The organism is Sediminibacillus dalangtanensis, assembly GCF_017792025.1.
GTDB classification, from domain to species: domain Bacteria; phylum Bacillota; class Bacilli; order Bacillales; family Amphibacillaceae; genus Sediminibacillus; species Sediminibacillus dalangtanensis.
The window spans coordinates 747,886-805,556 of record NZ_CP046956.1; the positions used below are offsets into that span (position 1 = coordinate 747,886).

Below are 57,671 nucleotides of genomic sequence, written 5' to 3' on the forward strand. Positions count from 1 at the left end.
GTCATGGAAGATTGTATCCTAGAATTAGTCAGTGTTTAAAAGAGGTGTCAGAGATGAAAGAACTGCAAAGAAAGCTGCAGCAAATTGATGGAAAAAGCTATAAAGGGTATAAAGGGATTCAAGGACGTTATTCCTTTCATCGTTATGAGCTTGTCATCGATTACGTACAAGGAGATCCGTTTGCTTCTCCTTCGAAGATCCGTTTGATTGTGCCGGATGCTTATCGAAGGATCAACCCCGACTGGAAAGAGAATCGCCAGCGGAAAATATATAGCGAAGATCGAATTGCAAGAGCGGTCGCCAAGGCAATCAAGGATAATACAGTGTACAGTAAAGGATCCGGGAAAAGCGGCTTGATTGCCATCGACAGTCCTGGTCAGGAAATTCTGGAACGCAGTGCTGTTCAGCTTGACCCTGGTTTTACCACGATCTGCTTATCGATCGGCCTGCCGGCAAATGGCAGGAGGATTAACGGCAGAGAAGCCGAAAAACTGTTTTTTGAAGTGATTCCCGCCATTATGGAAAAATCGATTTTTTCCATTTCGGATAAAGAAATTGAAGCGAGTGTTCAGTTAGCCGATCAACATCAGGCAATCAGGCAAAAAATGAAGGAAAATGGCTGGATTTCTTTTGTCGCAGATGGGGCAATCCTTCCACGTCAGAGTGGGATCAGCAACCGGCCGATGAAGCAGGCAGTCCCATTTAAAAGTACCGACGAAAACAGGGTATCGATCGAGGTGCCTCATCGGAAAGAGCCGCTTACAGGAATGGCGCTCTCAAAAGGGATTGTCCTGATTGTCGGTGGTGGATACCATGGGAAAAGCACCCTGCTTCATGCAATCGAACGCGGGGTTTACCATCATATCAAAGGCGACGGGCGAGAATATGTGTTGACCGATCCGACTGCGGTGAAAGTGCGTGCCGAAGACGGGCGGCAGGTAAGCACGGTCAATATATCGCCTTTTATCAATGATCTCCCGCACCTGGAGGATACAAGCGGGTTCTCCACGGAAAATGCCAGCGGAAGTACATCGCAGGCTGCCAATGTAGTGGAAGCATTGGAGGCGGGGGCTGGTTCTGTTCTGATCGATGAGGATACAAGTGCGACCAATTTTATGATCCGGGATCAACGGATGCAGGAGCTGGTCGTGAAAGAAAAGGAACCAATCACACCGTTTATTGATAAAATACGGCAAATGCGCGATCAGCTCAATGTGTCGACAATCCTTGTAATGGGCGGATCGGGTGATTATTTCGATGCTGCCGATCAAGTGATCATGATGGATCGCTATCAGCCTTATAATGTTACGGATAGAGCCCGTGAAATTGCCGATAAGTATCCTTTTAATCGTCAGCGTCAGGAAAGGGAACCATTTGGAAGTCTGCCGAACCGCCGTTTTTTGCCCGGCAGCTTACAAACCAGCCAAGGGAAAAAGCATAAAGTCCAGGCAAAAGGACTGACGACGATTATCATGGGGCGGACCGATATTAATTTACACTATGTCGAACAGTTAGTTGATGCTTCGCAAACGAGAATGATAGCCGAAATCATCCGCCATCTGGATCAGAAAAAGTGGCTGGCAAACGACCGTTCACTGGCAGAAATGCTGGACGCAATCGAGGCACAAATAGACCGAAAAGGACTCGCATCCTTCGCACCGTTTCCGGACCAGCATCCCGGCGACCTGGCCAGACCACGCCGGTTCGAAATAGCAGCCACCCTGAACCGCATACGCACCGCCAAAGTCAAAGACATCAGCAACAGCTAAACTGGGATCAGCTAAGCTGGGGTCAAGCTGGGGTCAGTCCCCGAACCCACAGAGGGACAGTCCCCGCAATGGATAGAATGCCGAAGTGGCGGGCTTTGGTTATCGAGATTGAGTGTGTTTGGGATTTTTGGGGTCAGTCCCCCGACTCGTCGGGGGACTGGCCCCTTCAGTAAAAGGAAAGGAGGGGATGTGGATGGCCTACGAGGAGTTGAAGCAGGAGATTATAGACTATAGCAAGTCCATTGGCATCGATAAGGTTAGATTTGCTTCTGTGGACGTATTTACCGAGCTAAAGTCACGGTTGGAGCGACAGCAGGATCTTGGCTATCAGTCAGGCTTTGAAAAGGGTTCAATCGAGGAACGTACAAATCCTGTCAAGCTGATGCCTGAGGCGCAGTCGATTATTTCGATTGCCCTTGCCTATCCCTCCAGACTGAAGGACGCCCCGAAGAGCAAGAAAGGGGAGCGGCGCGGTCTGTTCTGCCGTGCGTCCTGGGGAAAAGATTATCATGATATTTTACGGGATAAATTGGAGAAACTGGCAGCGTTCATTTCGGAGAAGGTTTACGGCTTTAGCTATCGATCGATGGTTGATACCGGAGAGCTCTCAGATCGTGCTGTTGCAGAACGGGCCGGCATCGGGTTCAGCGGAAAAAACACTACCCTGATCACTCCTGAGTTCGGTTCGTATGTTTATTTAGGAGAGATGATCACCAATGTTCCATTCACACCGGATGAACCAGTCGAAGACAGCTGTGGGGAATGCACCAAGTGTATCGATGCTTGTCCGACAGGAGCATTGGTCCAAGGCGGCCAATTGAACGCCCAGAAGTGTATCGCCTTTTTGACGCAGACAAAGGACTTCTTGCCGGATGAATACAGGGGGAAACTAGGAAACCGGATTTATGGCTGTGATACGTGTCAGCTTGTCTGTCCAAAGAATCGCAAGAAAGATTTTCACTTGCATCCGGAAATGGAGCCAGACCCCGAGGTTGTCAAACCGAAGCTTGTGCCGCTGCTCTCCATGTCCAACCGGGAATTTAAAGAAAAATTCGGCGATATTGCCGGTTCTTGGCGAGGAAAAAAACCGATTCAACGCAATGCGATCATCGCTCTCGGCCATTATAAGGAAGAAAGTGCCGTAGACGAGCTAATCCGGTTGATGAAAGAAGATCCACGACCAGTCATCCGCGGGACTGCGGCCTGGTCATTGGGGAAAATTGGTACGGAAGAGGCTTTCGCAGCTATCGAAGCAGCCAAACAAAGAGAAACAGATGAACAAGTGCTAGTGGAAATGGATAAAGGACTCGAGTTCAACGAAACTGCCAGACAGCATGCTTGATGTGCAAAAACATACTGCTCCTTGTCTGGTATGTGCTCCGTTTACAAAATATCATATATACCGTTCCCGCTTGTCCAACTGGATGGAGCGGGCTTTTTTTGTTCAGAGAACGTGATTTCCCTCATATAAGTTAATTAGGAGGGATACGCGCATGGATGACAAACAACTATTGACGGCGTATTGGCAGCATCTTCTGGAGCAGAGAAACGATGGGGAGCCGGAAAATTGGATTGCACGGAAAAAACGTCTGCATGAAGAGCGCGGAAATAAGGTGCCGAGAATCAGAGGGGAAGGAAAACTACTGCGGAAAAGTCAAGAGCAACAGGATCAATGCAGAATTGAGTATGATTTACTGGCAGTATTCTTTATCAAACAAGGGAATTCTTTTTATCATGAAGAAGAGCAGCGCCGCCATACTGCTATCATCCAGGCGGGTCGAGTAGCAAGTGATGAGCTGGTTCTTCCTACCAAGACGGCAAAATCGCTTCCGGTCATCGAAGTATTCGGCAAAGAGGAAGCGCGTTCGCAACGCTTCGACTATGACAGACGGGCTGCAGTCCAATATGCAGAGCGCTGGTGGAACGATTACAACCCCGAGTTTCAAAAATTTGCCGTGGATTGTACCAGCTATGTATCCCAATGTCTCTATGCCGGCGGAGCACCGATGTGGGGAATGCCCGACAAAGGGCGTGGCTGGTGGTATCAGGCGGACAGCTGGAGTTACAGCTGGGCTGTTGCCCATTCTTTGCGCTGGTACTTGAGCGGGTCGACACAAGGATTAAAAGGAAAAGAAGTGGAAAGGGCGAGTGATTTACTTCCTGGTGATGTGATTTGTTATGATTTTCAAGGGGATGGGCGGTGGGATCATAATACGATCGTCGTGTCAAAGGACACAAACGGCGAGCCGCTTGTCAACGCCCATACCGACAACAGCCGGCATCGCTATTGGGAATACCGGGACTCGATGGCCTGGACGGAAGACTGTCAGTATAAATTTTTCCGGATCGGTGAATGACGTTTGAAGGATTGCATCAATGCCCACAGTGTACACGTAACTCCTGATGATTGTGATATAATAAGCGGGTTACTAACTATTTGGGGTGAAAAAAGTGGCAATACACGTAGTTTTATTTCAGCCAGAAATACCCGCCAATACGGGGAATATTTCACGTACCTGCCTGGCTACTGGTACGACACTTCATCTGATCAGACCGCTTGGTTTTTCCACCGACGACAGGATGGTACGCAGAGCAGGTTTGGATTATTGGAAGGATGTCACCATCCATTATTATGATTCCTTGGATGAACTGTACCAAACGTACCCGGACGGGAATTTTTACTATATTGAAAACTTCGGCACCAAGCATTATACCGACTTTGATTTCAATCAGCCGGATGAAGATTTGTTTTTCGTGTTCGGCAGGGAAACGAATGGTATTCCGAAAGAGCTGCTTGAGGGAAAAGAGGATAAGTGTTTACGAATTCACATGAATGATATGGTCCGCTCCCTGAATTTATCCAATACCGCGGCAATCATCGTATATGAAGCGTTGAGGCAACAGGGATTTCCAGGTTTGCATTAAAGCAATATAAACGTAAAAAACCAGCCGGATAGACGGCTGGTTTTTGTATTAATCATCCGTTTACATTTCCGTGTGCAACGCGTATAAGAAATTCCCGCTAAGAATAACGGTTCCGTTTCCGCAGAGAAATGGCTCCCCCTAATAAGCAGCTCAAATCGTAATTATTTTGGAGTTCTTCGCTTAATTATCTTAGAATCATCCTGCGTTTCGTAAGTATTTTAAAAAAAATCTCAACGAGTGAAACAGTGCGCATCAGATGCTCCGCTATTAAATGATGGAGGGGATTTTTTGGATGAAGGATTGTTTTTACTAATCATTGTATTTACAACGGTTGTCATTATCGGTAAAAGAAAAAAGAAGAAGTAATGGTAAATCGCCTTAGCCCTATTTAAGTATTTCATTGTCCCTTACCAGGCGATTCTATTTTCATATTATGGATATTTCGCCTAAACCAGACAATAAAAAAACAGAACGATTGGTTATCAAAACCAAAGCGTTCTGTTTTGTATTACTTTTCCGCTATAACCGATCCCACTCACTCTTCGAAGGGACTTACATTTATTCTTGGTCTCTTTCTATTGGCTGAATATCTTAGCAAACATAAGTTAAGCAGGAAACACCTTATCGTTTTGGTGTTTGTTTTGAATCTTTTCCGGCTGTGAAAATGGAAGTAAGGAATACAATGGTTACACCCAAAATCAATGCAATATTCATACTCATGGAAGGCGTCCTCCTTTATGTTCTGTGCCCCATCAGGCAGTAATTGTTTATGTAGCGTATCTTACCTCTATTATAACGAATTATGAGAAGCTTGTGAACTCCGAACCGGCAGGTCCCCTCCATGCTTCTGAAAACGGAGGATTTCCTTATCCTCAGGTTACCTGTTGCTATCATTCATGTTCACAAGGGTGTTTACATAGATTAAAGTAACCATCTTTTCTTATGGGCACCAAAAAAGGAACAGGAGCAGTGGAAACCTGTACTGAACATACTGCTGGGTAGTTTTTGCTAAATTCTTCAGGGAGGGCGTAGAGATGGATATATTGAAAAAAATCCAGGATCATAGAGAAGATCAGAAAAAGTTGAAATGGGAAGGGACCTTCGCGGACTATCTGGATCTGTTAAAGGAACGGCCTTATTTAGCTCAATCTGCCCATTCAAGGGTCTATAACATGATTAAGCATAAGGGAGTCACGGAGCGTGAAGACGGAGTAAAGACATACAGTTTTTTTTCCGATGCGCTATACGGATTGGATGAAGCGCTGGAACGTCTGGTAGAGGAATATTTTCATCCAGCGGCAAGAAGACTCGATGTAAAAAAGCGGATCTTGCTTTTGATGGGACCTGTAAGTGGAGGGAAATCGACACTGGTTGCCCTGTTGAAGCGGGGGTTGGAGGAGTACACGTTGACCGATGAAGGAGCTGTTTATGCAATCAAGGGCTGTCCGATGCATGAGGATCCATTGCATTTGATTCCCCCGCATTTACGGTCGGATTTTGAAGAACAGTATGGTGTGAAAATTGAGGGGAGCTTGTCTCCGCTGAATACCATGCGCCTTGAAAAGGAATACGATGGGCGAATAGAAGATGTCATGGTGGAGCGGATTTTCTTTTCTGAAGATAAACGAACAGGAATCGGTACTTTTAGTCCTTCCGACCCGAAATCACAGGACATAGCAGATTTAACCGGGTCGATAGATTTTTCGACCATTGCTGAGTACGGCTCAGAGTCCGATCCGCGCGCTTACCGGTTTGATGGGGAACTCAACAAGGCCAATCGCGGGATCATGGAGTTTCAGGAAATGCTGAAATGTGATGAGAAGTTCCTATGGCACTTACTTTCTCTCACCCAGGAAGGAAATTTCAAGGCGGGCAGATTCGCCCTTATTTCTGCCGATGAACTAATTGTGGCTCACACGAACGAATCCGAATACCGATCATTTATTGCCAATAAAAAGAACGAAGCGCTTCATTCCAGGATGATTGTCATGCCGGTTCCATACAATTTACGGTTGAGTGAAGAAGAACGGATTTATGAAAAAATGATCAAGGAAAGCGACATAAAAGATGTCCATATCGCACCGCATACACTCCGGGTTGCAGCCATGTTCACGGTCTTAAGCAGATTGAAAGAGTCCAATCGCGGCAGCATCAGTCTGCTCAAAAAAATGTATCTGTATGACGGTCAGAATGTGGAAGGCTATAGTGATGCCGACGTACTTGAAATGAAGAAAGAATATGCAGATGAAGGAATGAGCGGGATTGATCCGCGTTATGTCATCAACCGGATATCCTCGACGATCATCAAGAAGGAAATGACCTCGATCAATGCACTTGATGTCTTGCGTTCACTAAAGGATGGTCTCGACAGCCACGCGTCCATTTCTAAAGATGACAAGGAAAGATATTTGAATTTTATTTCGATCGCCAGAAAAGAATACGATGAAATCGCCAAAAAAGAAGTGCAGAAGGCATTCGTTTATTCGTATGAAGAGTCGGCACGGACATTGATGGAAAACTATCTTGATAATGTCGAAGCCTACTGTAACAAAGCAAAACTACATGATCCGCTGACAGGGGATGAAATGCACCCGGATGAAAAACTGATGCGTTCGATCGAGGAACAGATCGGTATTTCTGAAAATGCCAAAAAAGCGTTCCGGGAAGAGATTTTGATCCGGATTTCTGCCTATGCCCGTAAAGGGAAAAAGTTCAATTATCAATCACATGAACGTTTGCGGGAAGCAATTCAGAAAAAACTATTTGCCGATTTAAAAGACGTTGTCAAAATTACGACATCGAGCAAGACACCGGATGAACAACAGCTCAAGAAAATCAATGAAGTGGTCGCCACACTGATCGATGAGTACGGCTACAATTCCACTTCGGCGAATGAACTGCTGCGTTACGTCGGCAGCTTGTTGAACCGATGATTGCATGATTTTTTATTAGAAGGCTAAAGCTTGCAGAAAAACCTTTGTCAGGTCTATCTGCAAGCTTTTTTGAAAGACAAGAAATATACGTTTTAATCAGGACGTTGTCCAGCGCCCCCCTTTTCCAGTGTAAACGTTTCAAGGCATGTAAGGAACGCTTCTTCTTGTCCATTCGAGCACCTGGCAAGGTGCGGCTCAGTTGCTAAGTGTTGGACATGCATTGCAGCAGTTCAGTTTGTGGTTGTTTTTTACAACAGTACTGCCATAGACAACTTGTACTGTTTATGTCTATTTCATTAGGCATCTACTTCGCAGAGCAAGTTCTCGTGATGCCCGCTGAATTTCCATAACCGTCTGCTTATAGCCTTGGCTCCGCAATAACGGTGCCAAGGCTGTTTACATATAATTATTTTATATTTCGATTATTTTGATAGATGGTGTCGGTAGGTTATTGTTTCCTTGTATAAAATAGGGTATATTAGTTGATGTAGAAAGAGGTCAGTTCTATAATGGTCATTGAATGTTCAGTGACGTCTAATTGATGGAGAAAGTGAACTTCTAATGGGGGTATAAGTCGTGACACAGCAAGAATCTAGTGGAAGATTCTGGGAAAATTTTCATGGTCCAAACATGGGGTACATTGAAGAACAGTACGAATTGTACAAACAAGACCCCTCGACAATCGATACATCTCTGAAAGAAATGTTCGATCAGCACGGGGCACCTGAATGGTTGACACAAACAGGGGGATTGCAGCAAACCGATTCAGCGACAACTTCAGCCAGTGATATTAAGAAACTAACCTCGACAATGAAACTTGTGGAGGCTATTCGCCGTTATGGACATCTAGAAGCGGACATATATCCTGTCGGAAAAGAGAAGGATCGCAACTCGGAGTTGGTCAATCCGGCTTATTATAACCTGACGAACGAAGATTTGGAAGCGATTCCTGCGAGTTGGATTTGGGAAGAAGCTCCAGGTAATGTGACCAATGCACTTGAAGTAGTCAACTTGTTGAAAAAGAATTATGCGGGTACTACTTCTTTTGAATATGATCATGTGAATAATGATGACGAGCGGAAATGGCTCCAAGATAAAATCGATACCGGCGCCTTTGCGTTGTCATTGAGTCAAGAAGAAAAAAGGCAGCTGTTGAAGCGGCTGACAGATGTAGAAGGATTTGAAAGTTTTCTTGCCAAGACCTTTGTCGGGCAAAAACGATTTTCCATCGAAGGCTTGGAAATGATGGTGCCGATGCTGGATAAAGCGGTCAATAACTCCTTCACGGATGAGACCGAGGAAATATTGATGGGGATGGCTCACAGGGGCCGTTTAAGCGTGTTGACCCACGTGCTTGGCAAGCCATATGACAAAATATTTTCTGAATTTCATTATTCATCAGATAAAGAATTGATGCCGTCAGCCGGTTCCAAAGGAATCAATTATGGCTGGACAGGAGATGTGAAGTATCATTTTGGGGCAGTGAAAAGCTTGGGAGAAGACAAGGTTTCACCGACTAAAATTACCTTGGCCCACAACCCTTCACATCTCGAATTTGTGAATCCGGTTGTGGAAGGCTTTACACGAGCCGCTCAGGAAGATATTGACCAAGCAGGCGCGCCTGTTCAAAGTCAGGACCGGGCTTTCAGCATTTTGATTCACGGAGATGCTGCTTTCATCGGTGAAGGCGTCGTAGCTGAAACCTTGAATATGAGCGATTTGCCTGGTTACCGGACAGGCGGCACCCTGCATTTGATCGCTAATAACCTGGTCGGTTTCACTACCGGTCAGGATCAAGGCAGGTCAACCAGATACGCGAGTGACTTGGCGAAAGGATTTGAAATTCCGATCGTCCATGTCAATGCGGATGATCCGGAGGCGTGTGTGTCCGCTATGGCGCTGGCATATGAATATCGGCAGACTTTCCATAAAGATTTTCTGATCGATTTAGTCGGCTATCGTCGTTACGGTCATAATGAAATGGACGAACCGCGAGCTACACAGCCGCAATTATACAAAGAAATCGATAAACATGACTCGGTTGCTGTCGTTTACGCGAAACGCCTTCAAGAAGAAGGGGTTATCGGCGATAGCGATTATGAGAAGTTTAAAAAAGAACGGGAGCAGGAGCTTAAGGGTATTTTCGATAATATGATGGAAAACAAAACGGACGAACCAGAACCGAAGCCGGCTCCAGAGGCGTTGTCCAACGGCCTCGACGACATCAGAACGGCTGTCCCACTTGAGCAGCTCAAGCAGTTGAATGAAGGTCTCCTCAAACGTCCGGAAGGTTTCCAAGGGTTTAAGAAACTGGAAAAAATCCTTAAAAAACGTGGGGAAGCTTTGGAGGAAGGAAACAAGGCGGATTGGGCAACGGCCGAAACGCTTGCTTATGCTTCTATTTTGCAAGATGGCGTCTCCATACGCTTGACCGGCCAGGATTCCGAAAGAGGAACCTTCGCCCATCGCCATTTGGTGCTTCATGATGTGGAAACGGGGGATACCTACTGTCCAATGCATGGATTGGATCAGGCGAAAGCTTCATTTGCCATCCACAACAGTCCGTTGTCCGAAGCGGGAGTGCTAGGTTTTGAGTATGGATACAGCGTTCAGTCGCCGAATACCCTGGTGCTTTGGGAAGCACAATTCGGTGATTTCGCCAATGCAGGCCAAGTGATTTTTGACCAATTTATTGCAGCAGGCCGAGCCAAGTGGGGAGAGAAATCAAACATGGTACTATTGCTCCCGCATGGCTACGAAGGTCAGGGGCCGGAGCATTCCAGTGCCAGACTTGAACGTTTCTTACAGCTAGCTGCTGAAAACAACTGGATTGTCGCCAACGTGACAACCAGTGCACAGTACTTCCATTTGTTACGCCGCCAGGCAGCATTGAGAGGAAAAGATGCGGCTCGTCCGCTTGTGGTGATGACGCCGAAGAGTTTGTTGCGGAATCAGCGTGTGGCTTCTACGGCAGAAGAGTTCAGCGAGCGGAATTTCGAGAAAATAATTACACAGCCAGGTCTTCCGAAGACGACGAAAAAAGCGAAAAGACTGGTCATCGGCAGTGGCAAAGTGATGGTGGATATCGCTGAAACGATGAGCCAGAATGAAGAGAAAGTGAAGGATACGCATGTGATCCGGTTGGAGCAAATTTATCCATTCCCGGCAAAAGAATTGGAAAAGGTTCTGAAGGATTGTCCAAATGTCGAAGAAGTAATCTGGGTTCAGGAAGAGCCTAGAAATATGGGCAGCTGGAACTTTGTCAAAGAACTTTTATACAATCTTCTGGATGAACATCAACAGTTGCGTTATGTCGGTCGTCCTGATCGGTCATCACCAGCGGTTGGAGAGCCAAACATACACAAAACAGAACAAAAACGAATCGTACAGGAAGCCTTAAAGCTGTCTAAAGGAGGAGATTCCAGTGAAGGAAATTAAAGTCCCGGAATTAGCAGAATCGATTACAGAAGGTACTATCGCCGAATGGCTCGTAAAGCAAGGGGATAAAGTAGAAAAGGGCGACCCGGTATTGGAATTGGAAACCGACAAAGTCAACGTCGAAGTAAACGCAGACTATGCAGGTGTCATTGTTGAGCTTACAAAAGAAGAGGGCGACGATGTTGAAGTCGGCGACGTCATCGCCAAAGTGGACGAAAATGGGGAAGCCGGCGGTGCCGAAGATAACAGCCAGGATGAATCTGCAAAAGAGGAAGCTCCTGCAGAGGAAAGCAAACAGGAATCAGCTCCGGAAGAAAAGCCAGCTGCTTCTAGTCAAAAGGAAGAACAGACTTCTTCTAGCAGCAAAGACACGGTTGCTTCGCCTGCTGCCCGGAAGCGTGCCCGTGAACTAGGCATTGATCTCAGCGATGTTTACCCGCGGGATCCGCTGGGCCGGATTCGTCCGGAAGATGTAGACCAGGCAGCAAAAGGCGGTCAAAAGCAAGCGGAAGCGCCAAAACAAGACAAGCAGCAGGCGGCGAAATCTTCCGAGAAAACGGAATTCGACAAACCGGTAGAGCGGGTGAAAATGAGCCGCCGTCGTCAGACGATCGCGAACCGCTTGGTGGAAGCGCAGCATAACGCTGCCATGCTGACAACGTTTAACGAAGTGGATATGACCGCAATCATGAAACTGCGCAGCGAGCGGAAGGATAAATTCTTGGAAAAACACGATGTCAAGCTTGGGTTTATGTCGTTCTTTACGAAAGCTGTCGTCGGTGCTTTGAAGGAATTCCCGCTGATCAATGCAGAAATCCAAGGCAACGAACTTGTCCTGAAAAAATTCTATGATATTGGTATAGCCGTATCGACCGATGACGGACTCGTTGTTCCGGTTGTCCGTGACGCCGACCGTCTCGATTTTGCTGGTGTGGAACGGGAAATCGCACATCTTGGCAAGAAAGCACGGGATAAACAGTTGCAAATGGCTGATTTACAAGGCGGATCGTTCACGATTACAAACGGCGGTATTTTCGGATCGCTGTTATCGACGCCAATACTAAATGCGCCACAGGTTGGTATTCTCGGAATGCATTCCATCCAGAAACGGCCGATCGTCATGCCGGATGATTCCATCGAAGTACGTCCGATGATGTACGTGGCCATGTCTTATGATCATAGAATCGTAGATGGAAAAGATGCCGTGCAATTCCTGGTACGGATAAAACAAATGCTTGAAGATCCATACGATTTATTGTTGGAAGGATAAGAGTAGCCGCGGATCTTGGTACTAAAGGGTTCGGTTGCACAAAAACGCTCAGAAGTGAAAAACTTCTGAGCGTTTTTTCTATTCATTCAGACGGAGTATTTACCTTACCGCAACAGCGAATTTTGCAACGAGGATAAGCATAGGGATTAAAACTTTTCACTTTAGTTATCTTGAGGAACGCTTTAGAACTCGAATTAGAAGTCATCTTGCTAAAATCAGGCGTGGAAACGAAGAAAAAAGACCTTCGTCTAGTGAATGAAGGACGAAAGGAGGTGCGGAAACGTTCAGCGAATGAGGAAGACTGCCAAGCTATAAATTTGATCAGACTCCCTCAGTCGTCTGTTATTTCACCCACAACTTTCGGAAATCTACCTGGCCAAATGATTTAAAGCGGATATCCTGGATCATCGGGTGGAAGATTCTGTTTTTAATAGGATGATGTTGAAAAAGGATCAGATGGTTGTCCTTCAAGTAATCTTCCATCACATCAATGATTTTTTCCCTTTCCTGATTGGTTGTGGACTGTTTGAATGCTTCCAGCCAGTTGTCGATTTTTTCGAGCTGGTCTGGTGCCATAAAACGTCTGAATAACAGGACTTCATTGTAAAAGGCGCCTAAAAAGGATAAGTGATAGTCTGATGTCGAAACTTCCCCCATGAAAACCATATCTGCCGTGTCGTCGAAAGTAAATGAGTAAAAGTCTTCCAAACTAAAGCTGTTCAACTCTAGCCTAATGCCGTATTGGGAAGCTTGTCGCTGAAACCATGCGGCTTCTTCTTTTGCTTTCGGAAAATCGAGGCAATACAGCTGCAATGGTTCCCCTTGATAACCGGATAACTGCAGTAATCCTGGCACCTGTTCTATGTCTCTGCTGCGTTGTCCTGATTTCCACGGAAAAAAGCTGGTGGCTTCCACAGGTATTTCCAGCCCCAAAGCGTGGTGCATTTTATACGGGTCAAGCAAGTGAAACAACGCTGTCCGGAAATGCGGGTTTTGTACTGCAGTTTGTTTGGTGAAATTGAAAGCGAGAAAGCGAAAGCCGGTTTCCACTTCTTTTTTCTGAATGCCCTCCTCGAATGCTTCGTCAACACTTATGTTATAGGTGACGGTTTTCACCGTATCCATCGATATCTTCCAAAATTCAATCCGGTCTAAAAAAGGACGCTCGAGAAAGTATTGGTCAAAGGCTTCCAAAACAATCCGCTTTTTGTTGCGTTCCTTCAGGCGAAACGGCCCCGTGCCAATCCATTGGTGTTCGTCAAAAGGTACATCCTTGGGCAGGATGGATAGATTGATACTGCTCAAATAGCGAAGAAAAAAGGGATTAGATCTGTTTAACTTAATGGTGATTTGATATCTGTTTGGACAGTTGATTTCCGAGATATCGCTTACAAGCCAGTAAAACGGTGTGCCGGGTTTAAACCGTTCCAATGTATGCTTGACATCGCCGCTTGTGAAAACGCCTTGATGATGGAAACGTACTCCTTTTCGCAAGTAAAAAGTCCAAGTGGTATTGTTTTCATCTACCTGCCAATGATGGGCGAGACGGGGGCGGATTTCATCTCTTTTTCCACTATACGTGACGAGCGTATCACCGAGTTGCTGGATCATGTGATTTTCAACGGTTATCGAACTGTAAACCGGATCAAGCGTACTTAAATCCCGAGAGATAATCGTGCGCAGAACGTCCTTCTCCTGCTTCAACTCCTGCATACCGAACATTTTTTGCAGCTGCGGCGAGATAGTTGCAACCCATACTTTGGGTATAGGGAGCTGCAACAAGTGGATAAGATCATCCAGTTTATCTTGCTGCATGGATTCTTGAACAAACTGTTCGACCTCTTTTTGAAACGATTGACGGAAGGTTAAACGGGATGGATTTCCTCTGCCGATTCCGGGCGTATAGGTTAATTTGTCTTCTTCCTCGAATTTCTTCAGCTTTCGTTTGACATTTTTTCTCGTGCAAAACCAAAGCGTTTCCAGTTCCTCAAATTTAAAAGTAACCTGTTTATTTTGTTCTTTGCTATATAAATGGGCCCGCAATGTATAATACGATAAATCCTTGATAAGCTACACCTCCAGAAAAGGGGACATTAATAGATTGATTATACCCTTTTTACCCCTTTTAAGAAAAGGCAAAATAGAAAGCAGAAGGAGGGGTACCGCATGTTCAAGTCACTGCACCCAAATATTCGCGTTCGTATTTATACTTTTTTTCTTAGCCGGATCATCGGTTCGATGATTTTTCCGTTTATGGCGATTTACTTCACCGATAAAATCAATGCGGCTGCTGCTGGAATGTTATTGTTGATCAATGTGGTCGTTCAGTTTATGGCTGGTTTGTATGGAGGTTTTCTTGCGGATAGGCTCGGCAGAAAACGGTTGATGGTTATGGGAGAGACAATGAAACTGTTTGCTTTTATCGGGATGTTACTGGTCAACGCTCCTTGGGGAACATCAGCGATTGCGACCTTTGCCATGATGCTTGTCATCAGTGTTGCAACCGGATTTATCAACCCGGCTGCCGAAGCAATGCTGATTGATGTCAGCACAAAAGAAACGAGGGCATTCATGTATTCGATCAACTACTGGGCTGTCAACCTTTCGTTGATGCTCGGGCTGATGATAGGCGGATGGTTGTTTAAAACGCATTTCTTCGAATTGTTGATTGGACTGGTGGGGATGAGCGTCATCACGCTATGGATGACCAGTGTCTTAATCAAGGAGACGTTGCAAACGGAAAAGTCAGCGGCTCCAAAACATTACGGACTGCTTCCGTTGCTGCGGAGCTATCAGACCGTCATAAAAGATTTACCATTCGTATTGTTCACGCTTGGCGGGATTGCAATTTTGTCGTTGGAATTCCAGCGCAACAACTTTATCGCCGTCCGGCTGGAACAGGATATTGTTCCTAGGGCATTTACCTGGATTGAAGGACACGACGTGTTGGTCGACGGTGTTAGATTGCTTAGCCTGCTGACGGTGGTCAATACGGTTATGATTGTCCTGTTTACGGCGGTGATTTCCAACTGGATTAAGAATAAACCGGAACAGCCGATTATGTATGCTGGTTTTATCCTGTTCGGAAGTGGCTATGCGTTCATGGCATTTTCCAACCATATTCCAGGTTTATTCCTGGCTGTTGTGGTGCTTTCCATCGGTGAATTGCTGTACGTGCCGACCAGGCAGTCTATGCTCGCTGATATTGTTGATGACAGCAAACGCGGAGCTTATATGGCATTTAACGGGTTTGTCTTCCAAGTCGGAAAAATGTTCGGTGCACTGGGCATTATCGTCGGAGAAGCAATCGGCGGAATGAGCATGGCTGTATTGTATATCTTATTCATCCTATTCGGAATAGCATTCACTCGTGTCGCCATTATCAAGAAATCCATAGCCGTTCCAGCTGGAAGCCGCTTGCATTCCTAACCATGGGGACAGCAAACCGTGGGGACAGTCCCCCAACAAACTGCAGTGTTAGCGCGACGCAGTGTTACTTGGGTGGGGGCCTGTCCCTGCCACTCCGTTTTAGAGTAAAATTCGGTATGTCTCATACTATCTGTATATTTTCTGAGAGGTGAGGGCAGCTGGTTATGAAACCTTTTAGGTCTTTGAAGAAAAAGCTGAAGGAACAAAAGCGGAAACACGAGGCTGTGACGAACATGACTTCTTTACAGGATAATATCGCCTATTTTGTGGATGCTTTTCATCACTCCGATGATATAAAGCTGCGGATTTTGGAAGAAAAAGATCTTACAAAGGAAGCAAAAGCAATTACAGGAAGTGAATTCCGAGGCGCTCGGTATTGGACGAAGACTGCAAGCGTATCACCCAAAGACCTGGAAAAGCTTGATTGGAATAAGGCTTATGCCGACATCGAAATCAATCCTACCATCACTTTTGAAATTCAATCACACGGAATTACCAACTAAAGAGACCGTCCAATTATCAAAATCTTTAATCAAATAAACCTGTCTTGCATACTATAGAAATAATCAAACAAAGGAGGGTAATAGATGGCTGATTCGAAAAGTTTTGTGATTTCAGAAGAAGATTGGTCCCTCCATAGAAAAGGGTTCGATGACCAGAAGCGCCACCAAGACAAAGTCCAGGATGTATTACGTAAAAAGCTGCCCGATTTAATAACGGAAGAGAACATCATTATGTCCCGGGGGAAGGATATGGTACGGATTCCGATTCGTTCCCTCGATGAATATAAAATCCGTTACAGCCAGGATAAAAACAAACATGCAGGGCAGGGTGACGGCGACAGCAACGTGGGGGATGTCGTGGCAAGCGACGGCAGACCACAGAAAGCCGCCGGAAACGACTCGGGTGCCGGTGACCAGGCAGGGCATGACTATTATGAAGCAGAGGTTTCTTTTGAGGAATTGGAAGAAGCTTTTTTTCATCAATTGGAGCTGCCCAACCTGCAAGAAAAGGAAAAAGACAATATCGTTACCTCTCATTTTGAATTCCGGGATATCCGGAAAAAGGGGCTGACCGGCAATATCGACAAAAAGCGGTCGATGCTGGAAGCTTACAAACGCAATGCAATGGCCGGCAAATCAGGATTCAATCCGATATATCCGGAGGACCTCCGTTATAAAACGTGGGACGATATCGAGAAGCCGGAATCGAAGGCGGTTGTGTTGGCGATGATGGACACGAGTGGATCGATGGGATTATTTGAAAAATACGTGGCCAGAAGCTTCTTTTTCTGGATGGCCAAATTTCTGCGTTCCAAGTATGAAACGGTAGACATCGAATTTATCGCCCATCACACCGAAGCAAAGGTAGTGGATGAGGAGTCGTTTTTCACTAAAGGGGAAAGCGGAGGGACCATTTGCTCTTCCGCCTATCGAAAGGCATTGGAAGTCATCGATTCCAAATATCCACCGGAACAGTATAACATTTATCCTTTCCATTTCTCAGACGGTGATAATTTAACATCGGATAATCGGAGATGTGTGTCGCTTGTCGAGGAATTAATTGAAAAATCAAGCATGTTCGGTTATGGGGAAGTCAATCAGTACAACCGCCATTCTACTTTAATGCAAGTCTACAATAAAATAGAATCACCGAAATTTCGCTATTATATTCTCCGAAAAAAGGCAGACGTATTTTATGCGATGAAACGTTTTTTTAACAACCAGCAAGAAGAAGTTCTTTCTTAGAAGGCTCAAAAAGAATACCTTAAGCAGTTCCGTTTCTATGGAGAAAACACGAAATAGCATCCTGATTAGCAGGGCCGAATCGTATATGATTCGGTCTCTTGTTTTTCTTGAAAATTGTGGGTAATAACCGTTGATTTAGTAAACAGAGCAGCAATCCTACTAACATAATGGCAACAGTGTAATTACTAGTTTTTTTGTAAGCTGAATTTTTAAGACTAACGGTCCAGAACCAAACATTCCGGGGGAAAGGCGGACAAGTTTTTTTATGGACGAGCATTTTGGACTTGGTGACCACAATTGGCAGTACTGAGATGACCAAATAAAAATGTTGAAGTGGCTGCCGCTTAAATAGTGAATCACAACGGAAAGTGCCTGGACTGGTATCTTCCGTTTTTGCTGTTCAATGAAAAGCTGAAAATAGCAGGTTATTCTAAAAATCGGGATATTTCGCTAAAACCATTTAGCTGGTATGGAATAAATGGTAAAATGGTGGAAAAAAGGAGGATCATTCTGTTGTCGTCATTGCATTTTTTTCTACCACGAATATTTCTACTTATGTCTTTCCTGCTATTTCTGGCAGCATGTCAGCAGTCATCCTCCATTCCAGAAGGGTTTTATGATTACCAAAAAGAAAAGGCAGAAAGTGCAGCGGCTGAGCTTTCGTTTTCCCCGGATTTACCGGAATACGTGCCGATGGAAGTCGCTTTCCTGGTGTCAGACCGTTATTATCTGAAAGACAATGAGAACGAGGCACTGGATATCAGTTTCTATACACAGGAAAATGACCTGCTGTCCATCCAATTTATGAAGGGGGACATCGATACAGGGCTTGTCGAAGCAGAAACAGTCACAATCGACGACCAGCTGGAGGGCAAATATGTCGATAATTCGTTTGCAAAAATACTCAGCTGGAAGCGGGATGGCATCACTTACAAAATGTCTTATCGGGAAAATACATTAGGAGTCAGCCAAGAACAAAAAACCGGTGTGTCCAAGCAAGATCTGGTACAGGTAGCACATTCCTTTCATTCCTGAAAAGAAATTTTTGTTTTGGGGGTCAGTCCCTCCCCTCGTTTTGCGAGGGGAGGGACTGACCCCCAACGTTGTAACAGGTTAAAGGGTTTTGTCTGGTTATTGAAGGGTTTTTTGGGGAAGTAATAAAACTAAATATCGGCGACTAGAGAAAAATGTCGAAATTTCACTTGCATGACGTCTGACAAGCTGTTAAAATCCATAATTGGAAAACAAGGACTGAAAGCATTTTCATTTTAGGTGCATAACTGGAAAAACGTGGTTTGTTTTTGGGCAGAAACCCTCCTTTCTATTACTGGAAGGGAGTCAAATATCACCGATTTTCCAGGCACCCAGTGGTTTTCATGTCTATCATGATAAGTGGATCAGTAGCTGCCCGGTAAGGGATGGCAAATGTTCCGCTAAAGACTTTAAGGGAGGCTCATGCCGTGGATATTCTTCTTGGTTTGCTGGCAATTGTTATCATCCTCGGGATTTCATTTTTATTGTCCAATGACCGCAGCAACATAAATTATAAAGGGATAGCAATCATGCTGATCGCACAGTTGATTACCACTTGGTTTATGTTTAAAACCAAAATTGGTGAGTGGGTGATCACAGGTATTTCCGATGGTTTCAATAAGCTGATTGATTTCGGAATGGAAGGAATCAACTTCGTCGTAGGCGGTTTAATGATTGAAGACGGAGGCAGCGTGTTCTTCTTCAATGTGCTGTTGCTGATCGTCTTTTTCTCCACTATTTTGGCGGTACTCACCCATCTGAAGATTTTGCCGACCATCATCAAGTATTTCGGCGGGTTTTTATCGTATATTACCGGACTGCCCAAGGTGGAATCGTTCAACGCGGTTAATAGTATCTTTTTCGGTCAGTCGGAGGCATTGATTGCAATTAAATCGCAATTCCATCATCTTAGCGACAATCGGCTTTATATAGTCAGTGCTTCCGCAATGGGATCGGTTTCTGCATCAATCGTCGGTGCTTATATTCAAATGCTTCCCGCACAATACGTGTTGGTTGCATTGCCGTTGAATATGTTCAGCTCCCTGATTATCGCGTCCATGATTGCACCAGTGAAAGTGGACAAGCAGGACGACCGGGTCGATATCAAGGAAGTATCAGATTCAAAAAGTATCTTTGAGGCAATGGGGAATGGAGCGCTTGACGGTGGGAGAATTGCTTTGATTGTGGCTGCCATGCTGATTGCTTTCATTGCTTCGCTGGAACTGGTCAACTGGATTATCCAGGCGATTTTCGCAGGTGTAACCCTCCAGCAGATTCTTGGCTATATTTTAGCTCCAATTGGATTCTTGATGGGAATTGCACCAGGAGAGCTTATTCAGGCCGGCGGTATCATGGGTACAAAAATCGTTACCAATGAATTTGTCGCCATGCTGGAATTACAACCGGTAGTTGACACACTTTCCGAAAAAACGGTCGGTATTGTGACGGTATTCCTGACCAGCTTCGCTAACTTTTCTTCAATTGGTATCATCGCAGGTACTGTGCAGGCGATTGATTCGAAAAAAGCCGTTGCCGTTTCAAAATTTGGTCTCAAACTGCTTTTAGGGGCAACATTGGGCTCGATTCTTTCAGCAACAATGGCAGGATTGTTCTTGTAATTTAATAAGGAAAGGTATCCTTAAGATACCAAGGCTGTCGGGACTGCTCGGCAGCCTTTTTTATTCAGAAATTTATCAATCGGGGGCTGAACACAGATTCCCTTTTTGACTTTATTAGTAATTCCGTATATATCCTGTATAAGAGATACCTTGTGCTGAACATCTGCTTGCCATTTTAATTTTTCTAACAACACGTATCGCCAGTAGTGGCGGGAGAAGAGTTCTTCTGTAGGATAAGGCGTCCCAGGTTAAAGCGGATGGAGTAAATGAAATCAACTCTATAAGAAGCAGAGTAAACGACAAAGCAGTTCCCAAAACAGAACAATTAATCATCGGCGACGTTTATATTACAATGTAGGTGGAATGAAAAGTAATATCACGACAAAGAAAGGACGTTGTCTATGTCGGAACAATACAAGTTGTATATCAACGGCCAATGGGTAGAGACCGATGCAACTCAGGATGTACTCGATAAGTATTCGCAAAACACGTATGCAACCGTGTACAAGGCAGGGGAAAAACAGGTCGGCCAAGCAATTTCCAGCGCAGAGTCTGCCTTTCAAAACCATTCGTTATCCCCGTATGAACGCTATGAGATATTAAAAAAAGTCAGTGAGTTACTTGCAGAAAATAAAGACGAATTGGCTCAAACAATTACCAAAGAAGCAGGAAAACCGCTAAAGCAGGCCCGAACAGAAATCGATCGCAGCTCGCAAACCTTTGAAGTTGCAGCGGAAGAAGCCAAACGAATCAGCGGTGAGGGAGTACCGGTCGAAGCTGCACCCGGTTCGGAAAACCGGATGGCATTCACCATCCGTGTTCCAGTCGGAGTGGTCGGTGCCATCAGTCCGTTCAACTTCCCATTGAATTTGGTTTCGCATAAGGTGGCTCCTGCAATAGCGGCAGGCAACGCAGTCGTTTTAAAACCGGCAAGCGCCACACCGATCACCTCTTTAAAACTTGCTGCGTTGTTTGAGCAAGCAGGGCTCCCAGGCGGTCTGTTCAATGTCATCGTCGGTTCCGGTTCGGTCGTTGGCCAGCAAATGATGGAGGATAGCCGTATCCAGCTTTACACGTTTACCGGAAGTGCCAGAGTCGGTTTGAAGTTAAAGCAGACAACCGGGTTGAATAAACTCATCCTGGAACTCGGCAATAACTCGCCAGTAATTGTCGATAAGGAAGCAGATGTCGAGCAGGCTGCACACAACATCGCACAGAAAGGTTTCGCTTTTGCCGGTCAGGTTTGTATATCTGTCCAACGGGTGTATGTGCATGAAGAAATCAAAGAATCCTTCCAGGAGAAGTTACTAGATGCTGTCAAATCGTTGAATGTCGGCGATCCTAACGATCCGGATACCGACGTTGGTCCGATGATCGCTGAATCGGAAGCAGAACGAGCGGAACAGTGGGTGAAAGAGGCAGTTGACAACGGAGCTGAACTATTAACTGGCGGTGACCGAAACGGACCAGTTTTTCAACCGACCGTCGTCAATAATGTAAAAAAAGACATGAAGGTAGTGTGTGAAGAAATTTTTGCGCCGGTAATTAGTTTAATCAGTTACAGTAATCTTGATGACTGTATCGACGAAGTAAATGAATCACCTTATGGCTTGCAGGGCGGCATTTTCACACAAAATCTGGATAGAGCATTTTACGCCGCCAAAAAAGTAGAAGTCGGCGGACTGATGATCAACGACTCTTCCCAGTACCGCGTGGACCTGATGCCATATGGTGGCGTAAAAGACAGTGGATCAGGAAAAGAAGGTCCTAAGTATTCGATTGAGGAAATGACCAATGAACGCTTGATTGTATTGAATTTAAAAAACGGTTGATTATGCGGGAAAGAAAACGAGAAAAAGAGGCCGGGCCAAAAGCATGGCCACTAAAGAAAAAAACCGAACGAATGCTAACTGTCAATCAAATTTGTTCGGTTTTATTGTATATTTTCTTTTTATCCTGTTGTTTGATACGTGCTTCGAATCGCTACGGCAAGATATTACGCGTTCCACGGGCACGGCTTCCACTTCCTCCGAAAGCACCATCCGCCTTCTTGCGGGATTTTCAGCTCGTGCTGTTCCCGTAGGAGTCTCCGTATCTTGCCTTCGCTATGTTTTCGGGCTCTGATTTCCACACGATCAAGACAAGATAAACCATATTCTTTTATTGGCTGATAGGTATCTAAACAGGGAAGAAGACGAAAGGCTTGGGTATTCCTTTATTCTTCTCTTCGGAATTGGAATGTGCGCCAACAGCATAGAAAGGATAAAGAAGTACTCCTGGTTTCCAGGCGGATTCGCTTTCTATCAGTAGCGGCAATAGGCAACACGGAAATTACACCAGAAGAGAAGGTATTTCCATTCAACGCAGGTAAGGTACGCAGACTCCAGCGGGATGAGCGCGAGCTGAAGATCCACTTGGCAAAGCGGTATTCTTTGCCAAGTTAGCTGAAGCCGTGCCCGCGGAAAGAGAAGTATCTTGCCGGAGTGGAAAATTGCACTTTTCATAGGGTAGAACAGTTTGCTGTTTGTTTTGGTCACGATGCTTTTGTCCCAGCCATTGAACGGGAGAAGACTGTTGTTATGCCTCAAGTTGACCAGAAAGCTTGCGTTGCAGAAAAACGAGCCTGCCGTATAAGGTGACGGCTCCTGCGCTTAAGCCGATGATAATGCCCATCCAGTAGCCGAATGGACCGAAATCAGTGAAATTGGCCAGAAGCCAGCCACTCGGAAGGCCAATAAGCCAGTAGGATATCAATGCCATAACCAGTGTGATGTTGACATCTTTATAGCCGCGTAGGGCTCCTTGGAGCGGGGCTCCGACAGCGTCGGCAAACTGAAAGAAAATCGCGTAAAATATAAACTGCTTCGTCAGGCTGATGACGTCCGGGTTGTCGTTATACAACCGGGCCACGGTGTCATCAAGGGTATATAAAATCAATCCGGCAAAAAAAGAAATTGCGATGCCGCAGCTGAGACCGATGTACGAATACACTTTAGCGTCATGCATCCTCCTGCCGCCTATTTCAAACCCAACGGCAATCGTTAAGGCCATCGCAATACTAAGCGGGATCATATATAAATACGATGCAAAGTTGATTGCTGCCTGGTGAGCAGCAATCGTTTCCGTACTATAAACACTCATTAACAGGGTCACTGCTGCAAAGATGCTTGTTTCAAAAAAGATGGCAAAACCAATCGGAACGCCGATGCGTAGCTGTTCCCACCAGGCGTGCAGGGAAGGTCTGCGCCAGTTTTTGAAAACCGTATAAAAGCGGAACGGTTTGTATCGGTAGATAACCCAAACCGCTACAGCGGAGGAAATCCAGTAAGTCAACGACGAGGCGATGCCAGCACCGATACCGCCTAATGCAGGCATGCCCAGCCGACCGAAAATGAACATGTAATTAAATAGTATGTTGAGCGGCAACGATATTAAGATAATCACCATTGATGTTCTTGTGTGACCGAGCGCATCGATGAAACAACGAAGCAGGTTGAATAGAAACAAGGGAATAATCCCGGTTGCCAGTGCTGCCAAATAAAATTTAGCGACATGGGCGACTTCTTCCTCTAAATCCATCCGGTCAAGAATGGGATCGACAACAAAGAAGCCGATGATGGTGACGACTGCAGCCAAACTAATTGATAAATAGATGCCCTGCCGGACTATTTCCGGGACTTCCTTTTCTTTTCCGCCTCCGACTAATTGGGAGACGATTGGAGACAAAGCAAGCAAAATTCCGTTGATCCCGGTAAAAATCGGAACCCATAGGTTAGAGCCAATCGCAACACCCGCCAAGTCCGCGGTGCCAAATTTTCCAGACATGACGGTATCGAAAAAATTCATGGCATATAAGCTTAACTGGGTAATTAAAATGGGAATAAGAATAATCAAGAATAACTTGAGTTTTTGTTGTAGTGAATTTGTCCGGTACATACTGCTCTTCCTTTTTACATTAATTTCGATTAGGATAGAGAGGATTATAGCACATTCCCGATGATTATTATACTTAGGGTTCTTATGGATAAAACAATATGTACAGAAAGAGAGAGGAATTAACAGATGAGTGACAAACGGATATTATTTACGGGCGGCGGTTCCGCCGGCCATGTCATCGTGAACCTTGCAGTCATTCCCCATTTTCAAAAAGAGGGGTGGAAAATAGATTATATCGGTTCGAAAAACGGTATAGAAAAAGAGCTGATCAGCCGCCTGGACAACGTGGAATACCATGAAATATCGACAGGCAAGCTGCGTCGATATTTTTCGAAAGAAAATTTTAAAGATCCTTTCAAGGTGCTGAAAGGAGTGCTGCAATCTTACCGGATTATTGGGAAACGCAAACCATCGGTCATTTTTTCAAAAGGTGGATTTGTCTCCGTACCGGTACTTGCAGCTGCCTGGCTGCGAAAAACACCTGCAGTAATCCATGAGTCGGACTATACACCCGGGCTTGCCAATAAGCTGGCCATTCCTTTCGCCAAGAAAGTGTTGACCACCTTTCCGGAAACGATCCAACACCTTCCGGAAACAAAAGCGGAATGGATCGGGGCGGTAGTACGCGATGAGCTGTTCCAGGGCAACAGGGAAAAAGGGCTTGCTATCGCCAATTTAGACAACAGTAAACCTATATTGTTGATTATGGGGGGGAGTGGCGGCTCCGCCAAAATCAATGGATCAGTCCGAGGCAGTCTGGATGAGTTGCTTGCAGATTATCAAATCATTCATATTTGCGGAAAAAATAACGTGGACCCTTCCATCAAAAAAGAGGGGTATTCGCAGTTTGAGTATGTGAATGAAGAACTGAGCGATTTGTTTGCCGCAACCGATTTTGTTTTATCTAGGGCTGGGTCCAATGCTATCTTTGAGTTCTTGGCTTTGCGAAAACCGATGTTGCTTGTACCGCTTTCTCGGAATGCCAGCCGGGGAGACCAAATTCTAAACGCAAAGTCCTTTCAAAAACAAGGATATGCCCATATGGTCGAGGAAGAGGAATTGACCGGTGACCGGCTTGTAAAGGAACTGAAGCGACTGAAGGAAGAAAAAATGACCATTCTCCGACATATGCGCAATTATGAAAGTCGTGAAGCTAAGCAGCAGGTCATATCAACAATCAAACAAGCAGGCCGCATCGGCAGCCAAAAATAAAGAAGTCGTCGGGAAATCATATACCGCTACATATAAAAGCGTATGGTAGCAGGGCTAGGAGAGAATAAATAGACCACCTTCAAGCATTTGGTTGGCTACGGGATGGAAGAAGCGGCGAACAAGGTAGATTTTCTTTAGATGGGCTTCCTCTCATTCTGTTAGTTGAGGTGTAATCCCAATCGCTACGGCAAGATACTCCGCTTGCCACGGGCACGGCTTCAACTTCCTCAGAAAGTGAATATTTGCATCATGCATAAGAGAAGGGTAGAACGGTTTATTTTTTGCCAAGTTCATTCGACAGGTTAGAGTAAAAAAAGAAAAACCGAGCGAGTTCGAATACATAGCGTTTCGAATCATCGTTCGGTTTTTTCTTTGGCAACGATGCTTTTGCCCCAGCCTCATTTGTACGAAGGTTACTGGGAAGCAAGCCACCTTTCGCTTTTTAATTATCCGACTTCAGCACCTGCCTCTGACCAAGTGCTGAAGCTTTTTTCCTTATTCTTCTTGTTTGCGGTGGAATGGCCACCAGTTCCCTTGTTTGAACAGCCGCACCAAAATCGGTATGAACAGCGGCAGCATGATCACGGCGTATAGGAACAATCCTGTAAGCACTACCGTGGCGATTTGCAGCAGGGATAAGACACCGGCTGGCATCATCGCGCTGAATGTTCCGCCCAGTATTACCGCAGCAGAGATGATAACTGTTCCCATATTTTTCATGGCCGATAACAGGGCATCCTTGATCGTCATGCTTTTGTTTTCGTTAAAACGATCCATCAGGAAGATGCTGTAGTCGATTCCTAATGCAATGAGAATGACAAAAGCAAAGAACGGAACTGCCCAGCTAATGCCTTCATAATCGAGGATGTTGACGAAAATAATTTCGGCAATTCCCATCGACGTATAGTAGGTCAGTACAAGCGAACCAATCAGGTAAATCGGCATTACCAAAGAACGCAGCAGGATGACCAGAATAATAAAGATTCCCGCTAGCATAAAGATGACGGTACGTGAATAGTCCTGATCGGAAATTTCCTGCAAGTCATGGTTTGTACTGCTTACTCCACCAATGGATGTTTTTGAATCCGTAAAAATCGTTCCTTCCTTCGCCTCGTCCACAGCATCCTCTAAATCTCCGATAAAGTTAACCGACTCGGTCGAGTATGGATTGTTGCTCAATACCACTTCAAAAGTCGTAATCTTTTTATCTGTTGACAGATATGGTTCGATACCTTCTTGAAAGTCTTCGTTTTCAATGGCTTCTTCCGGTATGTTGATCGTCGGTTGTTGTTTTGCGGTTGAGAATTCGTCCAAATAGCTTTGTACTTCCGTCAGGCCGTCGGATATTTGTACCAATCCGTCCGATCCTTCATGAAGTCCGTCTGCCAGCTCAGAAAGCTGTGCCTGCATGTCGCTGAAAGCACCCTTCAGTTCTTCCTGGCCGCCGTAAATTTCACTCAACCCTTCCTGCAGGCTCGGTATATTGTTGACGACTTGCTGTTGTCCGTCAGAAGCCTGGTTCAGCCCCGACTGAAGTTCACCGACAGCATTGCTCAATTGGGAAAGACCGTCAGCCAATTGCTCTTGCCCGTCGATGGTACTGGTAAACCCTTGATTTGCTTCCTGTAGACCGGCTAGAACTTGACTTTCAAGCGTGTTGTTTAAACCGGATAACCCAGGCTGGTCATCGGTTCCCTGTACGACAGCAGCCAACTGGCCTTTTGCTGTTTGGAAATCCGGATCCTGGGCAAGGGCTGGATTGTTTTGTTCAGCAGTGTTCAGGCTTTGCAAGGAGCTGGCAAGTACTTGCTCCATTGTTTGGTAGCCTTGCATGAGGGAGTTCAATCCCTGTTCCAATCCTTGATAGCCATTCAGCAGTTCCTGATTCCCATCAATTGTCTGCTGAAGATTGGCTTGAATTGTTTCCAAGTTGCTTTGAATCTCTCCAGCTCCTTGAGCTCCAGAAGCAATCCCGGATTGAATTTCGGACAATGCCGATTGCATCTCGCCAATCCCGTTATTGGCTTGTTGTGTACCATTCATCAGCTCCTCTACTCCGGACTCGGTCTCTTCCAACTGTGGCTGGGATGCCTGAAGCTGATCAGCCGCATCGGAGAAACCAGACTCAATTTCGTCAATACCGTCGGTGCTTTCACCGATTCCGTCACTAAGCTGATCGGTTTGGCTATCGACCGTGAAATCTTCGATCACGGCACCGGCAGGGCGTGTTGCACTTCGTACGGAATCGACTCCTTCCAGAGCCGCGATATTCTGGGAAAGCAGCTCGATATCCTGGTAGTCTTCCGGTGATTCGATTTGTTGATCGGTTTGCAGTACTACGGTGGCAGGCATTGCCTGGCCAGGTCCTACAGAATCTGCAATCCAGTTAAAAGCCTGTACAGAGCCATAGTCATTGCCGATTTCCTCTAAAGAGTTATAGGATTTTTGTCCGTTGTATGCAATCACACTCGGTACGGTGATGACCAAAATGATCAATAAAGAAATAAGCGGCCGTGTCCAGGCGAATGAGCCGACATGTCCCCAAAGTTTACTCTCCTTGTGGGAAACATTTTTATCAAACGGCCAGAACAGCTTCCTGCCAAGAACGACGAGAAAGAACGGTACAAGTGTGGCCAAAGCAATCAAAACGACTGCGACCCCGACCGCAACAGCGACTGCAGATTGATAGAGTGAGAAGGTTGAAAAGCCGATTGTCGAGAAACCGATCAAAACAGCTAGACCAGCAAAGAATATCGTTTTCCCTGCCGCTTTGTATGTGGCCATTACTGCTTCTTTGGTGGTTTCGTGATGCGCCAGTTCTTCTTTAAAGCGACTGATCAGTAAAATACAGTAATCTGTGCCAATTCCAAACATGACGGCGACCATGAAAATTTGCGTAAAGTTTGAGAGCGGAAAATCGACCGTATCTGCCAGAATCGACACAATTCCCTGAGCGGCCAAATAACTGATTCCAACTGTTAGCAGTGGGATAAAAGGTGCTACCACCGACCGGAAAACTAAAAAGAGAATAATCAGGATAATCGCTACGGTGATGTATTCGGTTTTCTTCAGCCCTTCCTGGGAATTGACCATAATATCATCGGAAATGTATGTTTCTCCAGTCAGGTAATGTTCGACCTCTATGGAGGAGGTTGCCTGATAAATTGCATCCCGGGAATCTTGGACTTCACGATCGGCAAGCGATACGTTCATAGGTACCATGATGGTCGTTCCATCTTCCGAAATGACTTGTTCTTCAATCTCTTCGCTATCTTCAAATGACATCACTTCTGAAATCCCCAGTTCTGATTCACGGTCCTGGAGATTGCTGATGCCATCGGCTATTTCCTGTTTTTGGCTATCGTTGATTCCTTCGTCTTCATGGAAGACAAGGACAGCACTCGCCGTGTCTTTGTCCTGGTCATCAGACATTTGTTCCAGCAGTTCGCCCGCTCTCGAAGAGGAGTAACCATCTGGAACTCCAATTTGCCCCTTGTCACGGACTAAATCCTGCAGATTTGGAGAAAACACCAATAAACAAATGGCTGCAGCAATCCAAATAACGAAAACTGCCCATCTGAGTTGAATAATTTTTCTCATGATACGATCCCCTTATTAAGTCTATTTTTGCTTGAAGTGCACGCATTATTTTTTTCTGAGAATGTGCACTAGCTTATCCAGCGTCTGGATGAATTGTCCGATTTCCTCCGATTTAAATTCAGAAAGAATTTCACCAAGGACCTCATACAGCTTTTCCATGCCTTGATTCATGGTACGCACCCCAGAATCGGTTAGCGTTAAGTAAACAATCCTGCGGTCACTTTCGTCTCTTTCACGATGGATGAAATCGCGTTCAACCAGGCGGTTGACTTGTGCGGTCACCGCACTTTTCCCGATAGAAAATTCGTCGGCAATATCCGAACTGGTGCACGGTTGGTTTTTATGCACAAAGCGAAGCGTGCCGAATTGGTCGGAAGTCAATTCTTGATGAACTTGCTCATTCATTAATATATTGACCCTGCGATTTACTTCATTCATCGCAGAAGTGTACATATCAATCAAATCATTGAGCTCTTTATCCTGCACATTTTCACATCCTTTCAAAAGGTTTGATAGGTGAATAGTTTGATGACTGAACAATATTTAAACACGGTTTCTTGTAAAAAGCAACTGATTGGCAACAAAATTTATATAACAATAAATCGACTGCTTGAAGGACAAGCATCAGGTTATTTCGTTATAATATAATAAACTGTAAAAAAATGAGGGAATATCATGAAACTGACAATCTGTCACTATTGCGGAAAACCAATTGAAAAAAGGGACCAGTTGGTAACAGCCTCCAATTGGCTGCGGGTGCGCCCGTACCATTACGTTTGTTTTGATGAAGTGGAAAAGGAGTCGTCGACCATTTATAACAGCTGGACACCGTTGAACGGACCAGCTGGGAATATAACGGCGGTAATCATGGCTGTGTTGTCCGGATGGCTGCTGCTGACAGATACTTGGGGCCTTGCAGGAAGTTTGATAGGCTTTGTTGCTTTGTACCGTGTCTTGATCCGTTTCGCTGCCCTGATTGGATTTGAAAGAAAAGTACCTGAATAAATATTAGGTTTAGTGCTGGGGCAAACAGGGTAAAAAAGCAAAGAATGAATTTGTCTTTTTACCCTGAATTGGCTGAAAAATCGAGCATATCTAACAAAAACGCTAAAAACTCCCTTTATTTGCCCGCAACCGACATTCTTCGACACTCTTCGTTAATTAGTACCTTCTAGCCGGTTTGGGTTTTCAATTTGGTTCGGATAGAATGGAATATGTTGTCCATTGACGGCATTTTAATTTTATGATTTGGAAGTTTGTGTTGTTTTTAACGACGCCATCTCAACACATTTAAATTCTTCACTGTCTCCTGAAGAAAGCATGTTCATCCTCCGCATTTTACATTTTCAGAAGATTACAAAAATGTTGTATTACGCTTCAAATGAAGTGCCGGCTTTTATGTTGTTTTAAGTCATTCTAGCGGGTTTATTTTTACCTGCAGTATTTGTCTGCCCGGAGGGAATGCGCTGTTTAAAAAACCGAACCATAAAATTAACATGCCTTGATGTTGCATGAACGAGTAAAAATATAACCAAAAAGGGGTAAAGTTGATGAAAAAATTATTATTTTTATTGATGGCAAGTTTACTTGTGTTCTTAGCTGCCTGCGGTGGCTCTGATAGCTCAGAAAGTAATTCTGGTGGAGAAGGAAGCATTGATACGATCGTGCTTGCCGACGCCGGTTGGGATAGTATTCGGTTCCATAATAGTGTAGCGCAAAAAATCATTGAAAACGGCTATGGTTACGACACGGAGGTCACACCCGGATCTACAGCCGCTACACTGCAAGGTCTGCGTGAAGGCGATATCAATGCTTACATGGAAATATGGACCGATAATGTGAAAGAGGTCTACGAAGAAGCAATCGATTCTGGCGACATAGAGAAAGTATCGACCAACTTTGATGACAATCAACAAGGTCTTTATGTTCCTACCTATGTAATTGAAGGGGATGAGGAAAGAGGCATTGAACCAATGGCACCTGACTTGAAAACAGTAGAAGATCTGAAAAACTACCCGGATGTGTTCGAAGACCCGGAAGATCCCGGAAGAGGCCGGATTTTGAACGCACCGAGCGGATGGGCAGTAGCCGAACAAATCGATCAGAAGTTTGAAACATATGGATTGGATGAAACGATGAACAATTTCATGCCAGGTTCTGATGCAGCTATCGTTACATCACTGGCTGATGCTTACGAATCTGGTGAACCTTGGGTAGGTTATTATTGGTCTCCAACAGCTGTAACGGCAATGTACGACCTTACAAAGCTGGAAGAGCCAGCTTATGACGAAGAAACCTGGAATGAAACAAGAGGAACCGAGTTTCCGCCAAATGATGTAGTCGTTGGTGTGCATAAAGACCTTCCAGACCAGGCACCTGAAGTGGTCGAGTTTTTGAGTAACTATGAAACAAGCAGTGCCTTGACAGAGGAAGCATTGACCTACATGAATGAAAACGATGCATCTGCAGACGAAGCTGCTGAATGGTGGATGAATGAACACGAAGACCTTTGGACGGAATGGGTACCAGAAGACGTAGCGGAAAAAGTAAAAGAAGCACTTTAAGTAGCCCATGTGTAAACCGGCTGCTCTCATAAAAGTGGCAGTCGGTTTCTGTCATTAGCTGGCCGAATCGGTCAGCTACTTTCGGTTTCAAAGACGAGTATTCTATGAAACTAGCACAAAAACAAATAAGGTGAGGTGAAAAAACTGCTGAAAAGCAGTTGTGCCGATGAATGATTTTCCAGATATTCAAAGTCATTTAGGTGACTATGTTTCTGATTTTGTCGATTTCCTGGACACCGCCCTGTCGGGTTTGTTTGATTTTATCTTTTTTGTATCGTCCCGGACAATCAATGGTATTGAAGCATTCTTAGACTTTTTGCCGTGGTGGGTGTTCCTTGTTCTTATCTTTTTACTAGGCTGGTATTTTAAATCTCTTTGGTCTGGATTGCTTTATGCTTTCTTTATTTTTTTAATCGGAACCTTCGGATTATGGGAAGAAATGATGATGACCATATCGATTGTGCTATCTGCCGTTCTTATTTGTTTGATTATCGGCATTCCCCTGGGTGTCTGGATGGCCTTTAGCAAAGGGTTCTCTACGGTTATGCGTCCAATTTTGGATGCGATGCAGACGATGCCGAGTTTCGTTTATCTGATTCCGGCCATCTTTTTCTTTGGTCTTGGTAATGTATCGGCTATTTTTGCCACATTGATTTACGCACTGCCGCCGGTTATCCGGTTGACGGAACTGGCAATACGAGGAGTGGATCCGGAAGTAGTCGAATCAGCTCAGTCGTTTGGATCTTCCAGATGGCAAATGTTAACCAAAGTCCAGCTGCCACAGGCCTTGCCGACAATTATGGCCGGGGTCAATCAGACGACGATGATGGCATTAGCCATGGTCGTTATCGCCTCGATGGTTGGTGCGCAAGGTTTGGGGGAACAAGTCTTGATTTCGATTAATCGGATCGATATTGCGCTTGGATTTGAAGCTGGTATCAGTATTGTGTTCCTGGCAATTATTATCGACCGTGTCACCGGCGGCGTAGCCGATCGGTTCCAGAAGCATAGGAGGGCGAAATAATGGCGAACAGTAAAGTGAAAATCGACCACGTTTCCAAGATTTTTGGTTCCAAACCGAAATCGGTAATTCCGCAGGTGAAAAATGGTAAATCGAAAGCGGAAATACTGGAAGAGACAGGCCATACGGTCGGTGTCTATGACGCTTCGATGGAAATTGAAGAAGGGGAAATTTTCGTGATCATGGGGCTGTCGGGAAGTGGGAAATCAACGTTGATTCGCTGCTTTAATCTCTTGAATAAACCGACAGATGGTTCGATTTATGTAGATGGAGAAAACATCATCGAATACAACTCATCACAATTGAAAAAATTCCGCCAGAATAAAATCGCCATGGTTTTTCAGCACTTTGGGTTGTTCGATCATCGTACGGTATTGGAAAATATCGAATATGGACTGGAAATCAGAAATGTTTCTAAGGAAAAGAGGCAACAAATCGCCAGAGAAAATCTGGAAGTAGTCGGGTTAAAAGGCTATGAAGACAAGTATCCCGATGAGCTTTCCGGCGGTATGCAGCAACGTGTCGGACTGGCCAGAGCACTGGCCAATGACCCGGATATCCTGTTGATGGATGAACCGTTCAGTGCTTTGGATCCTTTGATTAGACGGGAAATGCAGCTTGAACTGCTGGATATACAGGAGCGGCTCAAAAAGACCATTATATTTATCACCCATGATGTCAATGAAGCGTTTAAGCTCGGTGACAGGGTAGCGGTCATGAAAGACGGGAAAGTCGTCCAAATCGGTACGCCGGAAACGATTTTGGAAAGTCCGGCCAATGATTATATATCTGATTTCATTAAAGATATCGATCGCTCGAAAATTCTTCAGGCTGAAAATGTCATGATTAAACCGAACGCCCTTGTTTCCTTGAAGGATGGCTTAAAGGTTGCCATTAAAGAGATGGAGGAAAACGGTATATCCAGCGTGTTTGTTGTTGACCGCAGCAGGAGCTTGCAAGGGATTGTTACAATCGATGATGCCATCGAGGGTATCAAGGAAAAGAAAAGCCTGGAAGACGTGCTCAGTACGGATGTAACAACCGTCACAAAGGATGAGTATGTCAATGACATCATTCCGAAGGCGCTCGAATCCAAATATCCACTGGCAGTGACGAGCGGGAACGGCAGGCTGGAAGGTTTCATCCTACGTGTCCATGTATTGTCTGGTCTTGTCGCGGAAGACGTTAATGAAAGCACAGAATATCACGGCTGATTACGTGAAAGAATGATTCAGTTAGTACGGAAGAAATGGTGGCTTGCAGAGAACCTTTAAGGTTTTTTGCAACGTCTTTTTATCACAGAATATTTGGGGGATTAAAGATAAACAAGTAGATGGATGGAGTAGAGGAAAAAGGCAGTGCTTTTAGCGTGCAGCTTTACACAAGACAAAGGCAACAAAAGTGCCCGCTTAGTAAAAAGCTGTTGTGGAAATCGCCTTCAAAACTGTCAGAAGAAGGGCGATAAAAGGTGGAAAAGCTTCTACAGATCAATCCCCGTTTAAAAGAAGCGTATACTTTAACAGGTTGGATGAATGGTTTAAGACAAGTGATGAAAAGACAGCCGGAAAAGGGCTGGAAGAATGTCTGAAATGGATGCATGCTTCAAACATAGAGGCTTTCGCCGAGTAAACGTTCATGCGTTGGAACAAGAGATTTTACAGTCATTCATGTAACCATTTAATAATGGGTATATCGAGGGAATAAACAATACGATAAAGGTTTTAAAACGAGATTCCTTTGGAATCAAAGACTTTGAACGATTAAAGCATAAAATTTTATGGCAGCAAGCGTTAAAAGGCTTTATAGAGCGAAATAGTGTAGCAGAGGAAATAAGCGAGACTCCTGCGGAAAAACGGGCGGCCGAAACCCCACAGTGGGCTTTTCGAGGAGGCTCGGGCGTTCGTCCGCGGAAAGCGAGTTTATTTCCTCTGCGGTCTGAGTAAAATAGCTATTTTTTGGAATGAGCCTTTCGATAAAGAGAGGGTGGAGTGAAGAATCACACCACCATATTTGAAAGAGAATCAAAAAAACGACGATTCATGTTCCTTTTCTTCCTTTCCCTGCTTCGATAGAATGAAAGCAGAAGCAGTCTAACATAGGAAGGGGTTAACAAATGGGATTGAATACAATGACAAAGTTGCACAACGGTGTGGAAATTCCTTCGGTCGGCCTCGGTGTCTACAAAGTCGAAGAAGGCGAGCAGGTTTATGAATCGGTTAAATCTGCCTTGGAAATCGGCTATCGCCATATCGACACCGCTTCATTTTATCAAAATGAAGAAGGGGTTGGACGCGCTGTGAAAGACAGCGGGATCCCCCGGGAGGAAATCTTTATTACCACAAAAGTGTGGAACAACGAGCAAGGTTTCACGGAAACGCTGGAAGCATTTAATCGAAGTCTGACAAAGCTAGGGACAGATTATATCGATTTATATCTGATTCATTGGCCAGTACCCGACAAATACAAGGATACATGGCGTGCTTTGGAGAAGGTGTATCGCGACGGCAAAGCTCGTGCGATTGGGGTGAGCAACTTTTTGCCGCATCATTTGGACGATCTGCTTCGCGATGCGGAAATCAAACCGATGGTCAATCAGATTGAACACCATCCAAAACTGGCCCAAATCGAAACGAGAAAGTTCTGCCGTGACCAGGAAATTGCGGTGGAAGCTTGGTCACCGATAGGAAAAGCTGCCTATTTGGAGGAACCAATACTTTGTGAACTGGCAGAAAAGCATGGGAAAACCGCTGCCCAAATTATTCTCCGCTGGCATTACCAGAATGGGACGGTCATTATTCCGAAGTCTACCCGAGCAAGCAGACAACGAGAAAACGCAGCTATTTTTGATTTTGAGCTTTCCGGCACGGACATGGAAAGAATAGACGGTTTGGATCAAGACTATCGGCTTGGTGCACATCCGGATCATTTTAATTATGGATAAACGAAAACAGCGGGGTATCTCTCCCGCTGTTTTTTAATCAATGATTCCTTGGCGGATAATGTTGACGTTGAGGTTCAGGTCCAACTTCATTTCCGGCATCAATTTCCGCCATTCTTCCTGGGTGATCGGGTGCTTCGCGTTATATATACTGCCGAAACCAATCGGATCCACGTTCAATTCCCGGAATTTATCGAGTAACTGATTGATCTGCCGTTCCATATCCTTTTGGATGACTTTTTCCAATCTTTTCACGACTTCTTCTTTATCCAGTTCTAGCTGTTCGGAGATTTCCATTATTCTTGCCTGGACCTTAATATCGGACTGGAAGCGCACCTCCTTTTTTGAGACCAATTTTATCGAGTTATGGCTGAGCAGATCACTCAGCGAAAGGAACAACGAGTCTTCTTCTCGTTGGTCAGTATCTTTTTGTTGGATACTTTTAAATTCATCAATGGGCAATGAAAGTTCCAGGCGGCCGGCTTGGTAACGTCCTGACAGCAGTTTAATAAAAAAACCTTCTTCTACAGATATATCTCCCGCATACGTTTCATCACGAAACAGGGCCATCCGTTCAATACTCGGCATATGTTCAACTACGCTGATCAGCGGAAGAACCGGATCGTTCCCGATATCATAATATTTATGCATAAAATCCCTTAATGTGGTTCGGAGTAATATTTCCTGTTCGACATTGGTATCAATCAACTGGTATAAGTGGGTTCCAATATTGGTTGTGCTTCGCTGAAATACTTCAGACAACACATTTCCTGCTGCACTGTCAGCAACTGCCAAATACATCGTATCGGTTATTTTGGCATCACGAACGAGTGTATCGAGAATGCTGGCCACTCCCTTCTCAGCCAGCGGTCTGCCCATCATTAATACACGAAGCTTTCCTGGAACGAGTTGGAAATTGGATTTGGCATTGGCCTTCTCCCGTGTTCCCTTTAAGGTTTTAGCTTTGGAGGATACGATTTCATTGATATTTTTCGCATTGGGATCGAATTGAAAATAGACATAAGTTGCGTTCAATGCCTTGCTGTCCTGACTATCGGAATCTATACCGATTGTGTTGATGATTCCGAGCCGTTCAATCGGGTAAGTAGGTGCACACCCGGCGGACAGCAGCAGGCAGAAAAAAACAAAGATTAACCGTTTCACGTTTTGACACCTCCCCTTTTGCGTCTCTTCCATTTGCTTTTCATCCAAACGAGTGGCAGGAGTATTAATGGATAGACAAAAGCAACCCAGAAACCGGTTGCTGCCACAGTGTCAATGATTTGCAGAATGAAATATTCATGTTTGGTGATGCCAGCACCGATAAGTAACAGTACAGCAACTACATACAGTACTTTGCGCTGTTGAACGTGGTAGAGCCGCTTGGTTATATAAGTTATTATCCAGGTAAGTAGAATCATATTCGGCAGGATGACCATCATCCATTCGGTGACGACTAGTACATCGAAACGTCCGATAACCGAGTATTCCACGATCTTGAATAAGACGAGCACGGGCCATACCTGTTCTGGCAGCTCTCCAGGACTGAAATAGCCGATGCTGATGACGGTCACCAGTAAAATAAAAAAAGTAGTAAGCGCCAGTCCTAAATGGGCGGGAAGCTTGGCCTTTTCCTTATTGGAAATAAACGGGTAAATGAAAAACAAGATTTCTATACCAAGATAGGAATAAGACGTGTGGCGTGCACCACGCAGCAATTCTGAAGGGGATGCTGCCAGCAGCGGTTGAAAATGGGTGATTTCCATATAGGTGACGGATTTATATAAAAAGATGAGCAGCCATAAAGACAGAAAGAAGAAAATAAAGGTTATCCCTACGGCAACCCGAAGACCGCTCATCACAGCATAAACAATCAGCAATACCAATACTAGACCTAGTACCCAGGCGCTCATCCTGGGAAAAATAAAGGTTTGTACTACCTGAATATAGTCCATTGTTACGCTTAACAGTACAAAAAAGAAATAAATAATGTAAATGGTACCGAGCAGCTTGGCGATCCACTTTCCGAATAAATCGGTTTGCACGCCCAAAATATCGGTATTCTCATAATGATTCAAAATTGCGAACATCGCTGCCATTACGAGATGGGCAAGCAATCCGGCAATCAGTACGGAAATCCAGGCATCCTGTCTGGCCTCCATGAAAATATAGCGGGGCACTCCCATGATACCGGAACCGGTCTGAATGCTGTTCATGATAAAAAAAAGATAAAAGGCCTGGATGCGCATTGTCGGCTTGATCGTCAAATTTGTTGTGTTCACCTTTTATCCCCCTAATCATCAATGTCTTTCATTTTCCTTGCCTTTTTCTTGGGATAGCGGATCATGTCCTGTGGTTTATAAGAGAAGCTGCGCTTTAGGTTAAAATAATAAGGCAGCCGGTAAAACGTTTTGCTAAAGTCTTTACCAACAAATGGGTACATAGGAAGGAGATATGGCCTGCCCAGGGAAGTGACTTTAAGCAAGTGGATAATTAAAAAACAAATACTTGCCATAATCCCAATCAACCCTAACAACCCGCTTAATATAATCAAAGGAAAACGGATCACTCTTATCGTCGAGCCGATTAAGTAGCTGGGCGCGGTAAAGGATGCGAGTGCGCTGATTGCCACTACAATGATCAGGATGTTGCTGGTCAACCCGGCTGCCACTGCGGCCTGGCCGATCACAATACCGCCAACGATCCCGATGGTTTGCCCCACTTTTGTCGGAAGTCGCGCCCCTGCTTCACGCAGCAGCTCAATTAGCAGTTCCAACAGCAATGCTTCAAAGACGGGCGGAAAAGGCACCGCTGCCCTTGAAGATCCAAGCGTTGTCAAAAGAGGAGTCGGAATTACTTCATAATGAAAAGTGATTGCGGCAACGTATGCCGGTGTCAGCAGGGCTGAAATAATCAAGGCAAAAAATCGTAAAATCCGGATAAAGGAACCAACATTCCAGCGCATGTACACATCTTCGGTGGATTCAAAAAAACTGAATAAAGATGTCGGTGCAATAATTCCGGTTGGACTTTTGTCGACAAGGACACCCACTCTCCCCTTTGTCAATGAATAGCTGAACCTGCTTGGCAGCTCTGTTTGATAAAACTGCGGGAAAATTGAGGTGGATGAATCCTCGATATAATAGGTGAGAGGGGTCGCGTCTTCGATTCTATCGACGACGAGATCCTGCAGCCGCTGGCGCATTGTTTGGACATCTTCTTTATTCGCTAAACTTTTTAAATACATGAGGCGAATTTCAGTGGGAACCCGTTCGCCAATCATTAATTTTTCGGTTACCAAATCTCCAGTGTTCATCCGCCAGCGAATCATGTTGATGTTTGTAGTAAGGGATTCGGTAAAGCCGTCCTGAGGACCAAGAACAGTAGACTCTTTGTCTGATTTGTCAACTGAGCGTTTTTCCTGGTCGGGGATAGGATAGGTGATAAGTTCTGATTCATTTTCAATATAGATGCCGACAGATCCCTGGACAAGCGCATCGACGATTTCGTTCATTTTTGTTTGTGCCACGTTATTTCCTAAAGGAAGAGCATTGATCAGTTTCTGTGCAGTCCATTGCTTATCGCCTTTAAGCAGTGGCGCTAAGATATTATCATTTAATTGTTGTTTTTTGACGATGACGCTGATATAAAAAACGAGCACGCGCTGGCCGCCGGTTTCAAAATCTTGCATTTGGAAATCGGGATTGTTGTGCATCGCTTCCTGCAATTTTGTCTTTAAATTTTCAATAGAGGAAGGTAGCAGCTCTTTCGATTTGCCCCTTCGCACCCCACGCTTTTTCATCACCATTCCTCCACCAAAACGATTATCCCTAGTATGCGAAAAAACATTCAGATTATGAAAGAAAAGCGTCGGACGTCCGAGAGCAAGGTTAGACAGTAAAGAAAATCCATAGTAGTGGCGTTCAGATTGAACGAAGATAGGGACGTTACTTTTAATAGAGGAGCCACGAATCAGTACTAGACCAAGGGATCAAAGAAAGAAAACTGCCGGAGTGACCGACAGTTCAGAAGATAAGGAAATTAAAAACCATAAACAATGACGTCAAGCTTTCCAGAGTCAGGGTCAATTATTAATCCATGGACTGGTGTATCTTCGGGTAAAAGGGGATGATTTACTATTGTATTGACGCTTGTTTTCACCATATCCGATATTTCCTGATAGCCACGCAGCCATTCAGAAAGGTCTTTGATTTGACTGAAATCTTCAATCGATTCCTCACTAACCCCCTGCAGGCCCATCCTCTCCATAGTGGCCTTGGGATCAAAATCCTTCATCCAGCAATCATGATGGCCAATCACGAACACTTCGTCGGCCCTTCGCTCGTACACAGCAATTAGCAAGCTGCGCATCACGCTGTCATAAGGATTTGAAACAAAAGCGCCGGCATTTTTAATCATTTCCACATCCCCTTCTTGAAGGTCGAGTGCCTCCCTTAGAAGAGATTCTAATTGCGGTTCCATACAAGTTAAAACAACAGCATTCTTGTTAGGATAAAGGGCTGATTTTCTTGGTGATTCGTCCCCTTCTATAAATTTCCGATTATATTCCAGCAAGTTTTCTAGCAGCATAAAAGTCTCCTTTCTGTACTCATCCAAAATAACGGTAGATGCGTTTCATTTCAACAAAAAACTCCTACAAAAGTATTGTTTTTTGAAAATTGGAACGCATATTCTTTCAATGGACTCGTATATGTGTTACATTTGTTTAAATAGTTGAAATCATAACTATTATCCACGTAATTTCCAAAGAATTATTTATGCACTTCGTTTTTACCTCATTCGTTAAATTTTTTATATAAGCACCCCCTATAAATTCAAAAGGGAGCGAATATATTTATTAAATAAGGGTCCTATGAAAGGGTGAGATGATGGAAGAGATGACCAGAAGGTGCCGGTTATGTCAGGAACCGATGCCACCATCACCGTTTATGACGTGTCCCGCTTGTTTGGCAGATAGTGAGAAGGTGAAGACGTACATCCTGAAACATCCGCATGTGACCCCTGAGAAAATTGCTGAAGAAACGGAAGTTCCTTTGGACAAGGTGTCTAATATGGTTAAATTAGGTGTAAATTCTAAATAGTAACTCTTAAAGTTTGCCATTCCAAGGCAAGCTTTTTTTACTCTACAGGAAATTATAAATTTAAGGCTCTATACTGAATGTGGTGGTGTCCCCTGTTGTGATGGGTGTTCCTGCAGTGTGCAAAAAAATACACTCATTTCCTCTCACTTTGTTACCCTAAAGTTGCTGACACCAAAGGAAAAAGAGAGGGATATGAGTGCAACGTCATTTTATCATAGAATTACTGGGGATTAAAGATAAACAAGTAGATGTATGGAATATAGAGGAAGAAGGAAGTGTCTTAAGAGTAGAGCTTTACACAAGACAAAGGCAACAAAAGTGCCCGTTCTGTAAAGAGAAAACAAAACGCGTACATGGGTATAGAAATCAAGCCATCCAAGGTCCTGTTTTGTCCAACAAAGCCGTTCGGCTTTCCTTGCGTAAGCGTCGGTACTTATGTACCAGCTGTGGACGCACCTTTTACGAGCGCCTGCAGATGGTAGAGTTTTATCAACGGTGTACGAGTGCCTTGAAAACACCGGCATTAACCTATACGGCCTTTCATTCTTTTACCACCGCAGCCCGGTTGGCAGGAATGACCACCAACCGGTTACTCCGATTGTTTGATCAACAACAGCTAAAAACAAGAAAGGTTCTTCCTCGGGCAATAGCTATTGATGAGTTCAAAGGAGATGCAGGAGGAGAAAGGTTCCAAACCAATGTGGTGGACGTGGAGAATAGAGAGATTATTGACATCCTTCCCGATCGAAAAGTAGAGACAATCGAAAAGTACTTACGTTCCTGTGATACCAGTAAAGTGGAAATCGTCGTAATGAATTTATCGAAATCATTTAAGCAGGCAGTCCGCAAGGTACTAGGAGATCCATTAATCATTGCCGACCGATTTCATTTCATGCGGCAGATTTATTGGGGATTGGATGAAGTTCGCCGAGAAGTTCAACGAGAGGTAGATAAGCAGACACGTATTCACATGAAGCGAAGCAAGAAGCTGTTGTGGAAGTCGCCTTCCAAACTGTCAGAAGAAGGGCGACAAAAGGTGGAAAAGCTTCTACAGATCCATCCCCGTTTAAAAGAAGCGTATGCATTAGAGCGAAATAGCGTAGCAGAGGAAATAAGCGAGACTCCTGCGGAAAAACGGGCGGCCGAGACCCCGCAGCGGGCTTTGCGAGGAGGCTCGGGCGTTCGTCCGCGGAAAGCGAGTTTATTTCCTCTGCGGTCTGAGTAAAATAGCTGTTTTTAGAATGAGCCTTTCGATAAAGAGAGGGTGGAAGAAAGATCACACCACCACATTTGACAGAGAACCAAATTTAACTGAAGGAACGTGAAAGCTGCGAGTCGAACTATCAGAAAAATATAACAACAGGTTGACACACAATGTTCACAATTATATAATAAGAAAGCATTAAACGTTGAAAGGAGGTCACAGACCATGAAAAAAGTAATGATTGTGCGTTTCTATAAACTTCATACGCCTGTGGCCTTCTGGAAGCCTTATGTTGCCTAACTACTAGAGGAAATTCTGCACTGGATTTAATGTACATAAGCATATTCACTAGGTCACGAATAACCATTTCCGTGACTTATTTTGTTAGACACACGTCTGCGGATGTGTGTCTATTTTTTTACCCAAATTATGGATCTGAGCGAAACCAAGTATAAGAAAAACGAAAGCATTCGCCATAATCTGGCGATATGCTAAGTTTTTCTAACATATACATATCAATTTAGGGAGGGGTTGTTGATGGGTGTGATACAGCGTAAACAGGAAGTAATACAGGATTGGAAAGAGAGCGGTTAGCAAATTTATCGAAGAAAAGAAGCAGGTGACAAGCATGTTTAGTGTATTTTGGAAGTTGGATTGGTTTTTTAAAAAATATTGGAAAAGGTATAGTTTTGCAATTGTCGCTTTGATTGCTGCGAGTTTAATTGACTTGATTCCACCAAAGCTGGTGGGAATGGCGATTGACGAAATGCAGTTCCAAACATTTAATTGGGATCGCATGATTGAACTTTTGTTGCTATATAGTTTGATTATCATTTTAAGTTACACCATTTCTTTCTTATGGGACTATAACTTATTCGGCGGTGCTGCCATTATGGAGAAACTGATGCGCACCCGTCTGATGAATCATTTTCTGCGGATGACTCCGACCTTTTTCGGAAAGTACCGGACTGGTGACTTAATGGCAAGAAGCACCAATGATTTAAAAGCGATATCGATGACGACAGGATTTGGCATCCTTACCCTGGTCGATTCAAGTATATTCATGCTGATGATCATTGTGGTGATGGGTTTTACCATCAGCTGGAAGCTGACCATTGCAGCGCTTTTGCCGCTGCCGATCATGGCAGTCGTCATGCAAAAATACGGAAATGTCATTCATGACCGTTTTACCAAAGCGCAGCATGCCTTTGGCGAAATGAATAATGAAGTTCTGGAATCCATTCGAGGCGTTCGGGTAATCCGTGCCTTTGTTCAAGAGGAACAAGATGAGCAGCGGTTTCAGACAATGACTTCCGATGTGTATCAAAAGAATCTGGAAGTAGCGAAAATAGATGCATTGTTCGAGCCTACCATGAAAATACTTGTCGGTTTATCCTATACGGTTGGATTAGGATATGGGGCCATGTTGGTATTTCAAAATGTTTTGACCATCGGCGAGCTTGTATCGTTCAATGTCTATTTAGGGATGCTGATTTGGCCAATGTTTGCCGTCGGTGAATTAATCAATGTCATGCAGCGGGGAAATGCCTCGTTGGATCGTGTCAACGAGACGCTTGGCTATCAGGCGGACGTTCGGAATCCGGTTCAACCATCGAGCACCCGTTCTCCTGAATCGATTGTTTTTGACAAGGTAAGCTTCGCTTATCCGGATAGTGCACAAGACAGTCTGGAGGCGATTGATTTCAAGGTGGAAAAAGGGCAGACAATTGGGATCGTCGGTAAAACAGGGGCTGGCAAGACGACATTGTTCAAGCAATTGCTGCGCGAGTATCCTGGTATGCGTGGAGATTTGCGAATTTCGGGAATACCGATCGAGCAACTGAGCTTAGAGGATGTCCGCAGCTGGATCGGATATGTGCCTCAAGAGCAAATCCTGTTTTCCAAAACCATTCGGGAAAACATACAATTCGGAAAGCCAGAGGCGACGGATAAGGAAATATTCCGGGTTATGGAAACAGCCCAATTCCTGAAAGATATCCAGGCGCTTCCGAAAGGGCTCGATACGACGGTGGGCGAGAGTGGCGTAACGTTATCAGGAGGGCAGAAACAGCGGGTGTCTTTAGCGAGGGCTTTTATCAAAGATCCACAAATTCTTATCCTGGATGACGCTTTGTCGGCAGTTGACGGCAAAACGGAAGCAAATATTATAGGCCACTTAAAACAAGAACGTAAAAATAAAACGACCTTCATCGCTGCCCACCGACTATCGGCAGTGGAACATGCTGATTTGATCATCGTGCTCGATGACGGGAAAGTAGTAGAGAGAGGAACACACCAACAATTAATGGAGATCCATGGCTGGTATGCAGCACAATTTCAACTGCAGCAGCTTGAAGAACAGGAGGTGATCTCCTAATGAAGAAGACAACGACAGAAGTGAAATTATTTCAATACGCGATGAAATTTAAGAAAACCATCATTCTAGGTCTTATTTGTCTAGTTGTCGCGGTAGCGCTTGAACTGGCAGGTCCGTTTATCGCGAAGCGTGTCATTGATGAGCATATAACCGGGATTGAAACAACGTGGCATCAAGTGGATGATCGGAATGATAAGTACACAGTTTCGTTTGGCGGAGATTACTACAAGCGCGAAGACCGCATGAAACAAGGGGAAGTATCCTTGGGGACAGTCAGTTTGATGCAGGTGGGCAGGTCTTACTATCTTACGGATAAAGAAGTTAGCCAAACTGGAACGCGGAGTGTCGAGGATGGTACTGTCACAGTAGTGTCTCCAGCAGGGACCGAAAAAGCAGAAGTGCAAAAGCTGAGTGTTACAGATTTGTACAGTTTTTTCAAACCAGAACAGTCGCCGATTGTGTGGCTTTTGAGTTTGTATGTGCTGTTGCTGTTGATTGCAGCAATCTTTCAATTTGGAAAAACCTACTTGCTGCAAAAAGCTTCCAACCGGGTAGTGGAAAAGATGCGCAATGATATCTTCAAGCATACACAAGAGGTGTCGATTCAGTACTATGTCAATCAGCCAGCCGGAAAAGTTGTGGCCAGGGTGACCAATGATACGGAAGCAATCAGGGATTTGTATGAACGGGTGCTGTCCGTATTTGTCACAAGCATCATTTACATGGCGGGAATATATATCGCATTATTCCTGCTGGACTTTCGTCTTGCCGCACTTTGTTTAATCCTGTTGCCGATCATTTATCTATGGATGAAAGTGTATAAGCATTTTGGAACAAAGTATAACAAGGTGGTTCGATCGACGGTTAGTGATATCAACGGAAATATTAACGAATCGATTCATGGCATGCCCATTATCCAAGCATTTCAAAGAGAAGAACAGGCGAGCAAAGAATTCGAACAGATGAATGAACGACACTTTGTGTACCAACGTAAGCTTGTAAAGCTTAGTGCGTTAACTTCGCACAATCTGGTCAATGTGTTGCGGAACCTCGCGTTCGTTGCATTCATATGGTATTTCGGCTCTTCCTCTATTGGTCCTGAAAGTATCATTACAGCTGGCGTTTTGTATGCGTTTGTCGATTACTTAACACGGCTTTTTAATCCGGTAAATGACATCGTCAATCAACTCCCATTATTAGAGCAGGCGAGGGTGGCGGCGTCAAGAGTTTTTGAATTGATGGACCAGCAGGGAGAGAAAGTCGAAACTGCATCCATTGCAAAATATAAAGGGCATGTCCAGTTTCAGTCAGTCTGGTTTGCTTATGACGAGAAAGAGTATGTCTTGAAAAATATTGATTTGGACATTCGGCCGGGAGAAACAGCAGCTTTTGTGGGACATACCGGATCCGGCAAAAGCTCAATCATGAATTTGCTGTTCCGGTTCTATGATCCGCAGGAAGGAAACATTTTGATTGATGGCAAGGAGATTGTTGGTTTGTCGAGACAACAAGTAAGAAGCCATATGGGAATCGTATTGCAGGATCCGTTTCTTTTCACGGGCACCATTTTGTCGAATGTAACCATGAATGATCCAACTATTTCCCGGGAAATGGCGATAGATGCATTAAAGGCGGTTGGTGCTGACCGGTTCATCGAGCGACTGCCAGGTCAGTATGAAGAGCCCGTTAAAGAAGGCGGAAATACATTCTCCATGGGAGAACGGCAGCTGATTTCCTTTGCACGCGCTCTGGCATTCGATCCTTCCATTCTGATTCTTGATGAGGCTACGGCCAATATCGATACAGAAACGGAAAACGTTATTCAAGAAGCATTGAATGTACTGAAAAAGGGACGTACGACCTTGATTATCGCCCACCGACTCTCAACAATCCAGCAGGCGGATAACATCTTTGTTCTGGAGCATGGTACAATCAAAGAACAAGGCAATCACCAAAGTTTGCTGGAGCAGGCCGGCCTCTATTATCAAATGTATCAGATGCAGCAGGGCAGGCTGAAGGAGCAGGTCATTTAAGTAAGACGCGAAAGCGTGGGGTGTGTAAATGGCGAATTCAGATGACCGCAAACAGGATATCATCGATAAAGATTTGTATGAAGAAATCCCGGAGGAAGAGCTGTTGGAAATCCTCCAACAAGAAAAACGGAAGTCTCGTGAGAAAGAACGGGAAGAACGTGACAGACCAAAACGCCCTTTTCCGAAATGGGCGTTTTGGTTGATTGCCGCTGCAATGATGTTCAATGTCATCGCTTTGCTGCCAAACACGTTCTCGATACCTGCTATCAACTTTTTGATCACCTCTTCCAAACTGTCGGCGAACGAAGAAATAAGCAGCTATAAACCCGCCGTCGTGGTTATCGAAGCAGGAAATAGTCGGGGCACGGGCTTTTCCATCACAGCAGATGGAAAGATTTTGACCAATCAACATGTAATCGAAGGAGAGAGACGGATTTTGGCTGCTTATCCGGATGAAGGATTATTTAAAGCGGAAGTTATTGCTTCTTATCCTGACATCGATTTAGCTGTACTCCAGGTAGAAGGTGAAGGTTTACCGCACTTGGAATTAGCTGAAAGCAGCCGTTTTACCGAAGAAGAACACTTTTACTTTATAGGGAATCCATTGCGGTTTCAGGGGATTGCCAATGAAGGTGAAATTATTGGTTATACGCAGCTGCGGGATTGGGAAGAGCGGGTGCTGATGCTAAAAGCGCCTGTTTATCGGGGCAATAGCGGAAGTCCGGTTATCAATGAAGCTGGAAAAGTAATCGGTGTGGTGTTTGCTACGCTTGATCATGAAGAACACGGAAAAGTCGGCCTTGCCGTTCCGATTGAATATTATTATGAAAAACAATAAATGCAGCCACCCGCAGGAGTAGAAATTATCCTGCGGGTTTTTCTGTGTGGCACTGTACCCATGCTCTGGATTCAGAACAGTGTAACGTAGTAGGGGAAAGCACTCATCAAACAACAGAATGAAAGAAGGTTTTTACTGATTTTTCATTGCACACCCGAATGCATAAAGAAGTGCTTTAAACTCCTGAGCTTCCTTTCGTTCTAATTTTGCAGAGGAGAAAGCCTGTTGAATGAATAGAAAGTGTGAAGGGCGGCTCATCTCAACAAAAGTTGTCCTATCCAAGTTTGATTTGCTCCTTTTCGCCAGCATGTCTGCTGCGTTTTACGGACGTAAGACAAGGGTATTTGAAAAGAAAAAGGAGGAATGACAATGCTTTACTATGTATCCTCATTGTACGACTATCAATTAAAGGCAAGTGATGGTGAACTGGGTAAAGTAAAAGAACTATACTTTGATGATAAGCAATGGGTTCTCCGTTATTTTGGAGTGGATACTAGAAAATGGCTCCCGGGCAAAAAAGTGCTCTTGTCTCCAAGGTCTTTCCAAGCAATTGATGACGAGAACCAGGCAATCGAGCTGTCCAGCGATAAAGAAACGGTAAGGAACAGTCCTTCACTTGATGAGAGTTCGCCGTTGTCCAGAGAGTATGAAATGACGCTTACCCGATATTATGGCTGGGCACCATACTGGACCGGCGGACTGCTTTGGGGCCGGCAGGATGTACCATTAGTTGGAGCTGTTACCAATTCCGATCAGGCTGAGAGTTTATCAGAGAACCGAGAAGAAACCCTGGCAGAAGAATTGACACATAATTTACGGGAAATGGACGACCTGACGGATAAATTTACTGTTCATGCTTCGGATGGGAAAATCGGAACAATTGATGATGTTTTACTGGATGGAGAAAACTGGAAATTACGCTATCTAGTCGTAAAAAACGGTCAAGACTTCTCTTGGAAATATTCATTGCTCTCTCCTGACTGGACGCAGTCAGTAGACTGGGTCGACTACAACCTGTACCTTGATGTTACACAGGAAACGGTGAAAAATGGTCCGGGAATTTCGGATAAACAGCAAATAACCAGAGAAACTGAACAAGAGTTGCACACAGCTTATGGTAAAAAAACCTACTGGACCTATTAAACATCCCATTGAAATTGGCAACGCACCCCCAATCACCATGATCGGGGGTGCGAATTTTTATATTTAGCTAAAAAAATCTCGAAGTGAAGATTGTAATAATAATCGTTTTAACTACAGTATGTTCTCCAGCTCTTCCACGAATTTTGTAACTTCATGACAGCTTTTTAAACAAAATGTAATCTTCCTGTGATAGCTTCCTGTATTCTGTTTCGGTATCATTAGTCATATTAAAGAATAATGGAGATTATCATGCAGAATAAAAATAAACGAACAATACAACACAGCATATTAAAAAAAACACCCAGAAAAAAACTGCGATATTCGAAATTTTTAAAGGCTGGAGGTGATGAGGGTTGATCACTCATCGCTCTGCTACGGATGATAAGCAGCGTTTAGAAGATTTAATTGAAATGGTGCAGGCCGGAAACGAGGAAGTGCAAAACAGGCTGCTAAAAGCGTATCAACCTTTTGTCGCCAAAAGTGTTTCTGATGTATGTAAACGATATATAGATCCTCAAATAGATGACGAGTTTAGCGTTGGGCTGTTGGCATTCAACGAAGCAATGCTTTCTTACTCGGCGGATAAAGGCAGCTCGTTTCTGTCGTTTGCCCGATTGGTCGTGAAGCGTCGTGTCATCGATTATATCAGGCAGGAACAAACCAAGACTGCTGCTGCATCCATTGACGAGCCATTAGAGGATGCCCAACTGGAAAATCCTTCTGAGGTAAATGCAGCAAAAGCAATTTACCAGGATCAGGTAGACAGCTGGTATCGAAGAGAAGAAATCAGAGATTTGCAAGATAAGCTCAAAGAATATAAATTGTCCTTTGAGGAGCTTACGGTTATTTCGCCGAAGCATCGTGATGCACGAGAATCCGCCATCCGGGTGGCCAGAGTGCTTTATGAAAATGAATTTCTGAGAAGCTATGTCCTAAAGAAGAGAAAAATTCCGATTAAAAATCTGGTTAACTATGTGGATGTCAGCAAAAAAACATTAGAGAGAAACAGAAAATTCATTTTGGCCATTTTTATTATTCTCAGTGGGGATTATATTTATTTAAAAGATTATCTAAAGGGGTTGGGTTAGTGAAAAGAGGAATCATCATGGAGCGGCATCGCCATTACATAGTTGTGATGGATAAGTATGGTGTATTCCACAAAGCCGAACCTGTTGCTTCCGCAGAGGTCGGCGCAGAGGTGGAATTTAAACCGATTCAGAACGGTCGCTTCCATCGCTTTTTGTTAACTGGGAAGTCAGTGAACAAGCGTACGAAAATCGCTGTTATGACGGTCCTGGTTATGCTGATCACCTTTCCGCTTTACGCGTGGTACAACGGTGGCAAAGTGTATGCGTATGTCAATGTTGATATCAATCCGAGTGTAGAAATGGAAGTAGATGAAGCGATGAAGGTGAAAAGCATCAGACCGTTGAACGATGATGCTGAGCAAATACTAGTCGAGTTAGGTCCATCCTGGAAAAATAAAACAGTAGAAGAGGTGACTTCTCTTCTGATTGAGCAGGGAAAGAAAGACCAGCTTATCGATGGGGAAAACGTCGTGATTATTGGGGTCAGTTACTTAGATGGCCGGGAAAAAGAAAAATATATTACCGATACATTGGATGAATATTTTAATCGGCATCCACAAGAGGAACTTAGTGTTGCAACATTCGAAGTACCCGAGAAAATCCGTGAAGCTGCAAGATCTGAGAGTAAATCCATGAATGAATTGTTCGCTGAAGAGGTCGATAAACAGGTCGAATCCGATACGGAAGCATTGCAAATCGATGATCAGGAAAAAGAACTTATACAATCTTATTATCATAAAGATGATCACGTGGAAGATAAAGCTGACGACAGGGATTCCGGTGATACCGTAACAGAACAGACTGACAGTAGGTCCGAATCATCTAATGACTTGAAAAACAGCCAAAGCGATACAGTCAAACAAACAGTGGCTTCCCAGGAAAATCGTGAGGATTCAACAGGGAAAACGGATGCCGAAAAAAAGGTAGATACCAAAGAACAGACAGAAAAAAAGCACTCCAATCCTGTTGATGATGCAAAGAAAACAAAGAAACAGGAAACAAACCAGCAAAAAGAATCGAGTCCAAAACACGATATGGAAAGCAAAAGCAATCAGGAACATTCCATGAAACACGTCCAGCCCGAAAAATCGAACAAGAAAAAAAACAAACAAGCAAACAGAAAAAAACAAAGACACCACCAGCAAAAGAACCGGGATACTGACAACCACTCACGTGGACACGGTAATAGAAGTAAAATGGACAAGCACGATAACCCTTCCCATAGCCATCATTAAAGAAAAGCTCTTTTCCATCAATCGGAAAGGGGTTTTTTTGCGAGGCAAGAAAGATGAAGGAGGCTTGTTGGGATTGTACATTGAGCAGCCGTTTGGTTTTTAGTTGGTGATCTATACTTAATCCATTACAATAAATGTATACAAATGCGGAGAGGGAGCTGCAAAAATGGAGTCAAGAAAACCGAGAATAGGTATTGTCGGGCTAGGAAATATTGCACAAAAAGCCTACCTGCCTATCTTAATGAAGGAAACGGACTGGCAATTAGCGGGGGCCTATTCACCCAACCAAGCGAAACGGGAGAAGCTGTGCAAAAATTTTCGGATAAACAGCATCAACAGTCTGGCAGCGCTGTCTTCCAAAAGTGACGCTGTATTTGTTCATACATCCACAGAAACGCACTATGAGGTCGTTTCCTATTTGCTTGGACAAGGAAAAGACGTATATGTCGATAAACCATTGGCGGCCAGCCTAGATCAAGCAGTTCGGCTCGCAGAATTAAGTGAAGAGACTGGCAGAAAACTGATGGTCGGTTTTAACCGTCGATTCGCACCGTTGTATAGGAAAGCGAGAGAAATGTCAGTGGGATTCGATTGGGTGCAAATGGAAAAACACCGGACGGACAGTATCGGACCGGATTCATTTGCTTTCACGATGCTTGACGATTATTTGCACATAATCGATACCATCCGCTGGTTGGCGGATCAAAGTGAATTGAAAGTCACGGATTTGTTTACAAGGGAAAACGAGACCGGGCAAATGTTGCTTGCCAAACATTCTTTTCAAACGAACGGGCAACACTTCACCACGGCGATGCATCGGCGTGCCGGAACAAATCTGGAGAAGCTGGAAATAGTGAATGAACAATCGATAATCCGGGTAAATAATTTAAATACACTGCAGGTGGAAGCAGAAGGCTGTGTAACAGAAAGTTCTTCTGCTTCATGGGAAGAACTGTTGACGACTAAAGGGTTTACCGGAGCAGTGTCCCATTTTATTTCAGCGATCAAGAATGATAAAACCCCTGATGTGGATGGTTGGGATGCTGTGAAATCCCAACAGCTGCTTGATAAATTAATCGACAGGCATCAGCGAAAGTAATCCATCGTAACAAATGGCATCAAAGATAGAAAGGGTTCGATTTATATGTCCAAACTGGACTTGAAGCAATTTGAGAAAAAGCTAATCGTACGAACCATAAAGGAAGAAGATATTCCGCAAATTCTAAAGCTGCAGAAGTCCTGTTTCCCGCATATGGATCCGTGGAAACCAGAGCATCTACAAAGCCACTTGGAACATTTTCCAGAAGGCCAGTTTTGTGTGGAATTGGATGGGGATATCATCGGAAGCTGTTCTAGTTTGATTATCAACTTCGATGAATATGATGACAAACATACCTGGGATGACATTACCGACGAGGGCTATATAACCAACCACGATCCAGAAGGGTACAATCTATATGGCATCGAGGTAATGGTTGATCCTGAATACCAAGGAATGAAAATCGGCAAACGCTTGTATGAAGCACGAAAAGAACTGGCCAGAGAATTAAACTTAAAAAGTATTATTATCGGTGGTCGGATTCCGAATTACCATAAGTACCAGGATCAATTGACACCGAGACAATATGTCGAGGAAGTGATCGAGAAAAAGATTTACGATCCGGTTTTGACGTTCCAAATCATGAATGGATTTACCATTATGCGCATCAATCCAGGCTATTTGCCTGACGACGTGCAGTCAGCAAAGTATGCGACACTGATGGAATGGAACAACATCGATTACCGTGCGAAATCAAAACGGCATTTTAAGACGGCCTATCCGGTGCGGATTACGGTGATTCAGTACATGATGAAAAATATTGAGTCCTTTGAAGAATTTGCCCGGCAAGCAGAGTATTATGTGGACGTGGCTTACGACTTTGGATCTGACTTTGCTGTCTTCCCTGAAATTTTCACGACCCAACTGATGTCGTTTCTGGAGGAAAAAGTTCCATCAAAGGCAGTACGCCGCTTGACCGAATATACAGAAGAGTACATCGAGTTATTTACTTACTTGGCGATGAAATACAACATTAATATCGTCGGAGGCTCTCATTTTGTGGAAGAGGATGATCATATTTATAACATCGCTTACCTTTTCCGCAGGGATGGTACCATTGAAAAACAGTACAAAATTCATGTCACGCCGAATGAAAGGAAGTGGTGGGGGATACAGCCAGGCGATGCCGTCAAGGTGTTCGACACGGACTGCGGCAAAATCGCCATCCAAGTTTGTTATGATATCCAATTCCCTGAACTGACAAGATATGCGGTTGACCAGGGAGCAAACATTATCTTCGTGCCGTTCTGTACCGATGACAGGCAAGGTTATCTTCGTGTCAGATATTGTGCGCAGGCCCGTGCTGTTGAAAATCAAGTATATACGGTGATTGCCGGAACAGTAGGCAATTTGACGCAAGTCGAAAACATGGACATTCAGTATGCACAATCGGGTATTTTTACTCCATCAGATTTTGAATTTGCCCGGGACGGGATTATTGGTGAATGCCACCCTAACATCGAAACCGTCGTGGTCGGGGACGTGGACTTGGAAATCTTGCGCAGACAGCGTAAATCAGGCACGGTCCGGCAGTTGCGCGATCGAAGACGCGATTTGTTCGAAATCAATTATAAAAAATTAAATACGGGAGAAAACGATCAGAAGAAGGGATGATCAATCATGCTCAAGGGACAAGTGGCAATTGTAACGGGGGCATCCCGCGGCATTGGCAAAGCGATTGCCCGTGAGCTTGCCAAAAATGGAGCAAAGCTAACGATTACAGGAAGTTCAGACGAAGTTCACCGTACCAAGCGGGAATTGGAGGATGAGGGCTGTCAGGACATTTTATCTTTTCGTGCCGATGTAACCAAAGAGATAGAGGTCGATCAGGTAGTACAATCCACCAGGACGTCGTTAGGCTCGGTTGATATCCTTGTGAACAATGCTGGAGTGGGGGTATCGAAAAAAGTAGAGGACATAACGGTTGAAGAATGGAGAAAAACGTTCGAAGTCAATGTCCAAGGGGTATTCCTGTTTACGAAAGCAGTAATCCCGATAATGAAGCAACAGCAGTCGGGTACGATTATTACCGTTTCCTCGGATGTAGCCCGCTATTCACTTGCAGATAAAGGTTCCTTATATACAGCAACCAAGTATGCCGTTCAAGGATTTATTGGTTCGGTTGCTCAGGAGTTGCAACAAGACGGTATCCGGGTCAGCACCATAAATCCGGGGCTCGTCGATACCAATTTAGCAGACACCAAAAAAGACGAAACCAGTAAAAAGGATTGGCTGAAAGCGGAAGAAGTAGCTGAGGCAGTACGATACATGGCGGAAGCCCCTAAACATATGGTAATCGACGAGATGTATTTACATCCACTCTGTCAAGAATACCCGCGTACATGAAAGAGGCTAGGATAAAAGCATAGTGACCAAATAAAAACCGAACGATTCCCTTTCGAAATCGTTCGGTTTTAGTCTTTGGCCGCCCAAGCTTGTTTTTACAATTCGATTTCGATCGCCGGTGTGTGGGCCATGGCATGATCGATATAGTGAAGAAGATTTTCATGGGAATCGATGACGGTTTGTTCGCTTCGTGTATAGTGAAAGGCATGTAAGAACGTTTCGATTTTTTTGGCTAAAAAATCGTCCTGGGTCCGCACCATCAATACAAGCAAGTCATCCCATTGTCCCCAAAGTGTATAATACAATGCTTTGTCATAGTCAGGTATCACCATTTTCATCCCTCTTTCTGAAGGGTTGTTTTTAGTTTTGCCTCAGACTTTCAAAACAATTTACGTGCGTTTATGGAGAGGATGGAAATTGTTTACGGAAGGACGGCAATTAAAGGTACAAGTTGATTGTTTTTACCAACGATTGGTGTTTTGTAGAAGCGAATAAACCTCCATTCTTGAACCATACTAGCATTAAACCTGATAGAAGGAGGAATACACCATGAAATGGAAAGCAATAGGTGTCACGTTATTAGGTACCGCAATGCTAATGGGCTGCCAAAACAATGATGGCAACCAAACTGGCCAAGGTACCGATGATAACGGGGTACAGCAGACTCGATTCAACAACACAACAGATTATCCGAACCAGGGCAACAGACCTGGAGACGATGACTGGATGGACAATCGTAACATGGCAAACAACGGAGAAAATGCCGATAACCAAGGCAATCAAAATGGAAACAACGACCAGTATGAGGTAGATGAGCAGCTGGGAGACCGGATTGCCGAACAAGTCGATGACATCGACCGCGCCTATGTGCTGACTACCGGTAACAATGTTTATGTAGCTGCCGAATTGAACAAGGGAACGAACGGAAACAATGGTAACGGCGGCAATAATAATGATACCGGCGGCAACAATAATGGAGACGATGGCAATAATGCCAATTTCGGTAACAACGGGAATAATGGCAACAACAATGGCACGAACGGAAATAATGGAAACAACGGTGGTGACAATCAAGTCAGCAACAGAATCAAAGAAGAGGTTTCCAAAGTGGTGAAAGAAGCTGATGACAATGTGGAAAATGTTTATGTTTCCACGAACCCGGATTTCGTTAATCTGACCAATAACTATGCTCAGGACGTCCAAAACGGCGAGCCAGTAGAAGGATTTTTTGAACAGTTCGGTGAAATGACCCAGCGTCTTTTCCCGCAAAACCGATAGGGATTTTTTTTTGCTATGTGAACAAAGCGGCTGACCATTTCAAATGGCCAGCCGTTTTTTATTGTAAGAGGAAATGACTGTGTGTGGATCATTATTGGCTGAACCAGCCACGTCCAGATCCAACGCCTAGCCCCTCGAGGTCTTAAGCCCACCCTCTGTGTGACAAAAGAGCGCCACTTCGAAGCTTTGCTTAAGCTTGTCGGAGGCCGAAACGTTGTGGGTCATGAAGGCGTTACCACAGGCCGTGGAGGCTTTAGCCTGTACTCCTATAAACAGGCGTTTGCGCTTTTGTCCTTGTATAGGAAATGATAAATTTAACTGTCTGTGGATAATTATTGGCTGAAACAGCCACGTCCAACTCCAGCGCCTACCCCCTCGAGGTCTTAAGCCCAGCCTCGGTGTGGCAAAAAGCGCCACGCCGAGGCTGTTCTTAAGCTTGTCGGGGGTGAGCAAGGCGCTTGCGCTTTTGTTCTTGAAAATAGTAAATATGGCCAGGACCCTTTTCCTCTTCATCCAAGAATTTAGTGGTTAAATCGCTGTTCCTATCGATCGTCCATGAATGAACATCGAAGCAGCAAAAGTCAGCAGTCTGCATTATCAATAACTCCGCTTAATTGATAAAGCCCATTTAATATGTTATATTATTACCGATAATCCCAATAAAACATAGTGTATTAGTATGAATTTAAAAATGGGAGTTGAAAAATGAATGGGCCGTGAATTTATCGATTTATTTAATGAGTGGGCTGGTTCTTATGATGAAACCGTAACAGGTCATGATCCTCAGTATCGTGCTGTATTTGATAAATATGATACAATACTTGAAGAAGTCACTAATAATTCCCGGGGGAACGTTTTGGAATTTGGTGTAGGCACAGGCAATCTTTCCAAAAAGCTGATGGACGCAGGCCACAAAGTAATCGGCGTTGAACCTTCCGCGGCAATGCGGGAAGCCACTGCTAAAAAATTTCCTGATTTTCAAGTAGAAGATGGAGATTTTCTTACCTATCCGCAACCGGAAACCCCGATTTCGACTATTGTAAGTACGTATGCCTTTCATCATTTGACTGATGAAGAAAAAGGCCGTGCGATTAAAGGGTTCAGTGAACTGCTTCCTGCGGGAGGAAAAATCGTATTTGCCGATACTGCTTATCAAGACGAGGAAACAAAACAGCAGATCCACCAGCAGGCAAAACAGAACGGGTATAATGACTTATTATATGATTTAACGACCGAATATTACCCGATGCTTGATGTACTGCAATCATTGTTTGAAGACAACGGCTTTTATGTTACGTTTAAACAAATGAATCAATTTGTTTGGCTTATGATTGCCGAGAAGCAGTAACACTAACAAAGGAGTGGAGAAATAATGCCAGAAAAAATGAACGTGGAAAGTTTCAACCTTGACCATACGAAAGTAAAAGCACCTTATGTCCGCCTGGTTGGAGTAACTACCGGTCAAAGCGGTGATAAAGTTTATAAATATGATATTCGATTTTGCCAGCCGAATAAGGCTCACATGGAAATGCCGGGATTACACTCTATCGAGCATTTGATGGCTGAAAACATCCGCAACCATATCGATAACGTGCTTGATATTGGACCGATGGGCTGTCAGACAGGCTTTTATCTAGCGATTCTTAATAATGACAGTTATGAAGACGTGCTGGATGCATTGGAAAAGACACTGCAGGATGTATTGGAAGCTACCGAAGTGCCTGCTTGCAACGAGGTGCAGTGCGGATGGGCTGCTAACCACAGCTTAGAAGGAGCCAAAAAAATTGCTGCTGACATGCTGGAAAAGAAAGACGAATGGCAGCAAGTTTTTGCAGAATAAGGGGGTAGCTGAATGACTCGTTATCGAAATGTACAAGAGTTGATCGGCAATACCCCACTAGTCGAATTGACCAAGTTCCCCCTTCCTGAGGGGGTTCGTTTTTTTGCGAAATTGGAGTTTTATAACCCTGGCGGCAGTATTAAGGATCGATTAGGTCAGGAGCTGATCAATGATGCGCTCCAAAGTGGCAAAATATCAGAAGGCGGAACCATCATCGAGCCGACTGCCGGCAATACCGGAATTGGATTGGCGCTAGCTGCAATTGATAAAAATGTTTCTGTTACCTTTTGCGTACCGGAACAATTCAGCACGGAAAAACAGGAGCTTATGAAGGCTTTGGGAGCCACTATCGTTCATACCCCTACTGAAAAAGGAATGCGGGGGGCAATAGCCAAGGCGGAGCAGCTTGTCAGGGAGACTCCGAACAGTTATTCACCGCAACAATTTTCCAATGATGCTAATCCCGCTACTTATTACAAGACACTTGGACCGGAAATCTGGCGTGATCTGGATGGCAAAGTCGATGTATTTGTAGCCGGTGCTGGTACTGGTGGTACATTTATGGGCACTGCCCGTTATTTAAAAGAACAGAATCCAGACGTAAAAACCGCCATCGTTGAGCCGGAAGGATCGGTGATTGCTGGGGGAAAATCC

Annotated in this window: 43 protein-coding genes and 1 pseudogene (1 of these 44 running past the window's edge); 35 read left to right on the plus strand and 9 right to left on the minus strand. The window is 44.5% G+C overall.

Annotation, left to right across the window (positions count from 1 at the left end; all coding sequences use genetic code 11):
* Nucleotides 1–53 precede the first annotated feature (53 nt).
* From ERJ70_RS03880 to odhB, 7 genes are all read left to right on the plus strand, one after another.
* The gene (locus ERJ70_RS03880) at nt 54–1,769 is read left to right on the plus strand and encodes an ABC-ATPase domain-containing protein (protein ID WP_209367296.1); all 1,716 of its coding nucleotides are present in this window, start codon (nt 54–56) and stop codon (nt 1,767–1,769) included.
* A gap of 193 nt (nt 1,770–1,962) precedes the next feature.
* A complete protein-coding gene (gene queG, locus ERJ70_RS03885) occupies nt 1,963–3,111 on the plus strand; it encodes a tRNA epoxyqueuosine(34) reductase QueG (protein ID WP_209367297.1) in 1,149 nt (382 codons plus the stop codon).
* Nucleotides 3,112–3,262: 151 nt separating this feature from the next.
* Nucleotides 3,263–4,126: an amidase domain-containing protein gene (locus ERJ70_RS03890; RefSeq protein ID WP_209367298.1), complete on the plus strand. Its 864-nt coding sequence runs from the start codon at nt 3,263–3,265 to the stop codon at nt 4,124–4,126.
* A gap of 94 nt (nt 4,127–4,220) precedes the next feature.
* A complete protein-coding gene (gene trmL, locus ERJ70_RS03895) occupies nt 4,221–4,694 on the plus strand; it encodes a tRNA (uridine(34)/cytosine(34)/5-carboxymethylaminomethyluridine(34)-2'-O)-methyltransferase TrmL (protein WP_209367299.1) in 474 nt (157 codons plus the stop codon).
* Nucleotides 4,695–5,728: 1,034 nt separating this feature from the next.
* Nucleotides 5,729–7,627: a PrkA family serine protein kinase gene (gene prkA / locus ERJ70_RS03900; protein WP_209367300.1), complete on the plus strand. Its 1,899-nt coding sequence runs from the start codon at nt 5,729–5,731 to the stop codon at nt 7,625–7,627.
* Nucleotides 7,628–8,203: 576 nt separating this feature from the next.
* Nucleotides 8,204–11,065, plus strand: coding sequence for a 2-oxoglutarate dehydrogenase E1 component (locus ERJ70_RS03905; protein WP_209367301.1), 2,862 nt, complete (start codon nt 8,204–8,206; stop codon nt 11,063–11,065).
* Nucleotides 11,052–12,335: a 2-oxoglutarate dehydrogenase complex dihydrolipoyllysine-residue succinyltransferase gene (gene odhB, locus ERJ70_RS03910; RefSeq protein ID WP_209367303.1), complete on the plus strand. Its 1,284-nt coding sequence runs from the start codon at nt 11,052–11,054 to the stop codon at nt 12,333–12,335. Before ERJ70_RS03905 ends, odhB begins: the two co-directional genes overlap by 14 nt.
* A 342-nt stretch (nt 12,336–12,677) precedes the next feature.
* Here the strand turns inward: odhB and ERJ70_RS03915 are convergent, their stop codons facing one another.
* The gene (locus ERJ70_RS03915) at nt 12,678–14,378 is read right to left on the minus strand and encodes an SgrR family transcriptional regulator (RefSeq protein ID WP_209367305.1); all 1,701 of its coding nucleotides are present in this window, start codon (nt 14,376–14,378) and stop codon (nt 12,678–12,680) included.
* A 123-nt stretch (nt 14,379–14,501) separates the two neighbouring features.
* Between ERJ70_RS03915 and ERJ70_RS03920 the strand changes: the two genes are divergently transcribed.
* The 6 genes from ERJ70_RS03920 to ERJ70_RS03945 all read left to right on the plus strand — a co-directional run bounded on the left by ERJ70_RS03920 (nt 14,502) and on the right by ERJ70_RS03945 (nt 21,995).
* On the plus strand, nt 14,502–15,764 hold the full coding sequence (locus tag ERJ70_RS03920; protein ID WP_209367307.1) for an MDR family MFS transporter: 1,263 nt from the start codon (nt 14,502–14,504) through the stop codon (nt 15,762–15,764).
* Between the two features lie 164 nt (nt 15,765–15,928).
* Nucleotides 15,929–16,267, plus strand: coding sequence for a hypothetical protein (locus ERJ70_RS03925; RefSeq protein ID WP_209367309.1), 339 nt, complete (start codon nt 15,929–15,931; stop codon nt 16,265–16,267).
* 84 nt (nt 16,268–16,351) lie between these two features.
* Nucleotides 16,352–17,512 carry a sporulation protein YhbH gene (yhbH, locus tag ERJ70_RS03930; RefSeq protein WP_209367311.1) on the plus strand — a complete coding sequence of 387 codons (1,161 nt, stop codon included), beginning with the start codon at nt 16,352–16,354 and terminating at the stop codon, nt 17,510–17,512.
* Between the two features lie 513 nt (nt 17,513–18,025).
* A complete protein-coding gene (locus ERJ70_RS03935) occupies nt 18,026–18,547 on the plus strand; it encodes a hypothetical protein (protein WP_209367313.1) in 522 nt (173 codons plus the stop codon).
* A gap of 425 nt (nt 18,548–18,972) precedes the next feature.
* The gene (locus ERJ70_RS03940; RefSeq protein WP_209367315.1) at nt 18,973–20,163 is read left to right on the plus strand and encodes a NupC/NupG family nucleoside CNT transporter; all 1,191 of its coding nucleotides are present in this window, start codon (nt 18,973–18,975) and stop codon (nt 20,161–20,163) included.
* Nucleotides 20,164–20,564: 401 nt separating this feature from the next.
* On the plus strand, nt 20,565–21,995 hold the full coding sequence (locus ERJ70_RS03945) for an aldehyde dehydrogenase family protein (protein WP_209367316.1): 1,431 nt from the start codon (nt 20,565–20,567) through the stop codon (nt 21,993–21,995).
* Between the two features lie 745 nt (nt 21,996–22,740).
* Here ERJ70_RS03945 and ERJ70_RS03950 read toward each other — a convergent pair.
* A complete protein-coding gene (locus ERJ70_RS03950) occupies nt 22,741–24,123 on the minus strand; it encodes an MATE family efflux transporter (protein WP_256439090.1) in 1,383 nt (460 codons plus the stop codon).
* 102 nt (nt 24,124–24,225) lie between these two features.
* Between ERJ70_RS03950 and murG the strand changes: the two genes are divergently transcribed.
* The gene (gene murG / locus ERJ70_RS03955) at nt 24,226–25,311 is read left to right on the plus strand and encodes an undecaprenyldiphospho-muramoylpentapeptide beta-N-acetylglucosaminyltransferase (protein ID WP_209367318.1); all 1,086 of its coding nucleotides are present in this window, start codon (nt 24,226–24,228) and stop codon (nt 25,309–25,311) included.
* Nucleotides 25,312–25,806: 495 nt separating this feature from the next.
* On the opposite strand, the gene ERJ70_RS03960 is transcribed toward murG, so the two are convergent.
* Complete coding sequence (locus tag ERJ70_RS03960; protein ID WP_209367319.1) at nt 25,807–28,911, minus strand: MMPL family transporter; 3,105 nt, start codon at nt 28,909–28,911, stop codon at nt 25,807–25,809.
* A 45-nt stretch (nt 28,912–28,956) separates the two neighbouring features.
* Nucleotides 28,957–29,397: a MarR family winged helix-turn-helix transcriptional regulator gene (locus ERJ70_RS03965; protein WP_209367320.1), complete on the minus strand. Its 441-nt coding sequence runs from the start codon at nt 29,395–29,397 to the stop codon at nt 28,957–28,959.
* 189 nt (nt 29,398–29,586) lie between these two features.
* On the opposite strand from ERJ70_RS03965, the gene ERJ70_RS03970 reads away from it, so the two are divergent.
* The 6 genes from ERJ70_RS03970 (at nt 29,587) to ERJ70_RS03995 (ending at nt 35,437) form a co-directional block, all read left to right on the plus strand.
* Entirely contained in the window at nt 29,587–29,916 is a 330-nt protein-coding gene (locus ERJ70_RS03970; protein ID WP_209367321.1) for a hypothetical protein, read from the plus strand.
* Nucleotides 29,917–30,461: 545 nt separating this feature from the next.
* Nucleotides 30,462–31,475 (plus strand): ABC transporter substrate-binding protein, encoded by a 1,014-nt coding sequence (locus ERJ70_RS03975; RefSeq protein ID WP_209367322.1) that lies wholly within the window; start codon nt 30,462–30,464, stop codon nt 31,473–31,475.
* Nucleotides 31,476–31,641: 166 nt separating this feature from the next.
* Entirely contained in the window at nt 31,642–32,499 is an 858-nt protein-coding gene (locus ERJ70_RS03980) for an ABC transporter permease (protein WP_209367323.1), read from the plus strand.
* Nucleotides 32,499–33,710, plus strand: coding sequence for a quaternary amine ABC transporter ATP-binding protein (locus ERJ70_RS03985; RefSeq protein ID WP_209367325.1), 1,212 nt, complete (start codon nt 32,499–32,501; stop codon nt 33,708–33,710). The genes ERJ70_RS03980 and ERJ70_RS03985 overlap by 1 nt, the downstream gene beginning before the upstream one ends.
* A 498-nt stretch (nt 33,711–34,208) precedes the next feature.
* Nucleotides 34,209–34,439, plus strand: coding sequence for a hypothetical protein (locus tag ERJ70_RS19975; RefSeq protein ID WP_245208182.1), 231 nt, complete (start codon nt 34,209–34,211; stop codon nt 34,437–34,439).
* A gap of 170 nt (nt 34,440–34,609) precedes the next feature.
* Nucleotides 34,610–35,437, plus strand: a complete 828-nt coding sequence (locus tag ERJ70_RS03995; protein WP_209367326.1) for an aldo/keto reductase — start codon at nt 34,610–34,612, stop codon at nt 35,435–35,437.
* A gap of 33 nt (nt 35,438–35,470) precedes the next feature.
* Here ERJ70_RS03995 and ERJ70_RS04000 read toward each other — a convergent pair whose 3' ends face one another.
* The 4 genes from ERJ70_RS04000 to ERJ70_RS04015 all read right to left on the minus strand — a co-directional run bounded on the left by ERJ70_RS04000 (nt 35,471) and on the right by ERJ70_RS04015 (nt 40,024).
* Nucleotides 35,471–36,598, minus strand: a complete 1,128-nt coding sequence (locus ERJ70_RS04000) for a Ger(x)C family spore germination protein (protein WP_209367328.1) — start codon at nt 36,596–36,598, stop codon at nt 35,471–35,473.
* The gene (locus tag ERJ70_RS04005) at nt 36,595–37,716 is read right to left on the minus strand and encodes a GerAB/ArcD/ProY family transporter (protein ID WP_209367330.1); all 1,122 of its coding nucleotides are present in this window, start codon (nt 37,714–37,716) and stop codon (nt 36,595–36,597) included. Before ERJ70_RS04005 ends, ERJ70_RS04000 begins: the two co-directional genes overlap by 4 nt.
* A gap of 11 nt (nt 37,717–37,727) precedes the next feature.
* Nucleotides 37,728–39,236, minus strand: coding sequence for a spore germination protein (locus ERJ70_RS04010; protein ID WP_209367331.1), 1,509 nt, complete (start codon nt 39,234–39,236; stop codon nt 37,728–37,730).
* Between the two features lie 239 nt (nt 39,237–39,475).
* Nucleotides 39,476–40,024, minus strand: coding sequence for a beta-class carbonic anhydrase (locus ERJ70_RS04015; protein WP_209367333.1), 549 nt, complete (start codon nt 40,022–40,024; stop codon nt 39,476–39,478).
* A 708-nt stretch (nt 40,025–40,732) separates the two neighbouring features.
* Here ERJ70_RS04015 and ERJ70_RS04020 point away from each other — a divergent pair.
* The 11 genes and pseudogenes from ERJ70_RS04020 to ERJ70_RS04070 all read left to right on the plus strand — a co-directional run.
* A pseudogene (locus ERJ70_RS04020) lies at nt 40,733–41,626 on the plus strand (ISL3 family transposase); the annotation flags it as partial.
* Nucleotides 41,627–42,368: 742 nt separating this feature from the next.
* Nucleotides 42,369–44,117, plus strand: a complete 1,749-nt coding sequence (locus ERJ70_RS04025) for an ABC transporter ATP-binding protein (RefSeq protein WP_209367335.1) — start codon at nt 42,369–42,371, stop codon at nt 44,115–44,117.
* Entirely contained in the window at nt 44,117–46,150 is a 2,034-nt protein-coding gene (locus ERJ70_RS04030; protein WP_209367336.1) for an ABC transporter ATP-binding protein, read from the plus strand. The genes ERJ70_RS04025 and ERJ70_RS04030 overlap by 1 nt, the downstream gene beginning before the upstream one ends.
* 28 nt (nt 46,151–46,178) lie before the next feature.
* Nucleotides 46,179–46,988 carry a S1C family serine protease gene (locus tag ERJ70_RS04035; RefSeq protein WP_209367337.1) on the plus strand — a complete coding sequence of 270 codons (810 nt, stop codon included), beginning with the start codon at nt 46,179–46,181 and terminating at the stop codon, nt 46,986–46,988.
* A gap of 229 nt (nt 46,989–47,217) precedes the next feature.
* Nucleotides 47,218–47,355, plus strand: a complete 138-nt coding sequence (locus ERJ70_RS04040) for a hypothetical protein (protein ID WP_209367338.1) — start codon at nt 47,218–47,220, stop codon at nt 47,353–47,355.
* A gap of 2 nt (nt 47,356–47,357) precedes the next feature.
* Nucleotides 47,358–48,131 carry a PRC-barrel domain-containing protein gene (locus tag ERJ70_RS04045; RefSeq protein ID WP_209367339.1) on the plus strand — a complete coding sequence of 258 codons (774 nt, stop codon included), beginning with the start codon at nt 47,358–47,360 and terminating at the stop codon, nt 48,129–48,131.
* A 353-nt stretch (nt 48,132–48,484) separates the two neighbouring features.
* Nucleotides 48,485–49,219 (plus strand): RNA polymerase sigma-I factor, encoded by a 735-nt coding sequence (gene sigI, locus ERJ70_RS04050; RefSeq protein WP_374099749.1) that lies wholly within the window; start codon nt 48,485–48,487, stop codon nt 49,217–49,219.
* Nucleotides 49,219–50,454, plus strand: a complete 1,236-nt coding sequence (locus ERJ70_RS04055; protein WP_209367340.1) for an anti-sigma-I factor RsgI family protein — start codon at nt 49,219–49,221, stop codon at nt 50,452–50,454. Before sigI ends, ERJ70_RS04055 begins: the two co-directional genes overlap by 1 nt.
* Nucleotides 50,455–50,620: 166 nt before the next feature.
* The gene (locus ERJ70_RS04060; protein ID WP_209367342.1) at nt 50,621–51,553 is read left to right on the plus strand and encodes a Gfo/Idh/MocA family protein; all 933 of its coding nucleotides are present in this window, start codon (nt 50,621–50,623) and stop codon (nt 51,551–51,553) included.
* A 45-nt stretch (nt 51,554–51,598) separates the two neighbouring features.
* Nucleotides 51,599–53,167, plus strand: a complete 1,569-nt coding sequence (locus tag ERJ70_RS04065; RefSeq protein WP_209367343.1) for a bifunctional GNAT family N-acetyltransferase/carbon-nitrogen hydrolase family protein — start codon at nt 51,599–51,601, stop codon at nt 53,165–53,167.
* A 6-nt stretch (nt 53,168–53,173) separates the two neighbouring features.
* Nucleotides 53,174–53,899, plus strand: coding sequence for an SDR family oxidoreductase (locus ERJ70_RS04070; protein WP_209367345.1), 726 nt, complete (start codon nt 53,174–53,176; stop codon nt 53,897–53,899).
* Nucleotides 53,900–53,994: 95 nt separating this feature from the next.
* On the opposite strand, the gene ERJ70_RS04075 is transcribed toward ERJ70_RS04070, so the two are convergent.
* Nucleotides 53,995–54,231: a YhdB family protein gene (locus ERJ70_RS04075; protein WP_209367347.1), complete on the minus strand. Its 237-nt coding sequence runs from the start codon at nt 54,229–54,231 to the stop codon at nt 53,995–53,997.
* A gap of 217 nt (nt 54,232–54,448) precedes the next feature.
* Between ERJ70_RS04075 and ERJ70_RS04080 the strand changes: the two genes are divergently transcribed.
* The 4 genes from ERJ70_RS04080 to ERJ70_RS04095 form a co-directional block, all read left to right on the plus strand.
* Nucleotides 54,449–55,177, plus strand: coding sequence for a YhcN/YlaJ family sporulation lipoprotein (locus ERJ70_RS04080; RefSeq protein ID WP_209367348.1), 729 nt, complete (start codon nt 54,449–54,451; stop codon nt 55,175–55,177).
* Between the two features lie 709 nt (nt 55,178–55,886).
* A complete protein-coding gene (locus ERJ70_RS04085; protein ID WP_209367350.1) occupies nt 55,887–56,525 on the plus strand; it encodes a class I SAM-dependent DNA methyltransferase in 639 nt (212 codons plus the stop codon).
* 24 nt (nt 56,526–56,549) lie between these two features.
* Nucleotides 56,550–57,017: an S-ribosylhomocysteine lyase gene (locus ERJ70_RS04090; protein WP_209367351.1), complete on the plus strand. Its 468-nt coding sequence runs from the start codon at nt 56,550–56,552 to the stop codon at nt 57,015–57,017.
* Nucleotides 57,018–57,029: 12 nt separating this feature from the next.
* Nucleotides 57,030–57,671: the 5' portion of a PLP-dependent cysteine synthase family protein gene (locus ERJ70_RS04095; protein WP_209367353.1), read on the plus strand. Its footprint extends 282 nt past the window's final position; the window shows 642 of its 924 coding nt (coding positions 1–642); it begins with the start codon at nt 57,030–57,032; the stop codon falls past the right edge of the window.

What these genes read in the sequence shown, in the direction of transcription:
- ERJ70_RS03980 (WP_209367323.1), top strand. Translation starts at nt 31,642, where the DNA reads ATGAATGATTTTCCAGATATTCAAAGTCATTTAGGTGACTATGTTTCT.
- ERJ70_RS04085 (WP_209367350.1), top strand. Translation starts at nt 55,887, where the DNA reads ATGGGCCGTGAATTTATCGATTTATTTAATGAGTGGGCTGGTTCTTAT.
- ERJ70_RS03925 (WP_209367309.1), top strand. Translation starts at nt 15,929, where the DNA reads ATGAAACCTTTTAGGTCTTTGAAGAAAAAGCTGAAGGAACAAAAGCGG.
- ERJ70_RS04080 (WP_209367348.1), top strand. Translation starts at nt 54,449, where the DNA reads ATGAAATGGAAAGCAATAGGTGTCACGTTATTAGGTACCGCAATGCTA.
- ERJ70_RS04045 (WP_209367339.1), top strand. Translation starts at nt 47,358, where the DNA reads ATGCTTTACTATGTATCCTCATTGTACGACTATCAATTAAAGGCAAGT.
- ERJ70_RS04025 (WP_209367335.1), top strand. Translation starts at nt 42,369, where the DNA reads ATGTTTAGTGTATTTTGGAAGTTGGATTGGTTTTTTAAAAAATATTGG.
- ERJ70_RS04010 (WP_209367331.1), bottom strand. Translation starts at nt 39,236, where the DNA reads ATGAAAAAGCGTGGGGTGCGAAGGGGCAAATCGAAAGAGCTGCTACCT.
- ERJ70_RS04075 (WP_209367347.1), bottom strand. Translation starts at nt 54,231, where the DNA reads ATGGTGATACCTGACTATGACAAAGCATTGTATTATACACTTTGGGGA.
- ERJ70_RS03975 (WP_209367322.1), top strand. Translation starts at nt 30,462, where the DNA reads ATGAAAAAATTATTATTTTTATTGATGGCAAGTTTACTTGTGTTCTTA.
- ERJ70_RS04070 (WP_209367345.1), top strand. Translation starts at nt 53,174, where the DNA reads ATGCTCAAGGGACAAGTGGCAATTGTAACGGGGGCATCCCGCGGCATT.
- ERJ70_RS03890 (WP_209367298.1), top strand. Translation starts at nt 3,263, where the DNA reads ATGGATGACAAACAACTATTGACGGCGTATTGGCAGCATCTTCTGGAG.
- murG (WP_209367318.1), top strand. Translation starts at nt 24,226, where the DNA reads ATGAGTGACAAACGGATATTATTTACGGGCGGCGGTTCCGCCGGCCAT.
- ERJ70_RS04035 (WP_209367337.1), top strand. Translation starts at nt 46,179, where the DNA reads ATGGCGAATTCAGATGACCGCAAACAGGATATCATCGATAAAGATTTG.
- ERJ70_RS04030 (WP_209367336.1), top strand. Translation starts at nt 44,117, where the DNA reads ATGAAGAAGACAACGACAGAAGTGAAATTATTTCAATACGCGATGAAA.
- ERJ70_RS04090 (WP_209367351.1), top strand. Translation starts at nt 56,550, where the DNA reads ATGCCAGAAAAAATGAACGTGGAAAGTTTCAACCTTGACCATACGAAA.
- prkA (WP_209367300.1), top strand. Translation starts at nt 5,729, where the DNA reads ATGGATATATTGAAAAAAATCCAGGATCATAGAGAAGATCAGAAAAAG.
- ERJ70_RS04065 (WP_209367343.1), top strand. Translation starts at nt 51,599, where the DNA reads ATGTCCAAACTGGACTTGAAGCAATTTGAGAAAAAGCTAATCGTACGA.
- yhbH (WP_209367311.1), top strand. Translation starts at nt 16,352, where the DNA reads ATGGCTGATTCGAAAAGTTTTGTGATTTCAGAAGAAGATTGGTCCCTC.
- queG (WP_209367297.1), top strand. Translation starts at nt 1,963, where the DNA reads ATGGCCTACGAGGAGTTGAAGCAGGAGATTATAGACTATAGCAAGTCC.
- ERJ70_RS03880 (WP_209367296.1), top strand. Translation starts at nt 54, where the DNA reads ATGAAAGAACTGCAAAGAAAGCTGCAGCAAATTGATGGAAAAAGCTAT.
- ERJ70_RS04040 (WP_209367338.1), top strand. Translation starts at nt 47,218, where the DNA reads ATGAATAGAAAGTGTGAAGGGCGGCTCATCTCAACAAAAGTTGTCCTA.
- ERJ70_RS04015 (WP_209367333.1), bottom strand. Translation starts at nt 40,024, where the DNA reads ATGCTGCTAGAAAACTTGCTGGAATATAATCGGAAATTTATAGAAGGG.
- ERJ70_RS03945 (WP_209367316.1), top strand. Translation starts at nt 20,565, where the DNA reads ATGTCGGAACAATACAAGTTGTATATCAACGGCCAATGGGTAGAGACC.
- ERJ70_RS03985 (WP_209367325.1), top strand. Translation starts at nt 32,499, where the DNA reads ATGGCGAACAGTAAAGTGAAAATCGACCACGTTTCCAAGATTTTTGGT.
- ERJ70_RS03970 (WP_209367321.1), top strand. Translation starts at nt 29,587, where the DNA reads ATGAAACTGACAATCTGTCACTATTGCGGAAAACCAATTGAAAAAAGG.
- ERJ70_RS03920 (WP_209367307.1), top strand. Translation starts at nt 14,502, where the DNA reads ATGTTCAAGTCACTGCACCCAAATATTCGCGTTCGTATTTATACTTTT.
- ERJ70_RS04060 (WP_209367342.1), top strand. Translation starts at nt 50,621, where the DNA reads ATGGAGTCAAGAAAACCGAGAATAGGTATTGTCGGGCTAGGAAATATT.
- ERJ70_RS03960 (WP_209367319.1), bottom strand. Translation starts at nt 28,911, where the DNA reads ATGAGAAAAATTATTCAACTCAGATGGGCAGTTTTCGTTATTTGGATT.
- ERJ70_RS03995 (WP_209367326.1), top strand. Translation starts at nt 34,610, where the DNA reads ATGGGATTGAATACAATGACAAAGTTGCACAACGGTGTGGAAATTCCT.